This is a genomic window from Bacillus sp. 179-C3.3 HS (genome assembly GCF_047229225.1).
In the GTDB taxonomy this organism is placed as follows: Bacteria; Bacillota; Bacilli; order Bacillales; family Bacillaceae; genus Bacillus.
In genome coordinates this window covers 1-56,875 of the sequence record NZ_JBFEFT010000021.1, presented here as the reverse complement: position 1 = coordinate 56,875, position 56,875 = coordinate 1, and the positions used below count along the sequence as shown (strand labels likewise).

Annotated in this window: 68 protein-coding genes, 1 pseudogene and 2 riboswitches (1 of these 71 cut by a window edge); of the genes and pseudogenes, 61 read left to right on the top strand and 8 right to left on the bottom strand. The window is 40.2% G+C overall.

Translation table 11 applies throughout. The annotated features are described in order from the left end of the window. Window positions 1-217 carry the beginning of a YfmQ family protein gene (locus AB1K80_RS13250; protein ID WP_412857143.1) on the bottom strand. It extends 233 nt beyond the left edge of the window, so 217 of the gene's 450 nt are visible here — the first part of the coding sequence; it begins with the start codon at window positions 215-217; the stop codon falls past the left edge of the window. Window positions 218-452: 235 nt separating this feature from the next. Between AB1K80_RS13250 and AB1K80_RS13245 the strand changes: the two genes are divergently transcribed. The 5 genes from AB1K80_RS13245 to AB1K80_RS13225 all read left to right on the top strand — a co-directional run bounded on the left by AB1K80_RS13245 (window position 453) and on the right by AB1K80_RS13225 (window position 4,107). Continuing rightward, the gene (locus tag AB1K80_RS13245) at window positions 453-932 is read left to right on the top strand and encodes an N-acetyltransferase family protein (protein ID WP_412857141.1); all 480 of its coding nucleotides are present in this window, start codon (window positions 453-455) and stop codon (window positions 930-932) included. Next, window positions 929-1,888: a GNAT family N-acetyltransferase gene (locus AB1K80_RS13240; RefSeq protein WP_412857140.1), complete on the top strand. Its 960-nt coding sequence runs from the start codon at window positions 929-931 to the stop codon at window positions 1,886-1,888. Before AB1K80_RS13245 ends, AB1K80_RS13240 begins: the two co-directional genes overlap by 4 nt. 75 nt (window positions 1,889-1,963) lie before the next feature. Continuing rightward, a complete protein-coding gene (locus AB1K80_RS13235) occupies window positions 1,964-2,290 on the top strand; it encodes an iron-sulfur cluster biosynthesis family protein (protein WP_412857139.1) in 327 nt (108 codons plus the stop codon). Window positions 2,291-2,302: 12 nt separating this feature from the next. After that, entirely contained in the window at window positions 2,303-2,542 is a 240-nt protein-coding gene (locus AB1K80_RS13230) for a DUF2552 family protein (protein WP_412857137.1), read from the top strand. A 302-nt stretch (window positions 2,543-2,844) separates the two neighbouring features. Then, complete coding sequence (locus AB1K80_RS13225; RefSeq protein WP_412857136.1) at window positions 2,845-4,107, top strand: tetratricopeptide repeat protein; 1,263 nt, start codon at window positions 2,845-2,847, stop codon at window positions 4,105-4,107. 24 nt (window positions 4,108-4,131) lie between these two features. Here the strand turns inward: AB1K80_RS13225 and AB1K80_RS13220 are convergent, their stop codons facing one another. Then, window positions 4,132-5,061 (bottom strand): alpha/beta hydrolase, encoded by a 930-nt coding sequence (locus AB1K80_RS13220; RefSeq protein ID WP_412857134.1) that lies wholly within the window; start codon window positions 5,059-5,061, stop codon window positions 4,132-4,134. Between the two features lie 121 nt (window positions 5,062-5,182). On the opposite strand from AB1K80_RS13220, the gene AB1K80_RS13215 reads away from it, so the two are divergent. Then, window positions 5,183-5,407 carry a YqkE family protein gene (locus AB1K80_RS13215; protein ID WP_412857133.1) on the top strand — a complete coding sequence of 75 codons (225 nt, stop codon included), beginning with the start codon at window positions 5,183-5,185 and terminating at the stop codon, window positions 5,405-5,407. Between the two features lie 29 nt (window positions 5,408-5,436). Here AB1K80_RS13215 and AB1K80_RS13210 read toward each other — a convergent pair whose 3' ends face one another. Further along, complete coding sequence (locus tag AB1K80_RS13210; RefSeq protein WP_412857131.1) at window positions 5,437-6,366, bottom strand: aldo/keto reductase; 930 nt, start codon at window positions 6,364-6,366, stop codon at window positions 5,437-5,439. 166 nt (window positions 6,367-6,532) lie between these two features. On the opposite strand from AB1K80_RS13210, the gene AB1K80_RS13205 reads away from it, so the two are divergent. The 22 genes from AB1K80_RS13205 to lysA all read left to right on the top strand — a co-directional run bounded on the left by AB1K80_RS13205 (window position 6,533) and on the right by lysA (window position 24,335). Next, a complete protein-coding gene (locus AB1K80_RS13205) occupies window positions 6,533-7,090 on the top strand; it encodes an NUDIX hydrolase (RefSeq protein WP_412857129.1) in 558 nt (185 codons plus the stop codon). Next, window positions 7,087-8,268 carry a TIGR00375 family protein gene (locus AB1K80_RS13200; protein ID WP_412857128.1) on the top strand — a complete coding sequence of 394 codons (1,182 nt, stop codon included), beginning with the start codon at window positions 7,087-7,089 and terminating at the stop codon, window positions 8,266-8,268. Before AB1K80_RS13205 ends, AB1K80_RS13200 begins: the two co-directional genes overlap by 4 nt. Next, complete coding sequence (locus AB1K80_RS13195) at window positions 8,255-8,713, top strand: GNAT family N-acetyltransferase (RefSeq protein ID WP_412857126.1); 459 nt, start codon at window positions 8,255-8,257, stop codon at window positions 8,711-8,713. The genes AB1K80_RS13200 and AB1K80_RS13195 overlap by 14 nt, the downstream gene beginning before the upstream one ends. A gap of 247 nt (window positions 8,714-8,960) precedes the next feature. Continuing rightward, window positions 8,961-10,091, top strand: coding sequence for a S8 family peptidase (locus AB1K80_RS13190; protein ID WP_412857124.1), 1,131 nt, complete (start codon window positions 8,961-8,963; stop codon window positions 10,089-10,091). Window positions 10,092-10,202: 111 nt separating this feature from the next. Beyond that, window positions 10,203-10,847, top strand: a complete 645-nt coding sequence (gene spoIIM / locus AB1K80_RS13185) for a stage II sporulation protein M (protein WP_412857122.1) — start codon at window positions 10,203-10,205, stop codon at window positions 10,845-10,847. A 121-nt stretch (window positions 10,848-10,968) separates the two neighbouring features. Then, window positions 10,969-11,418 carry a ferric iron uptake transcriptional regulator gene (fur, locus tag AB1K80_RS13180; RefSeq protein WP_412857121.1) on the top strand — a complete coding sequence of 150 codons (450 nt, stop codon included), beginning with the start codon at window positions 10,969-10,971 and terminating at the stop codon, window positions 11,416-11,418. Window positions 11,419-11,535: 117 nt separating this feature from the next. Further along, window positions 11,536-11,763, top strand: coding sequence for a YqzK family protein (locus tag AB1K80_RS13175; RefSeq protein ID WP_412857120.1), 228 nt, complete (start codon window positions 11,536-11,538; stop codon window positions 11,761-11,763). A 6-nt stretch (window positions 11,764-11,769) separates the two neighbouring features. Then, window positions 11,770-12,660, top strand: coding sequence for a site-specific tyrosine recombinase XerD (gene xerD / locus AB1K80_RS13170; RefSeq protein ID WP_412857118.1), 891 nt, complete (start codon window positions 11,770-11,772; stop codon window positions 12,658-12,660). A 149-nt stretch (window positions 12,661-12,809) separates the two neighbouring features. Next, entirely contained in the window at window positions 12,810-13,994 is a 1,185-nt protein-coding gene (gene deoB, locus AB1K80_RS13165) for a phosphopentomutase (RefSeq protein WP_412857117.1), read from the top strand. Between the two features lie 11 nt (window positions 13,995-14,005). Further along, a complete protein-coding gene (locus AB1K80_RS13160) occupies window positions 14,006-14,818 on the top strand; it encodes a purine-nucleoside phosphorylase (RefSeq protein ID WP_412857116.1) in 813 nt (270 codons plus the stop codon). Window positions 14,819-14,974: 156 nt separating this feature from the next. Beyond that, the gene (locus AB1K80_RS13155) at window positions 14,975-16,129 is read left to right on the top strand and encodes a D-alanyl-D-alanine carboxypeptidase family protein (protein WP_412857149.1); all 1,155 of its coding nucleotides are present in this window, start codon (window positions 14,975-14,977) and stop codon (window positions 16,127-16,129) included. Between the two features lie 159 nt (window positions 16,130-16,288). Continuing rightward, on the top strand, window positions 16,289-16,642 hold the full coding sequence (spoIIAA, locus tag AB1K80_RS13150) for an anti-sigma F factor antagonist (protein ID WP_412857114.1): 354 nt from the start codon (window positions 16,289-16,291) through the stop codon (window positions 16,640-16,642). Next, window positions 16,639-17,079 carry an anti-sigma F factor gene (gene spoIIAB / locus AB1K80_RS13145; protein WP_412857112.1) on the top strand — a complete coding sequence of 147 codons (441 nt, stop codon included), beginning with the start codon at window positions 16,639-16,641 and terminating at the stop codon, window positions 17,077-17,079. The genes spoIIAA and spoIIAB overlap by 4 nt, the downstream gene beginning before the upstream one ends. Window positions 17,080-17,091: 12 nt before the next feature. Continuing rightward, window positions 17,092-17,859 (top strand): RNA polymerase sporulation sigma factor SigF, encoded by a 768-nt coding sequence (sigF, locus tag AB1K80_RS13140; RefSeq protein ID WP_412857110.1) that lies wholly within the window; start codon window positions 17,092-17,094, stop codon window positions 17,857-17,859. 114 nt (window positions 17,860-17,973) lie between these two features. Beyond that, window positions 17,974-18,594, top strand: coding sequence for a stage V sporulation protein AA (locus AB1K80_RS13135; RefSeq protein ID WP_412857108.1), 621 nt, complete (start codon window positions 17,974-17,976; stop codon window positions 18,592-18,594). Beyond that, window positions 18,584-19,000 carry a stage V sporulation protein AB gene (locus AB1K80_RS13130; RefSeq protein WP_412857106.1) on the top strand — a complete coding sequence of 139 codons (417 nt, stop codon included), beginning with the start codon at window positions 18,584-18,586 and terminating at the stop codon, window positions 18,998-19,000. The genes AB1K80_RS13135 and AB1K80_RS13130 overlap by 11 nt, the downstream gene beginning before the upstream one ends. 21 nt (window positions 19,001-19,021) lie before the next feature. After that, window positions 19,022-19,474 carry a stage V sporulation protein AC gene (gene spoVAC / locus AB1K80_RS13125; protein ID WP_412857105.1) on the top strand — a complete coding sequence of 151 codons (453 nt, stop codon included), beginning with the start codon at window positions 19,022-19,024 and terminating at the stop codon, window positions 19,472-19,474. Between the two features lie 12 nt (window positions 19,475-19,486). Beyond that, the gene (gene spoVAD / locus AB1K80_RS13120) at window positions 19,487-20,503 is read left to right on the top strand and encodes a stage V sporulation protein AD (protein WP_412857103.1); all 1,017 of its coding nucleotides are present in this window, start codon (window positions 19,487-19,489) and stop codon (window positions 20,501-20,503) included. Further along, a complete protein-coding gene (gene spoVAE, locus AB1K80_RS13115; RefSeq protein ID WP_412857102.1) occupies window positions 20,503-20,853 on the top strand; it encodes a stage V sporulation protein AE in 351 nt (116 codons plus the stop codon). The genes spoVAD and spoVAE overlap by 1 nt, the downstream gene beginning before the upstream one ends. Before the next feature lie 6 nt (window positions 20,854-20,859). Then, on the top strand, window positions 20,860-21,468 hold the full coding sequence (locus AB1K80_RS13110) for a stage V sporulation protein AE (protein WP_412857101.1): 609 nt from the start codon (window positions 20,860-20,862) through the stop codon (window positions 21,466-21,468). Then, on the top strand, window positions 21,422-22,894 hold the full coding sequence (locus tag AB1K80_RS13105; protein ID WP_412857100.1) for a spore germination protein: 1,473 nt from the start codon (window positions 21,422-21,424) through the stop codon (window positions 22,892-22,894). The genes AB1K80_RS13110 and AB1K80_RS13105 overlap by 47 nt, the downstream gene beginning before the upstream one ends. 115 nt (window positions 22,895-23,009) lie before the next feature. Beyond that, window positions 23,010-24,335: a diaminopimelate decarboxylase gene (gene lysA / locus AB1K80_RS13100; RefSeq protein ID WP_412857098.1), complete on the top strand. Its 1,326-nt coding sequence runs from the start codon at window positions 23,010-23,012 to the stop codon at window positions 24,333-24,335. Window positions 24,336-24,376: 41 nt separating this feature from the next. On the opposite strand, the gene AB1K80_RS13095 is transcribed toward lysA, so the two are convergent. Then, window positions 24,377-25,261, bottom strand: coding sequence for a DUF1002 domain-containing protein (locus tag AB1K80_RS13095; protein ID WP_412857096.1), 885 nt, complete (start codon window positions 25,259-25,261; stop codon window positions 24,377-24,379). A gap of 282 nt (window positions 25,262-25,543) precedes the next feature. Between AB1K80_RS13095 and AB1K80_RS13090 the strand changes: the two genes are divergently transcribed. From AB1K80_RS13090 to AB1K80_RS13060, 7 genes and pseudogenes are all read left to right on the top strand, one after another. After that, complete coding sequence (locus tag AB1K80_RS13090; RefSeq protein ID WP_412857094.1) at window positions 25,544-25,981, top strand: peptidylprolyl isomerase; 438 nt, start codon at window positions 25,544-25,546, stop codon at window positions 25,979-25,981. A gap of 137 nt (window positions 25,982-26,118) precedes the next feature. Then, window positions 26,119-26,355, top strand: coding sequence for a DUF2164 domain-containing protein (locus tag AB1K80_RS13085; RefSeq protein WP_412857093.1), 237 nt, complete (start codon window positions 26,119-26,121; stop codon window positions 26,353-26,355). 234 nt (window positions 26,356-26,589) lie between these two features. Further along, the gene (locus tag AB1K80_RS13080) at window positions 26,590-26,934 is read left to right on the top strand and encodes a hypothetical protein (RefSeq protein WP_412857091.1); all 345 of its coding nucleotides are present in this window, start codon (window positions 26,590-26,592) and stop codon (window positions 26,932-26,934) included. A gap of 115 nt (window positions 26,935-27,049) precedes the next feature. Continuing rightward, window positions 27,050-27,191: riboswitch (FMN riboswitch) on the top strand. 253 nt (window positions 27,192-27,444) lie between these two features. Further along, on the top strand, window positions 27,445-28,095 hold the full coding sequence (ribE, locus tag AB1K80_RS13075) for a riboflavin synthase (RefSeq protein WP_412857090.1): 651 nt from the start codon (window positions 27,445-27,447) through the stop codon (window positions 28,093-28,095). An 11-nt stretch (window positions 28,096-28,106) separates the two neighbouring features. Beyond that, window positions 28,107-28,721 (top strand): annotated as a pseudogene (gene ribB / locus AB1K80_RS13070) (3,4-dihydroxy-2-butanone-4-phosphate synthase); the annotation flags it as partial. Window positions 28,722-28,755: 34 nt separating this feature from the next. After that, the gene (gene ribE / locus AB1K80_RS13065) at window positions 28,756-29,220 is read left to right on the top strand and encodes a 6,7-dimethyl-8-ribityllumazine synthase (protein ID WP_412857089.1); all 465 of its coding nucleotides are present in this window, start codon (window positions 28,756-28,758) and stop codon (window positions 29,218-29,220) included. A 120-nt stretch (window positions 29,221-29,340) separates the two neighbouring features. Next, window positions 29,341-29,694 (top strand): GNAT family N-acetyltransferase, encoded by a 354-nt coding sequence (locus AB1K80_RS13060; protein WP_412857087.1) that lies wholly within the window; start codon window positions 29,341-29,343, stop codon window positions 29,692-29,694. Between the two features lie 24 nt (window positions 29,695-29,718). Here the strand turns inward: AB1K80_RS13060 and AB1K80_RS13055 are convergent, their stop codons facing one another. Both AB1K80_RS13055 and AB1K80_RS13050 read right to left on the bottom strand, forming a co-directional pair. After that, window positions 29,719-30,243, bottom strand: a complete 525-nt coding sequence (locus AB1K80_RS13055) for a DUF309 domain-containing protein (protein WP_412857086.1) — start codon at window positions 30,241-30,243, stop codon at window positions 29,719-29,721. 91 nt (window positions 30,244-30,334) lie between these two features. Beyond that, complete coding sequence (locus AB1K80_RS13050) at window positions 30,335-30,427, bottom strand: YjcZ family sporulation protein (RefSeq protein WP_412857084.1); 93 nt, start codon at window positions 30,425-30,427, stop codon at window positions 30,335-30,337. A gap of 209 nt (window positions 30,428-30,636) precedes the next feature. On the opposite strand from AB1K80_RS13050, the gene AB1K80_RS13045 reads away from it, so the two are divergent. The 15 genes from AB1K80_RS13045 (at window position 30,637) to AB1K80_RS12975 (ending at window position 44,400) form a co-directional block, all read left to right on the top strand. Next, on the top strand, window positions 30,637-31,395 hold the full coding sequence (locus AB1K80_RS13045; protein ID WP_412857147.1) for a segregation/condensation protein A: 759 nt from the start codon (window positions 30,637-30,639) through the stop codon (window positions 31,393-31,395). After that, window positions 31,385-31,978 (top strand): SMC-Scp complex subunit ScpB, encoded by a 594-nt coding sequence (scpB, locus tag AB1K80_RS13040; RefSeq protein ID WP_412857082.1) that lies wholly within the window; start codon window positions 31,385-31,387, stop codon window positions 31,976-31,978. Before AB1K80_RS13045 ends, scpB begins: the two co-directional genes overlap by 11 nt. Window positions 31,979-32,066: 88 nt before the next feature. After that, entirely contained in the window at window positions 32,067-32,546 is a 480-nt protein-coding gene (locus AB1K80_RS13035) for a DUF3907 family protein (protein ID WP_412857080.1), read from the top strand. A 113-nt stretch (window positions 32,547-32,659) separates the two neighbouring features. Beyond that, window positions 32,660-33,811, top strand: a complete 1,152-nt coding sequence (locus tag AB1K80_RS13030) for a D-alanyl-D-alanine carboxypeptidase family protein (protein ID WP_412857078.1) — start codon at window positions 32,660-32,662, stop codon at window positions 33,809-33,811. Further along, the gene (locus tag AB1K80_RS13025) at window positions 33,799-34,386 is read left to right on the top strand and encodes a nucleoside recognition domain-containing protein (protein ID WP_412857077.1); all 588 of its coding nucleotides are present in this window, start codon (window positions 33,799-33,801) and stop codon (window positions 34,384-34,386) included. Before AB1K80_RS13030 ends, AB1K80_RS13025 begins: the two co-directional genes overlap by 13 nt. A 4-nt stretch (window positions 34,387-34,390) precedes the next feature. Next, a complete protein-coding gene (locus tag AB1K80_RS13020) occupies window positions 34,391-34,927 on the top strand; it encodes a spore maturation protein (RefSeq protein ID WP_412857076.1) in 537 nt (178 codons plus the stop codon). Between the two features lie 125 nt (window positions 34,928-35,052). Next, window positions 35,053-35,787, top strand: a complete 735-nt coding sequence (gene rluB / locus AB1K80_RS13015) for a 23S rRNA pseudouridine(2605) synthase RluB (RefSeq protein WP_412857075.1) — start codon at window positions 35,053-35,055, stop codon at window positions 35,785-35,787. A gap of 89 nt (window positions 35,788-35,876) precedes the next feature. Then, the gene (resA, locus tag AB1K80_RS13010; protein ID WP_412857074.1) at window positions 35,877-36,407 is read left to right on the top strand and encodes a thiol-disulfide oxidoreductase ResA; all 531 of its coding nucleotides are present in this window, start codon (window positions 35,877-35,879) and stop codon (window positions 36,405-36,407) included. A gap of 1 nt (window position 36,408) precedes the next feature. Further along, window positions 36,409-38,085 carry a cytochrome c biogenesis protein ResB gene (locus AB1K80_RS13005; protein ID WP_412857072.1) on the top strand — a complete coding sequence of 559 codons (1,677 nt, stop codon included), beginning with the start codon at window positions 36,409-36,411 and terminating at the stop codon, window positions 38,083-38,085. Further along, window positions 38,072-39,250, top strand: a complete 1,179-nt coding sequence (gene ccsB / locus AB1K80_RS13000; RefSeq protein ID WP_412857071.1) for a c-type cytochrome biogenesis protein CcsB — start codon at window positions 38,072-38,074, stop codon at window positions 39,248-39,250. The genes AB1K80_RS13005 and ccsB overlap by 14 nt, the downstream gene beginning before the upstream one ends. A gap of 85 nt (window positions 39,251-39,335) precedes the next feature. After that, a complete protein-coding gene (locus AB1K80_RS12995; protein WP_412857069.1) occupies window positions 39,336-40,055 on the top strand; it encodes a response regulator transcription factor in 720 nt (239 codons plus the stop codon). After that, window positions 40,055-41,836 (top strand): ATP-binding protein, encoded by a 1,782-nt coding sequence (locus tag AB1K80_RS12990; protein WP_412857067.1) that lies wholly within the window; start codon window positions 40,055-40,057, stop codon window positions 41,834-41,836. Before AB1K80_RS12995 ends, AB1K80_RS12990 begins: the two co-directional genes overlap by 1 nt. A 193-nt stretch (window positions 41,837-42,029) precedes the next feature. Next, the gene (gene sigX, locus AB1K80_RS12985) at window positions 42,030-42,638 is read left to right on the top strand and encodes an RNA polymerase sigma factor SigX (protein WP_412857066.1); all 609 of its coding nucleotides are present in this window, start codon (window positions 42,030-42,032) and stop codon (window positions 42,636-42,638) included. Next, the gene (locus AB1K80_RS12980) at window positions 42,550-43,653 is read left to right on the top strand and encodes a sigma X negative regulator (protein ID WP_412857065.1); all 1,104 of its coding nucleotides are present in this window, start codon (window positions 42,550-42,552) and stop codon (window positions 43,651-43,653) included. Before sigX ends, AB1K80_RS12980 begins: the two co-directional genes overlap by 89 nt. A gap of 99 nt (window positions 43,654-43,752) precedes the next feature. After that, entirely contained in the window at window positions 43,753-44,400 is a 648-nt protein-coding gene (locus tag AB1K80_RS12975; RefSeq protein WP_412857063.1) for a peptidoglycan DD-metalloendopeptidase family protein, read from the top strand. Window positions 44,401-44,432: 32 nt separating this feature from the next. Here the strand turns inward: AB1K80_RS12975 and serA are convergent, their stop codons facing one another. After that, window positions 44,433-46,007, bottom strand: a complete 1,575-nt coding sequence (gene serA / locus AB1K80_RS12970; protein WP_412857062.1) for a phosphoglycerate dehydrogenase — start codon at window positions 46,005-46,007, stop codon at window positions 44,433-44,435. 285 nt (window positions 46,008-46,292) lie between these two features. Then, window positions 46,293-46,423: riboswitch (FMN riboswitch) on the top strand. A 150-nt stretch (window positions 46,424-46,573) separates the two neighbouring features. Between serA and AB1K80_RS12965 the strand changes: the two genes are divergently transcribed. Continuing rightward, the gene (locus AB1K80_RS12965; protein ID WP_412857060.1) at window positions 46,574-47,155 is read left to right on the top strand and encodes an ECF transporter S component; all 582 of its coding nucleotides are present in this window, start codon (window positions 46,574-46,576) and stop codon (window positions 47,153-47,155) included. A 34-nt stretch (window positions 47,156-47,189) separates the two neighbouring features. Here AB1K80_RS12965 and AB1K80_RS12960 read toward each other — a convergent pair whose 3' ends face one another. Then, on the bottom strand, window positions 47,190-47,438 hold the full coding sequence (locus tag AB1K80_RS12960; protein WP_008361239.1) for a ferredoxin: 249 nt from the start codon (window positions 47,436-47,438) through the stop codon (window positions 47,190-47,192). Between the two features lie 270 nt (window positions 47,439-47,708). On the opposite strand from AB1K80_RS12960, the gene AB1K80_RS12955 reads away from it, so the two are divergent. The 10 genes from AB1K80_RS12955 to prsW form a co-directional block, all read left to right on the top strand. Further along, the gene (locus AB1K80_RS12955; protein WP_412857058.1) at window positions 47,709-48,758 is read left to right on the top strand and encodes a helix-turn-helix domain-containing protein; all 1,050 of its coding nucleotides are present in this window, start codon (window positions 47,709-47,711) and stop codon (window positions 48,756-48,758) included. Next, entirely contained in the window at window positions 48,751-50,259 is a 1,509-nt protein-coding gene (locus AB1K80_RS12950; RefSeq protein ID WP_412857056.1) for a RecQ family ATP-dependent DNA helicase, read from the top strand. Before AB1K80_RS12955 ends, AB1K80_RS12950 begins: the two co-directional genes overlap by 8 nt. Then, window positions 50,256-50,888 carry a CPBP family intramembrane glutamic endopeptidase gene (locus AB1K80_RS12945; RefSeq protein WP_412857054.1) on the top strand — a complete coding sequence of 211 codons (633 nt, stop codon included), beginning with the start codon at window positions 50,256-50,258 and terminating at the stop codon, window positions 50,886-50,888. Before AB1K80_RS12950 ends, AB1K80_RS12945 begins: the two co-directional genes overlap by 4 nt. Next, window positions 50,842-51,597, top strand: a complete 756-nt coding sequence (locus AB1K80_RS12940; RefSeq protein ID WP_412857052.1) for a LysM peptidoglycan-binding domain-containing protein — start codon at window positions 50,842-50,844, stop codon at window positions 51,595-51,597. Before AB1K80_RS12945 ends, AB1K80_RS12940 begins: the two co-directional genes overlap by 47 nt. Window positions 51,598-51,659: 62 nt before the next feature. Then, a complete protein-coding gene (locus AB1K80_RS12935) occupies window positions 51,660-52,112 on the top strand; it encodes a DUF2663 family protein (RefSeq protein WP_412857051.1) in 453 nt (150 codons plus the stop codon). 83 nt (window positions 52,113-52,195) lie between these two features. Beyond that, a complete protein-coding gene (locus AB1K80_RS12930; protein ID WP_412857049.1) occupies window positions 52,196-52,984 on the top strand; it encodes a metallophosphoesterase in 789 nt (262 codons plus the stop codon). Window positions 52,985-53,148: 164 nt separating this feature from the next. Then, window positions 53,149-53,724 carry a genetic competence negative regulator gene (locus AB1K80_RS12925; RefSeq protein ID WP_412857048.1) on the top strand — a complete coding sequence of 192 codons (576 nt, stop codon included), beginning with the start codon at window positions 53,149-53,151 and terminating at the stop codon, window positions 53,722-53,724. Between the two features lie 184 nt (window positions 53,725-53,908). Then, window positions 53,909-55,183, top strand: a complete 1,275-nt coding sequence (locus AB1K80_RS12920) for a Glu/Leu/Phe/Val family dehydrogenase (protein ID WP_412857047.1) — start codon at window positions 53,909-53,911, stop codon at window positions 55,181-55,183. Window positions 55,184-55,308: 125 nt separating this feature from the next. Continuing rightward, complete coding sequence (locus tag AB1K80_RS12915) at window positions 55,309-56,280, top strand: YpdA family putative bacillithiol disulfide reductase (RefSeq protein WP_412857046.1); 972 nt, start codon at window positions 55,309-55,311, stop codon at window positions 56,278-56,280. 149 nt (window positions 56,281-56,429) lie between these two features. Continuing rightward, window positions 56,430-56,875 (top strand): glutamic-type intramembrane protease PrsW (prsW, locus tag AB1K80_RS12910; protein WP_412857045.1); only part of this gene is annotated, 446 nt, incomplete at its 3' end.

Sequence of the window (56,875 nt, the reverse complement as noted above, 5' to 3'; positions counted from 1 at the left end):
GTTCAATAAAAATCGCGTCATTAAAATATTGAATGACTTGAGATGTTTGCTGATCATCCAGCGGACGATCTTGAAACGTCATGTTCGTTTGATCACTTGTGATTTTAGCATGCACCGCATAACGATTAAACAGACGTTCGATTACACCAGAAGGCAATGAGGTGACAAGCAATTTTAAAAGACTAAACACAACAAGTGAAGTAACAACCCAAACCAATATCATCATCTCCAATAACATTTCTCAAACTTTCTATCATGCCTATCTTAACATAACGAAAGAAAGAAACCGCTACGCCAAAAGTGGATTTTTTGAAATAAGTGTGAAAGTTTAAAAGGAGAAGACCTCTCTATCAACGAAGAAGCAATAGGAATCACGCAAACTTTGTAAACTCATTGATGAGACAAGTAGACGATTAAAACAGGTAGATACCGAAAAAAGGGGCGAGGCCATCATGATACGTCAAGTAAAGCCGTCAGATTTTTACGCTGTCACCTCCGTCATTCAAAATTGGTGGGGTGGACGTGATTTGCGTGCTAAATTGCCAAAGTTATTTTTTGAACACTTTCAGCAAACAAGCTTCGTTGTCGTGGAGAAAGGAGAGCTGATCGGATTTTTAGTAGGTTTTTTATCACAATCGCATGCTGATGAAGCCTATATCCACTTTGTTGGAGTGCATCCAGATCATCGCAAATTAAAGATCGGCAAAATTCTTTACCAAGCTTTTTATGAAGCGGCTGAAAAAGCAGGAAGAACAACGATTAAAGCCGTGACAGCACCAAGTAATAAAGTTTCGATCGCCTATCATACAAAACTCGGATTCCAAATAGAAAAAGGAGATAAAACCGTAGGCGGCATCTCTGTATTTTCAGATTACGATGGAATGCATGAAGACCGAGTATTATTTGTAAAACAGCTTGAGGTGAAAAAATGATTGTCCCACTAGATCACACAAATAGAGAGCAAGCAAAGCGGATATTGCAGATTCAATTGGCGGCATATGAGCGAGAGGCAGTACAAATAGGCTATCGCGATTTACCTCCTCTAAAAGAAACCATTAACGACATCATAGAAGCGATTGGCTACTTCGTAGGCTTTAAAGAAAAAGGTAAGTTATTAGGAATCGTTTCATATGAAATGGATGGAGAGAGAATAGTCATCAGCCGTTTAGCAGTTCATCCAGACCATCTTTATCAAGGAATTGGAACACAGTTGATGCGTTTCATGATCTCGCATGGTAAACCGATTGAGCTCACAACGGCGGAAGCAAATCTTCCAGCGATTAAGCTATACGAAAAGCTAGGTTTTAAAAAAGTCGCCCGCCTTGAGGTGGAAAACAACCTTATCCTAACGAAGATGGAGCGCGCACAGCGTCGAAGGGTAGAAGTGGTTGAATACAAAACAAGCTGGCATGACCAATTTCGTCAAGAACATGATGTACTGAAAACTGTGCTGGGTGAAAACTGGGTGAGCGGTCATCACATTGGTAGTACTTCGATAGCAGGTATGGCGGCTAAGCCGATTATTGATATCTTACTAGAGGTGAAGCAGATCAAAGTCATAGATCAATGCAACCACTTATTTGAACAGCTTGGATATACAGCGCTTGGAGAAAATGGAATCACAGGAAGACGTTTTTTGACGAAAGGCGGATTGGAGCGGTCGCATCACATTCATGTCTATGAAGCTGGGCACCATGATATCAGGAGGCATTTACCATTTCGAGATTTTTTAAAAGCAACACCTCATCGAGCAAATGACTATGCGGCCAAAAAGCGTCAATTAGCGAAAGCACATCCTGAGGATATAGCAAGTTACATAAGAGGGAAAGATGCCCTCATCAAAGAAATCGAAAAAGAAGCATATCAGTGGTCGAAAAGCAGGAAGTAAGGACAGAGTCTGAACATGTTTAATCGAATGTTGATATGTTACAATGGAACAATCAAACAAAAAAGGATGTTCATCATGTATATTCAAATAACAGAATCTGCAGCATCGTTTATTCAAAAATATCAAATAGAGCATGAAACAAAAGAATTGCTTCTTCGCTATGATTCAGATGGTTGCGGCTGTGCTGTAAGTGGTGTACCAATGATTTGGCTCACAAGTGAAAGAACAGGTGAGTGGGAAGAACTGAAGCACAATCAACCATTTACGTTATATATACACACAGCACAAAAGGTGTTTTTTGACGAGGAAATGACAATTGACTTTAATGAAAAAGCAAATACACTCATGTTGAAAAGTCCTCAACAAATTCTCAGCCCGAGAATGAGTATACTCATAAAGTAAGGTGGAAATGTAGTGGATCAAAAGCTGAAATTGATACAACAGACGGCACAGAATAAAACATGGGTGTCGTTTTTAAATAACAATCATCCTTATAGCCTTTTACACTGGTCTATTGGTGGAATGGAATCAGTGAAAAAAGATGTTTGGCTTCTTCAGGATGAAGTCACATTTGAAACGGAAGAATTTCAAACGCTTGATGAAGCGATCCATTGGATGAGAAACAATATGGATCAAATAACAGATGTGCTATAAAAAGCCCTTTATTGAAAAGGGTTTTTTTGTGCATTCATCCTCTCACGATACAGGAAGGTTGTCTAATCGAGATAATCATGTTTTCAAACGACAAAAAAACGTTTTCGTGATGCGATTCGACAATATCAGGAAGATGAGAAGAAAAAAAGATAGGCTATTCATGCCGAAAAATAGGCAAAGAAAGCGCTTATTGCGGGATACCGAAAACTTTGTGAAAAATGACTTTTCATATTTCTTCCATTCGGGGAAATGTGATAGAATACAACATGTATCGTATATGAGGAGGGAGGTGCTAAAGTGAATTGAAGCTCAAGCTGTCATCGCCCCAGGTTGGAATCAAAATTAACGAATGGTATAGGCAGATTTGCGGATTTCATGTCATGAAAGCAGAGAAGCTGAAGGCCGAGGTCGAGCAGGAAATTCTTGAGATGGAGCAGGATCAAAACTTGTTGCTGTTTTACCAGCTGATGGATTTTCGACATAAGGTCATGCTTGAATATTTTGAACCAGTAAAGAAAGCCTCAAATGATGAAGAGATTAAGAAACTGCTAGAAATGATAGAGCATTCGCAAACAAATCTAACGGATATGCTTGAATACTATGTTCATTTTTTCAGAGGTATGTTTGAATTTGAACAGAGAAATTATTTAAGTGCCATTGCCTATTACCGTTCAGCAGAAAAAAAGCTCAATCTCATATCGGATGATATAGAAAGAGCAGAATTTTATTTTAAATTAGCTGAAATATACTACCACATGAAACAAACCCACTTTTCGATGCACTATGCTTTGCAAGCGTTAGAAACGTATTCTGCCTACAGAACGTATACGCTAAGAATCATCCACTGCGAATTTGTCATTGGCGCAAATTATGATGATTTGAAATGCTACGATCATGCATTGCCCTACTTTAAAAATGCTCTTAAGCGAGCACGCACAATTGGAAATCCTCGCGTCATTGGTTCGGCCCTTTTCAACTTAGGTAACTGTTATTATCAAATGAATGATCTTGAGACGGCAAGTCGTTACCTAAAGGACTCTCTTGAAGTGTTTGAAAAGGAGAATTTAACCCATCTAAATCGTTCTCTAGACCCACTATTTATGCTGACACAAATCCTATTTAAACAAAAACAAATAAAAGAGTCGTTAACCCTCTATCAAAAAGGTATTATGAAAGCCTGTGAAGTAGAAGATGAGATTTATATTTGTAAATTTCAATTTTTAAAAGCATTATACGTAGATGCAGAAATAAAAATCATAGACGATACATTAGACCTGTTGGAGGACAAGCGTTTATACCCTGATATTGAGGAATTGGCACTTGATGCGGCTCATTATTATAATGAGCTTGGATTATTCGAAGTATCAACGCGTTTTTATGAAAGGAAGATTCAAGCAATTTCAAAAATTCAAAATGGGGGTCATTTATATGAAAATGAGTTTGATAGTTCTTTTATTGGTAGCAACTGCAGGGTTATCAGTCATGAGTCAACAGCAATCGGAAGAGAGTCATGTGGAGCTAGCGGGCAGACACCATACAACAGTAGTGACTATCGTATAAGTTAGTAAAAAAGAGGAGATGAATCAAATTCATTCTCCTCTTTCATCTTGGTATAGATGATATGTTTGAAGAAAAGCCTCGACTGCTTGTTCATACGCTTCCTGATTCTCACTAAGGGACATAGCATGTAAACCATGTGGCGCAATGAATATTTGTTTATCGCCCTTTTTACGTTCATATAATTTCTGACTTTGCTCACATGGAATATAGTCATCATGACGGCTATGAATGAATAGGACGGGTTCTTTCACCTGGTCAATGACATCAAATGGGGCAACTTGTCGAATACGATAGCCATCTCTCCACTTTAGCACTTGGTCACTTAGAGGCAAAATCCATTTGCCTGAAAGCCGAAAATCCATTTTGAGACGATAGTTCAGCTGATCTTCAAATGAAGCAAAGGGGCAGTCGGCAATGTAAAAATTTGCGTTCGCTTCTGGCTTGGCAGCGTATAACAAGGTCGTGACTGCACCCATCGACTCTCCGTGTATCCCAATGATTGCATCTGATCCAAGTCTTTCCCTTAGCCATTTCACAACCTGCGCTAAATCTTCTTTTTCGTAGTATCCATAACTTGTGGTTTTTCCACCACTCATGCCATGCCTTCTGTGATCGTAAAGCAGTACATTCCAGCCGAGCTTTTGAAATAATTTCATATATTTGACTGAATTGATGAGACTGACTGTGACACCATGACACAGTATGATGGTTCGAGTGGATTGTGAAGAAGGAACAAAGTAGCCATGAAGATCATAACCAAAAGGTGAAGGAATACTTACTTTCTCTTTTGTGAGTTGTTGAAAGTCTTCGTGATCATAATGACCTTCATCTGTTTCACGTTTGAGCAATTCTTCATCCGTTAATTTACGAATATACATCATTTTATTCGTGAAAAAAATGCCGATTGCAATGAATGGAAATAGAATAAAGACTAGTAAGAGGAACCATTTCTTTTTCAAGCTTAATCTTCCTTTCTCATGATTTACCTATGATGATCATACCACAAATTGGGAAGAGGGCGCGGATCTTGCACATGAAAAGAAACGAATGATACACTAGCCCAAAAGGAGAGAGAACATAATGAAAAAGGCAAACCAAGATCAAGCAAAACTAAAAGATGGCATAGATGAATCTGTCAAAGAACAACTTCTTCAAATGAAGCAAAAGCTAGCAGTAGAGACAGAAAAAAGAGAAGAAAAGCAGCGACAAGACAAACTTCGACAGCAGCGAGAAAAAGAAAAAAACAAAAGTTTTTCAGAGTTGCTCGAGGAGAGCCATTTAGATTGGAGAAAATATAAAAGTTAAAAAAAGAGACCACAAGCTGTGATCTCTTTTTATGTACGTTTTAACCGGTGCGTTTCGTATACGTTCTGTTTTGTATAGTATGTCAGGGCTTTGATTTCTTGATCACTCAATGGCCTTGCATTTGCGGCTGCCACATTTTCTTTTAGTTGTGCCGGAGAGCTGGCACCAAAGATAACGGAGCTGACAGTCGATTGTTTTAATAGATATTGAATTGAAAGCTCAGTAAGTGACAGGTCATACGCAACGTTTTTTAAAGAAGGAATGATGCGCTGAAGCTCTTCGAAAGAGTATGACAAATAGCCATTTGTTTGAACAGATGCGCTCGCGTTTGTCAGTGGTTTTTCAGTTAAAAGCCCTTTTGCTAAAGGTCCTCTTGCTACGACACTGATGCTTTGCTCTTCAAGAAGCGAAAACCATTCTTCAGGCCGACGGTCGAGTAAATTATATTGCATCATCACACTGACGATGTTCGACTTTTTGGCATATTCTTTGATGACATTTGGACGGATAGAAGAGATACCGTAATAACGAATCACGCCTTCTTCCACTAATTCTTCAAATGCCTCAATGGTTTCATCAATTGGATCATCAATTGTACCGCCATGCAACTGATACAAATCAATATAATCTGTCTGAAGTCGTTTTAAGCTCTGTTTCACTGCCTCTTTTATGTATGTCTTTGAAGGGTCCCAGTCCCAGCCTGGTTTACCTTTTTCGAAGCGGTTGCCACCTTTTGTGGCTACAATCAAATCATGCCGCCTATTTTTAATGGCTTCCCCAACCATTTCTTCATTTGTCCCAAAATCATATAAATCGGCTGTATCCAAATAATTGACGCCAAGGTCAATGGCTTCATCTATCAAAGAGAGCGCTTTTCCTTTTTCAGTTCCAAGTGACATACAACCTAATGCAACTTCACTGACAATAAGATCAGAGGTACCAATACGTCTTTTTTTCAAATCCATCACACTCCTTTCCCTTCACATTAAGTGAAAAAATGATGGAATTCAAGCAAGGTGATTTGAAATGTACCTTGATGCGAACTTTCGCTTTTCGCTTCTTATAAAACAACTATGTTAAAATGAATGAAGAAAAAAGTGAAAGTAGAACGAGGAGCTGACAATTTTGAAAGACTTTGAAGAAAAAACATTAACCTCTAAAGAATTATACAACGGAAAAATCATTGATTTGGTTCTTGAAGATGTAGAGCTACCAAACGGGAAACAAGGGAAACGAGAAATTATCAAACATCCAGGTGCAGTAGCCGTCATTGCTCGTACAGATGAGAACAAAATCATCTTGGTCAAGCAATATCGAAAAGCATTAGAACGAGCAATCGTTGAAATCCCAGCTGGTAAATTAGAAAAAGGAGAAGAGCCTGTGCATACAGCTCTCAGAGAATTAGAAGAAGAAACAGGATACACGACGCAACAACTGCGAAAACTCACCGCTTTTTATACATCTCCAGGATTTGCAGATGAGATTGTGCATATTTATTTGGCCGATCAATTGATTCCCCTTGAAGAGAAAAGGGAATTGGATGAAGATGAATTTGTCGAAGTGATGGAAGTTTCGTTAGAAGAAGCCCTGCACCTCATTGAGAAACAGCACATTTATGATGCAAAAACAGCCTATGCCATTCAGTATTTACAATTGCAAGAGGTTATTGAGTCAACAAAATGAGAGAGTTTTTTGCCGACATCCATATTCATGTAGGTAGAACGAGGACAGGCAGGGCTGTCAAAATTACGGGTGCAAGGTCGCTCACCATTGACCAAATTTTAATTGAAGCTTCACAAAATAAAGGAATGGGCATGATTGGTGTCATTGATGCACAATCTCCGGAAGTGCTAGAAGAATTAATCGATGGGGTTGAGGAAGGACTGTATACCGAACTCGCTGATGGCGGACTATCATTTGGACAAACGGTTTTACTTTTAGGCAGTGAACTAGAAATCAATGATGACAATTCAAATGGACCCATCCATGTGCTTGCATTTATGCCGACATTACAAAAAATGTCCGAGTTTTCAGGATGGCTCTCACTTCATATGAAAAATGTTCACTTGAGTTCACAGCGTCTTTATGTTGATGGCAGAACACTTCAGCATAAAGTCAAAGAGCTTGGCGGCTTGTTTATTCCTGCCCATATTTTCACGCCGCATAAAAGCTTATATGGCAAAGGAGTTAAGACCTCTTTAAAAGAAGTATTCGATCCAGAACTCATTGATGCGGTTGAGCTAGGTCTTAGTTGTGATACATCAATGGCTTCTCAGTTAAGTGAATTAAACAGATACCCATTTTTAACGAATTCAGACGCACATTCCTTAGGGAAAATAGCAAGAGAGTATACAAAAATTCAGATGGATCATGCTTCTTTTGAAGAATTCAAACTCGCCCTTCAAGGGAAAGACGGCAGAAAGATCACAGGGAACTATGGGCTGGCACCGCGGCTTGGAAAGTATTATCATACGACCTGTGAAGCATGCGGGATAAGGCCTGAAAAACAAGACCAAGAAAAATGTCAATCATGCGGGAAAACCAGATGGACAAAAGGGGTGAGTGAGCGTTTAAAAGAGCTTGCTGATCAAGAAAGTGGCAAAGGAGAAAGACCGCCTTATGTCCATCAGTTACCACTTCAGTTTATTCCAGGGGTCGGGGCAAAAACATTACAAAAGCTAAGAAGTGTGTTTCAAACTGAAATGAATATTTTACATCAAGCAACAGAAGAGGAATTAAAAGCGGTCCTGCCAGAAAAAACGGCCAATTATATCATCAAAGCGAGAAGGGGAGAGGTAGGACTCATCGCTGGTGGCGGTGGAGTCTACGGTAAGGTGGATATTCATCATGAATCAACTTAAATGGACTTGTCAGACATTTGAAGAGCTCTCAAAAGAGGATCTTTATCATATTTTAATGGAGAGAGTGAACGTTTTTGTTGTAGAACAAAAATGTCCTTATCCTGAAATCGATCAACGCGATCAACAAGCCCTGCATTTAATGGCAAAAGAAAATGACACCATCGTGGCGTACTGCCGGATCTTCCCAAGCGGAGTAGTGTACGAAGAAGCATCCATAGGGCGTGTGCTTGTAACACAAGCTGGCCGGAAAAAAGGCTATGGCAAATTACTGCTCAATGCCGCTTTAGACAAGCTGAATGAACGAAACGAAACAAGCGTTAAAATACAAGCACAAGCCTATTTGAAATCGTTTTACGAATCGTTCGGTTTTGAAGTGGTTTCAGATTGCTATGACGAGGATGGAATTCCTCATATTGATATGGTGAAAAAGAAAAGAGCATATTGAACATATCTAGCTAGTCATTTAAAGGGATGTTCCTACTTTAACATGCTAAAAATAAATGTAGAAACGATAAATACAGAAGTGCTTATGATCGTTAATAAACAGATCATAGGCACTTTTATTTTGCTTTTTTGTGACAACTAGATCAAATAATTGGTAAAATTTTAAAAAATAGGACGAACGACCGTTTCTTTTTGTCTAAAAATGTAGTTAAATGACAAAAAAAGCGATAATAGGGAGAGTGAGTAATGTGAACGTAAAGTCATTTGGAGCAGGGCTATGTATGGCAAGCTTGATCATGGCATCGGTCACTTTTGGCGCGCCGGATCTATCTGCAAAAGAACAAGTGAAAAAAGAATATATGATCGGTTTTTCTTCTTCCATTCAAGACAGAGCACAAAAACAGCTAGTTGAAAAAGCTGGTGGACGTGTGAAGGAATCAATAGAACAAATAGATGTAATGAAAGTTTCATTAAATGATGTATCGAAAGAGAAGCTGGAACAAACAAAAGAAGTGACCTTTATTGAAGAAGATCAAAAGGCGAAAACAAACCGTCAATCCGTGCCATATGGGATAAAAAGTATCAAAGCCCAAAAGGTACATAAACGGGGATATGCTGGGCAAAATGTCAAAATCGCTGTACTGGATAGTGGCATTGATGCCAAACATGAAGATCTCCATGTAACAGGCGGGGTCAGCTTTGTTCCAACAGAATCGGATCCGCTTGTTGATCCACATGAGCACGGAACGCATGTGGCAGGCACGATAGCAGCACTAGATAATAAAGTCGGAGTCGTTGGTGTTGCACCAAAAGCTTCTATTTATTCTGTTAAGGTAGCAGATCAAAATGGTGACGGTTACTATAGCTGGATTGTTCAAGGCATTCAATGGGCAATCGAAAACGACATGGATGTCATTAATATTAGTATGGGCGGAGCCAATGAATCGGAGGCACTGAAAGAAGCAGTAGATGCAGCTTATGAGAAAGGGATTCTTATCGTCGCTTCTGCTGGAAATGCAGGAAGCTACGGTTCATTAAATACAATCGATTACCCGGCCAAATACAGCTCCGTCATGGCAGTGGCATCTGTTGATCAAAGAAATCAAAGAGCCTTTGATTCCTCAGTTGGAGAAGAGGTGGAAGTATCCGCACCAGGCGTTGCAACGTTAAGTACGATCCCTGGGAACGAATATGGGTATAAAAGCGGAACGTCAATGGCATCACCGCATGTAGCAGGAGCAGCTGCTGTTATTCTATCAAAGCATCCGAATCTGACAAACGAAGAAGTGCGTGATAGACTGACAAAAACAGCGACAAAGCTTGGAGAGCCGTTTTATTATGGGGCAGGGCTTGTGAATATCCAAAAGGCAGCAAAGTAAAAGGGAAAGAGAAAGCAGAAGAACTGCTTTCTCTTTTTTTACGATAAAACTGTCATGTTTCGTATTCTCTCTCATAGAATCTAGTAACCTTACGATTTGGGAGGAAGACGTATGCGGAAAAAGTCTTGGAAGGAACATCTTCTTCAGCACGTAAAAGACCACCTATCCATTTATCTGTTTGTCTCTGTGCTCTTTTTAATGGGAGTGATTTTTGGAGCCATTATCGTTAATAGTATGACCATCAGTCAGAAAGAGGATTTATTCTATTATTTAAATCAATTTTTTGGGCAGTTGACGAATGAGAAAGCGGCAGAATCAAAGGAAATGTTTCTACAAAGCTTCTTGCATCATATGAAATATTTAGGGCTTATGTGGATACTCGGTATCTCCATTATTGGGTTGCCACTCATCTTTCTCATGATATTTTTAAAAGGCATTGTCGTTGGTTTTACAGTCGGATTTTTGGTTAATCAAATGGGCTTAAGTGGCTTCTTTCTCTCATTTGTCTCTGTCCTTCCGCAAAATATTTTACTCATTCCAGCCTATTTAGTGATCGGGACTTGTGCGATCGCGTTCTCCATTCGTCTGATTGGACAGCTTTTCTTGAAAAAAACCATTAGTCAAGCGCCAATCCAGTGGTTTGGAAGATATGCATCAGTGCTGCTCATGATATTAGCGCTTGCGGCACTATCCTCATTCTTTGAATCCTACCTATCGTTTATGCTGATGAAAAAACTGGCGGGTGTCCTTTTTTAACTTTTTTATAATCATTATAAAATAATAATAAATTTATTTATCAATTTAAAATGATTATAGTTGGCTCTCTGCACATCATTTGATATAATGATCAAGTAATGTGGCGTAGGAGGGAAAGTCAATGGAAAATCGGATTGATCGAATTAAGAAACAGCTTCATTCTTCCAGCTATAAGCTCACGCCACAGCGTGAAGCAACAGTAAGAGTACTGCTTGAGAATGAAGAAGACCATTTAAGTGCAGAAGATGTATACCTCCTCGTAAAAGAGAAGTCTCCTGAAATTGGTCTTGCTACTGTTTATCGGACGTTAGAATTATTAACTGAACTTAAAGTTGTTGATAAAATTAACTTTGGTGACGGCGTTTCACGATACGATCTTCGTAAAGAAGGTGCCGCGCATTTTCATCACCACCTTGTTTGCATGGAGTGCGGGACAGTCGATGAAATTGAAGATGATTTATTAGAAGATGTTGAAGAGATTATTGAACGCGATTGGAAATTTCAAATTAAGGATCATAGACTGACATTTCATGGCATTTGCCATCGTTGTCACGATACATCCGGCAAATAATCCGAAACTGGAACCTTTTCATCAAAATGAAAGGGTTTTTTGCATGTTTGCTGTATATTCCTTGTCCCATCTGGCATATGCTGAAGTAATGAGAAGATGAGAAAGGACATGACAATGATGGGAAAATGGCTCAAAACAACAGGCGAAGTTGTGAAAGTATTTATCTTGTTTACTGGTTTTACCGTCCTGTTCTATTATGCTATGATATGGATAAATTCAGAATATGAAAGCTATCATCGTTATGATAAACCAGAAGGTGCAGCCATTAAAGTGATGGAAATGGATCAGCCAGAACAAGACAACTGGCAAGATCGATTGATTTATTTTTATCAAAACGGGGAGTAGAAATCATTGAACGATCAATTATCCGATTTTATTCATTTCATGACCGTAGAGAGAGGACTCTCTGAAAATACCATCGTCTCATATAAAAGAGACTTACAGAAATACTTAACCTTTTTAATGACACATGAGCAGTTGACAGACATAAAAGATGTCTCGCGATTACATATCATTCATTATTTGAAGCAGCTGAAGGATGAAGGGAAATCGAGTAAGACGTCCGTACGGCATCTATCATCTATTCGCTCCTTCCATCAATTTTTGCTGAGAGAAAAAGTGACTACGGATGATCCATCGTGGAACATTGAAACGCAAAAAACAGAGCGAAAGTTGCCAAAAGTGCTGTCATTAGATGAAGTAGAAAAGCTACTCGATACACCAAAGCAGGAAACGCCTTTTGACTACAGAGATAAAGCCATGCTTGAGTTATTATATGCAACAGGCATTCGTGTGAGCGAAATGCTTGATTTGACCCTTGCTGATGTTCATCTGACAATGGGCTTTATTCGCTGTTTTGGTAAAGGGAGAAAAGAACGAATCGTCCCTATCGGCGAAGCAGCTACAAGTGCAATTGAAATCTATTTAGAAAAAGGAAGAAGCAAGCTGCTAAAAAAACAGCCGGCAGATGCCTTATTTTTGAATCATCATGGTAAAAAAATGTCAAGACAAGGCTTCTGGAAGAATCTAAAAAAGCGCGCCACAGAAGCAGGTATTCAAAAAGAATTGACGCCGCATACACTCAGGCATTCCTTTGCCACGCATTTACTGGAAAATGGAGCGGATTTAAGAGCCGTACAGGAAATGCTCGGCCACTCAGATATCTCAACCACTCAAATCTATACGCATGTCACAAAAACAAGACTGAAGGATGTGTATCACAAATACCATCCGAGGGCATAAGTAAAGTATGGCACATTGAATGTGTACCATGCTTTTTTATGTTTGTACCGTTTAAGGTTGTCAATTGCCTTGAAAACGGTTTATACTTGAGATGTCAGACCTCTAAACAAAAGGTCATAGAACAACAATATTGAAGGAGGCGCTTTTGAATGCCTGATTATCAGTATAAACGTATTTTCCTGATTGTACTGGACTCAGTGGGGATTGGGGAAGCTCCTGATGCCGCTGATTTTAATGATGTAGGTGCAGATACACTTGGACATATTGCAGAAAAAATGAACGGACTTCATATGCCGAATATGGCGAAGCTTGGACTAAGTCATATTAAAGAAATCAAAGGAATTCCAGCGGACGAAAAACCGCTTGCGTATTATGGAAAAATGCAAGAAGCTTCAAACGGAAAAGACACAATGACAGGTCACTGGGAAATCATGGGCCTTTATATAGACACTCCGTTTAAAGTGTTCCCAGAAGGGTTCCCTGATGAATTATTAAATGAATTAAAAGAAAAAACAGGACGAGGCATTATTGGCAACAAGCCTGCTTCTGGTACAGAAATTTTAGATGAGCTAGGCGAAGAGCATATGAAAACGGGGGATCTCATCGTTTATACATCTGCAGATTCCGTTCTGCAGATTGCTGCACATGAAGAAGTGGTCCCATTAGAAGAGCTTTATCGCATATGTGAAATGGCAAGAGAGCTCACATTAGATGAAAAATATATGGTAGGGCGCATTATCGCTCGTCCGTTTGTTGGCGAGCCTGGGGCATTTGTGAGAACACCAAATCGTCACGACTATGCGCTAAAACCATTTGATCGCACAGTCATGAATGAATTGAAAGACGATGGGCTTGATGTGATAGCGATTGGGAAAATTTCTGATATTTATGATGGGGAAGGCATCACGTCATCTCTTAGAACAAAATCGAATATGGATGGAATGGACAAACTGGTCGATACATTGAAAATGGATTTCACTGGGCTCAGCTTTTTAAATCTTGTGGATTTTGATGCGCTTTATGGCCATAGAAGAGATCCAGAAGGTTACGGAAAAGCACTAGAGGAGTTTGACGCACGTCTTCCTGAAGTGTTTGACCTACTACAAGAGGATGACCTGCTTGTCATCACAGCGGATCATGGGAATGACCCGGTTCATCATGGAACGGACCATACGAGAGAATATGTTCCACTCATTGCATACAGTAAAAAGCACAAGGACGCGCAGGCATTACCAACATCAAAAACCTTTGCAGACCTTGGAGCAACTGTTGCAGATAATTTCCAATCAACGTTGCCTAAATACGGTACAAGCTTTTTATCTAAACTGAAATAGGGGGAGACCACGTGGGCGTACAGTTTTCAGAAGCGGCGGCATATATTAAACAAGCATCAACATATCAACCGACAGTTGGATTAATTTTAGGCTCTGGCCTTGGCATTTTGGCAGATGAAATTGAAAATCCAATTCAATTGAAATACGAAGATATCCCTGGATTCCCTGTGTCAACAGTTGAGGGGCATGCAGGACAGCTCGTCATTGGAACGTTAAAGGGTACTGTTGTTTGTGCCATGCAAGGACGTTTCCATTTCTACGAAGGATATGATATGAAGCAAGTGACATTTCCGGTTCGAGTCATGAAGGAAATTGGCATCGACACATGTATTGTGACAAATGCAGCCGGCGGTGTGAATACATCTTTTCAACCAGGTGATCTCATGCTGATTACCGACCATATCAATATGATGGGGACCAATCCTTTAATCGGTCCAAATGATCCCCAAGGCGTACGTTTTCCAGATATGTCAGCGCCGTATGACAAAGACCTCTTGGCACTTGCAGAGAAAACTGCACAACAATTAGGTATTTCTGTACAACAAGGTGTGTATGCTGGCATGACTGGTCCTTCATATGAAACACCGGCAGAAGTCCGTTTCCTTCGAACGCTAGGAGCGGATGCAGTGGGGATGTCGACAGTACCAGAAGTCATCGTAGCGCGTCATGCAGGATTGAAAGTTCTTGGCATTTCATGTATTTCCAACGCTGCATCTGGCATTTTAGATCAACCGCTGTCACATGATGAAGTCATCGAAGTGACGGAAAAAGTGAAAGCGAGTTTCCTTGATTTAGTGAAAAATGTGGTGCAACAACTGTCATAGCATGTTTTAAAAGCCTTCTGTACATCAAACAGGAGGCTTTTTTCATGCAATCACATGAACTCTGAATAAAACAGTCACTACCAGGAAAAAATGTAAAGGATTACGATAATGGAGGACTGCCACTTGAAACGTCATTTATGTGCATTGTTTATCTTGATGATTATGATCTCGATGGTTTCACCATCAGCTATAGCGAATGAAAAAGGAGAAAAGGGTTCTGAGAAGCAAACGTCAGAATTGGCGCATGAAGCCAAATCAGCCATCTTAATTGAACGTGACACGGGGAAAGTACTGTACAACAAGAATAGTGATGAAAAGCTTGCACCCGCCAGTATGACCAAAATCATGACGATGCTACTCATTATGGAGGCCCTTGATCAAGGGAAGTTAAAAATGAAAGACAAAGTGAGAACAAGTGATTATGCCGCATCAATGGGTGGCTCACAAATCTTCCTTGAACCTGGAGAAGAAATGACGGTTGAGGAGATGCTAAAAGGGATTGCCATCGCTTCAGGCAATGATGCTTCCGTTGCAATGGCTGAACATATCTCTGGATCTGAGGAACAGTTCGTACAAAAAATGAACCAAAGGGCAAAGGAACTTGGTTTAACCTCAACAGCCTTTCAAAACCCGACTGGGCTTCCTGAAAAAAATCATTACAGCACCGCTCATGATATGGCCATCATGGCGAGAGAGCTCTTGAAATATGAAAAAATCACGAAGTTTACCGGCGTATACGAAGACTATCTCCGCCAAAACACAGATAAGAAATTCTGGCTAGTCAACACAAACCGTTTGATTAAGTTTTATCCGGGTGTGGATGGAGTGAAAACTGGTTTTACAGGAGAAGCAAAATATTGTTTAACCGCATCGGCTAAAAAAGGCAACATGCGCGTGATTGCTGTTGTATTCGGCGCAAGTACACCGAAACACAGAAATGCCCAAGTGGTGAAAATGCTAGATTACGCATTTAGTCAATATACAACACATCCGCTTTATAAAAGAGGACAAGAAGTAGCCGAGATCAAAGTCAGCAAAGGAAAAAAGAAAACCGTAAAGCTTGTCACATCTGAACCGATTTCACTTTTAACGAAAAAAGGGGAAAATGTGGACCAATTGAAAAAAGAGATTAAATTGTCTCAACATGTCACTGCACCTTTTTCAAAAGGCACAGAGCTTGGCACGATTGTATTGAAAAAAGACGGCAAAATACTACATGAAAGCCCTGTTGAAGCAAAAGAAGGAATGGAAAAAGCAGGTATTTGGACGTTCTTTAAACGGACGATGGCTGATTTTGTGCATTGGAAATAATTAATAAAAAGACTGCAGTCATGTGCAGTCTTTTTTGCTATGATCAAAAACATCATCTAAATGTGACGAATGATCACTAGTTTTGTCATGGTGAAGGATTTACTTCGTGTGAAAGAGAAACACTCTTTATCCGAAATTAGAGCAAGGAGGAAGAAAAAGATGAGCCTTAGTATTGATTTTCAAGTAAAGCAGCGTGTGCTTTGTATTCGGTTGACTGGAGAGCTCGATCATCATTCCGCAGAAACATTGAGACAAAAGGTGACGAATTATTTGGAAACACAGGACATTCGCCATATCGTGTTGAATTTGGCTGATTTATCGTTTATGGACAGCTCTGGCCTCGGTGTCATTTTAGGGAGATACAAACAAATTAAGCAGCTTGGTGGAGAAATGGTCGTCTGTGCGATCTCACCAGCGGTAAACAGGTTATTTGACATGTCTGGCTTGTTTAAAATTATCCGAATGGAACCTTCAGAGCAAACAGCGCTACAAACATTGGGGGTGGCATCATGACAAATGAAATGAACCTGACTTTCTCTGCTTTGAGTCAAAATGAATCCTTTGCAAGGGTGACAGTGGCGGCATTCATTGCCCAGCTTGATCCAACATTAGATGAATTAACAGAAATAAAAACGGTTGTCTCAGAGGCTGTGACGAACTCCATTATTCACGGCTATGATGGAAATCCTGATGGGAAGGTGCATATTAGTGTCACATTAGATGATCATATTGTGTACCTCACCATCCGCGACGAAGGGATGGGAATCACAGATCTGGATGAAGCGAGACAGCCGCTTTTTACAACAAAACCAGATTTAGAGCGCTCTGGAATGGGCTTTACAATCATGGAGAATTTTATGGATGATGTCTTGGTAGACTCATCTCCAGAAATGGGCACAACCATTCGTTTAACAAAGCACCTATCAAAAAGCAAAGCGCTTTGTAATTAAGGAGCTGCACATATGGATGTGGAGGTAAAAAAACAAGCGAAAAAGGCACAGCTGTCAAACGATGAAGTTAAAAGCCTCATTAAAAAAAGCCAAGACGGAGATCAACAAGCAAGAGACCTCCTCGTAGAAAAAAACATGCGTCTTGTTTGGTCCGTCGTTCAGCGCTTTTTAAATAGAGGCTATGAGCCTGATGATCTGTTTCAAATTGGGTGTATCGGTCTATTAAAATCTGTTGATAAGTTTGATTTGTCGTATGATGTCAAGTTTTCAACATATGCCGTCCCAATGATCATTGGAGAAATTCAGCGGTTTATCCGGGATGATGGAACAGTGAAAGTGAGCCGATCTTTAAAGGAATTAGGGAATAAAATTAGACGGGCTAGAGATGAATTATCCAAATCTCATGGAAGAATGCCAACTGTACAGGAAATCGCAGATTATCTTGATATCACACCAGAAGATGTCGTCCTCGCCCAAGAAGCCGTCCGTTCTCCATCTTCCATACATGAAACCGTCTACGAAAATGACGGAGACCCGATCACATTACTTGATCAAATTGCCGATCATTCAGAAGAAAGATGGTTTGATAAAATTGCGTTAAAAGAAGCAATCAAAGAACTAGAAGAGCGGGAAAAACTGATTGTGTACTTGCGTTATTATAAAGATCAAACGCAATCTGAAGTAGCCGAACGTCTAGGGATTTCACAAGTACAAGTCTCAAGGCTTGAAAAGAAAATTTTAAAACAAATTCAAATGCAGATGGATCAAAAAGACGGCTAGCCAATTCGGCTAGCTTTTTTTGTGTGGTAATTACCGGTAAATCAAGTTCTGTCGGTATGAGAACCATTTTTCACCACATACTATTTTTAACCCATCGTATAGGAAGTGACTTGGATGGACGGACAAATCTTTATTCGGCTGCGCCATCGTATTAAGACCGGTAATGATCAGCTTATTTATTTAAAGGATATCGCCCAAATCACGGGTCCAGAGTCGACAGTACAAAAGCTTACGAAGCTGCCAGTGTACCATGTCAGCAAAAAAGATCGGCACATCGTGGTGCTGGACATGATACACGTCGTCAAAATGATCAAAAAATCGTGGGAAGACATCGACATTCAAACCGTCGGAGGATCTGAGGTCATTGTTGAAATTGAGACAGGCAAACGTCAACTATCTCCTGTGTTATTTGTTTTTGTGTGGCTCCTTTTATTTGTCGGAGCAGCCCTTGCGATTATGAATTTTCACGAGGACGTCAGTATGCGGCTTGTTCATATTCGCCTATATGAAATGATCACAGGACAAACCGTCGAGCATCCTTATTTATTGCAAATTCCTTATAGCTTTGGTCTAGGATTGGGCATGATTTTATTTTTCAATCATGTATTCAAAAAGCGTTTAAATGAAGAACCGAGTCCGCTCGAAGTGGAAATGTTTAAATATCAACTCGATCTCGATCATTATGTCGCACTCAATGAAAATAAAGAAACACTGAAAGATATCCATGATCGGTAAATGGCTTTTTGTGATGCTTGTTGGGCTTGGTGGTGGTTTGACTGTTGGGGCAGGATTTGTGGCGTTTCTAACGGTGCTCGGGATTATTCCTCGTCTTATGCAATTGACCAAAACGCAGCATTACATACAAGGATATGAAGCGGCGGTGATATGTGGTGCAGCTGTTGGCGGGTGGGCTACGTTACACCATGTGCATGCCCACTTATCAAAATGGCTCACGCTTCCAATCGGTCTTTTGTCGGGCATCTTTGTTGGAATGCTTGCAGCAGCGTTGACTGAAGTTCTAAATGTCCTTCCGATCTTAACAAAAAGAATTGGCTTGGACGGGAAAATTGTGTTATTGCTCATGGCCATCGTTTTAGGTAAGGTATTCGGCTCACTATTTCACTGGCTTATTTACATTTAATCATTTTGGAGGGAACTACACGTGTCAAGTTTAAAGCAGAATTATCCATCTAAAGTAAAAACGTATCAGCCTAAACCTCCTTATCTACTCAACTGCGTGAAGGCGTTTCTCGTTGGTGGCTTCATTTGTGTTATAGGAGAAGGGTTACAAAACTTTTATATTCACTTTTTTGACTTTAATGAAAAGACGGCGGGCAATCCGACTGTTGCCACCCTCATTTTAATTTCTTCTATTTTAACTGGGATTGGCATTTACGATAAAATTGGACAATTTGCTGGAGCAGGATCGGCTGTCCCTGTCACAGGATTTGCAAATAGCATGACAAGTGCTGCTCTTGAACATAGAAGTGAAGGACTCGTTTTAGGTGTTGCCACGAATATGTTTAAACTTGCTGGGAACGTGATCGTCTTTGGGGTCGTTTCGGCATATGTCGTAGGGATCATTCGATACATCATCGAAAAGATGTTTTCGTAGGAGGAATGAAACGTGAAATTAACAGGAAAGCAATCTTGGGTTTTTGAGCATCAACTTTATGTAAATGCAGAAGGCACGGCTGCAGGACCGAAAGAAAAAGAAGGCCCGATTGGTCAATTGATCGATAAAACATACGATGAAATGCACTGTGATCAAAAAAACTGGGAAATGGCAGAAAGACAGCTGATGAATGATGCGATTTCAATTGCCCTTTCAAAAGCGAATTTACAAAAAAGCGATATCGATCTTTTGCTTGCTGGTGATTTACTGAATCAAAACGTCACCGCTAATTATGTAGCAAGAGAACTGAAAATCCCATTTTTATGTCTTTTTGGGGCTTGCTCCACATCAATGGAATCCATCGCAATCGCATCAGCACTCGTAGATGGTGGCTTTGCAAAAAGAGCAATTGCTGCCACAAGCAGCCATAATGCGACAGCAGAACGTCAATTCCGAAATCCAACAGAATACGGCGGACAAAAACCAGATACAGCGACAAGCACAGTGACAGGAAGCGGGGCTGTCATCATCAGCGAGGAGCCATCTCAAATTCAAATTACAAGTGCAACGGTAGGGCGAGTCATGGATCTTGGCATTACAGACCCATTTGATATGGGATCGGCTATGGCGCCTGCTGCGGCAGACACGATCAAGCAGCACCTGGAAGATTTGGGTCGGACTGTTGATGATTATGATCTCATTTTAACTGGTGATTTATCTGGGATTGGTTCTCCAATCTTAAAGGATCTTTTGAAAGAAGACGGCATTCAGCTCGGCCGAAAACACGATGATTGCGGTTTAATTATTTATACACCAGATCAAAATGTGTTTGCTGGAGGAAGTGGCTGTGCTTGTTCAGCTGTCGTCACCTTTAGTCATATTTTCCATGAAATGAAAGCAGGCAAATGGAAACGAGTATTAGTCGTGGCAACAGGAGCACTTCTTAGCCCAATGATGGTTCAGCAAAAAGAAACCATCCCAACCATTGCACATGGTGTCGTATTTGAGCGTGCAGGAGGAGAAGGCTAATGGAATATCTCATCGCTTTTGTTGCAGGAGGCCTCATTTGTGTCGTTGGCCAGCTGTTATTAGATGTCATGAAACTCACACCTGCACATGTCATGACAACCTTTGTTGTGGCTGGAACCATTTTAGATGGATTCGGTATTTATGATAAATTTATTGAATTTGCTGGAGCTGGTGCGACGGTGCCAATTGTTAGTTTTGGACATAGTTTGCTGCATGGAGCGATGCATCAAGCAGATGTTCATGGATTTATTGGCATCGGGATCGGCATTTTCGAATTAACCTCTGCTGGAATATCAGCTGCGATTTTATTTTCATTTATTATCGCATTGATATTCAAACCGAAAGGATAGCGAGATATGGGGCGAAAACGGAAGGTCATTTTAGTGACAGATGGAGATATATACGCTGCCAAAACCATTGAACTTGCCGCCAAAAAGGTAGGCGGGAGGTGCATTTCAAGCTCAAAAGGAAATCCAAGTAAACGGACAGGTCCTGAACTAGTACAGATGATTTTAAAGACGCCATATGATCCTGTATTTGTTATGTTCGACGATTCCGGTCTGACAGGTGAAGGAACGGGAGAAGCTGCCATGAAATATGTGGCACGTCACCGTGACATTGAAGTGATCGGAGCGATTGCAGTCGCATCTAAAACGCATCAAGCCGAATGGACAAAGGTGGATGTCTCGATTGATCGAGAAGGTGAATTAACGGAATACGGTGTGGACAAACACGGACTCCCAGAGCTTGAACCTCATAAGATGAGTGGGGATACGGTCTATTGTCTCGATTCACTTCAACTTCCGTTTGTTGTAGGAATTGGAGATATTGGTAAGATGGGGCGAAAAGATGATCTGAGCAAGGGATCACCTATCACAATGAAGGCAGTCGAACTAATTTTAGAAAGGAGCGGATTCCATGAACAAAGAGAAGGTAAACGTGTTCCGAGACCCGAAGAAAAATGAAGATTACTTCAAAGAAAATGTCGGAATGGGGCTCAGCTTTGACCTAGGTGTTCGGAAAATCTATATTCATGATCAAGAAATTCAGCTGTACTATGTCAATGGCTTATGTGATACGCAATTTATCATCTTTCTATTAAAAGAATTGGTTGAAATCAACGACAACGAACCCGAATCAGATGACATGGCTCGTGTTGTAGAAAACCGTCTGATCAATCAGCAAGTCTCAAAAGTGGAAACATTGGATGAAGCTGTGGATCAAGTACTTTCTGGTCTAGTCGCAGTCGTGGTAGAAGGAGAAAACTATGCACTCATCATTGACGTCAGAAGCTATCCCGGTAGAACGCCAGAAGAGCCGGATACAGAAAAGGTCGTCAGAGGTGCAAGAGATGGATTTGTTGAGAATATTATCGTCAATACAGCATTAATTAGAAGACGAGTGAGAGATGAAAAACTGCGCTACAAAATGCTTAAAGTGGGAGAACGCTCAAAAGCCGATGTATGTGTTTGCTACATTGAAGATATTGCAGACCCAGACCTTGTCGACATTATTGAAAAAGAAGTATCAGCAATTAAAGTAGATGGCCTGACGATGTCCGACAAAACAATCGAAGAATTTATCATTAAGCAAGCGTATAATCCTTTTCCGCTTGTCCGGTATACAGAAAGGCCAGATGTGGCGGCTAACCATATTTTAGAGGGGCATGTCATCATCATCACCGATACATCCCCTAGTGTCATTATCACACCGACCACTATTTTTCATCATGTTCAGCATGCAGAGGAATACCGGCAAGCACCATCAGTTGGTACTTTTTTAAGATGGGTCCGGTTTTTAGGGATCATGTGCTCCACCTTCTTATTGCCCGTTTGGTTTCTGTTTGTGCTAGAACCAAATCTGTTACCGGACAATTTAAGTTTTATTGGACTGAATAAGCCTTCACAAATTCCTGTCATTCTCCAAGTGTTTCTTGCCGACATTGGGGTCGAATTCCTCAGGATGGCGGCCATTCATACGCCAACCGCACTATCGACCGCAATGGGCTTGATTGCAGCTGTATTAATTGGACAGATTGCGATCGATGTCGGTTTATTTACACCTGAAGTTATTTTGTACGTCTCACTCGCAGCGATAGGCACATTTACAACACCAAGTTATGAATTGAGTATCGCGAATAAAATCGTTCGATTGCTCTTATTAGGGCTAGTGGCAATCTTTAAACTGAATGGACTTATCATAGGTTTCACGTTGTTAATCATTTTCTTAACTTCCATTCGTTCATTACAGACACCTTATATGTGGCCGTTCATTCCTTTTAATGGGAAGGCGTTGTGGCAAGTGCTCATTCGGACGTCTGTCCCTGGCTCAAAAGTGAGACCAAGTATAGTTCACCCTCAAAACAGATCAAAAATTCCGCCAAATTCATAACCTTCATTGAAACTGGCTGAAGATTGTGATATTGTATGCTTAACTTTGAGAAACGGCAAAAGACAGCTATTGAAGCTGTCTTTTTTCAGCCGAGGCGTGGAAAGAGGGTATGACATTGTATTTACACGGCACTTGCAGACAAAATGAACTCGGACATTTAGAAATTGGTGGTGTTGATGCCGTTACTCTAGCGGAAACGTATGGAACACCACTTTACGTATATGATGTGGCTTTAATACGGGAGCGCGCAAAAAGCTTTCAAAAAGCATTCATCGAAGAAGGACTAAAAGCACAAGTTGCATATGCGAGTAAAGCATTTTCTTCCATTGCAATGTTTCAGCTCGCGAAAGAAGAAGGTTTATCACTTGATGTTGTGTCTGGAGGAGAGCTCCACACAGCTATTTGTGCCGGATTCCCTGTAGAGAAGATTCATTTTCATGGCAACAATAAAAGCAGAGAAGAATTAAAAATGGCATTAGAATATGGCATCGGCTGTATTGTGGTCGATAACTTCTATGAAATCAAGCTCATTGAACAGCTTGGTCAAGATTTATCAAAACGTGTAAAAGTGTTGCTTCGTATTACACCAGGTGTGGAAGCACATACGCACGATTACATTACAACGGGGCAAGAAGATTCAAAATTCGGATTTGATTTGCATAATGGACAAGCTGACGAAGCCGTAAAGCAAGTGCTTGGGTCAGAGGTCATTGAGCTATTAGGCGTTCATTGCCATATTGGCTCCCAAATCTTTGATACGGCTGGGTTTGTTCTAGCGGCAGATAAGATTTTTATGAAGCTAGATGAATGGAGAGATTCATTTGGTTTTATTTCAACTGTGTTAAATTTAGGTGGTGGCTTTGGAATCCGTTATACGGCTGATGATGAACCACTTCCTGCAACCGAATATGTCGAAAAAATCATCCAAGCGGTCAAAGCCAACGTCAACCGTTACGCTTTTGACATGCCAGAAATTTGGATTGAGCCAGGTCGCTCGCTTGTAGGTGATGCAGGGACGACCCTTTATACGATTGGCTCTTCAAAACATGTGCCTGGGATTCGGGATTATGTGGCCATTGATGGGGGAATGAGTGATAACATTCGTCCGGCTTTATATCAAGCAAAATATGAAGCGGCAAGTGCCAATAAAATGGGACAAAATCACGATCAAACCGTTTCAATTGCTGGAAAATGCTGTGAAAGCGGGGATATGCTGATTTGGGACATTGACCTGCCAGACTTATCGCAAGGTGATTTGTTAGCAGTCTTTTGCACAGGTGCTTATGGCTACAGCATGTCCAACAACTATAACCGCATCCCGCGTCCAGCGGTTGTGTTTGTAGAAGATGGCGAAGCCCAGCTTGTTGTTGAGAGAGAGACATATGAGGATATTGTAAAACTTGATTTACCTTACCAATCAAAAGTAAAATCATCAACATAAAAAAAGCTGCCTGATCATCAGGCAGCTTTCGTTTTATTGATTTATTGACCACCAGTGAAAACTGACAAAATCGCATTCCAAATGGAGACTAAGAAATCCCAAATCTTTTGCAGAAGATTTTTCCCTTCGTCCGATTCTATGAAATTCGTAATCTTGTCTTTCGCTTTATCAATCTGACTTCCTACTTCTTTCCAGTCAATGTTGATGTTCTTCATTTTATCGAAAAGAGAAACGAGTTGATCTTTCTGCTCTTGCGTCAAGTTTAAGTTCAAATCAGAAGCAGCTTGATCCACTTTTTCTTCTACTTCTTTCGTTGTTTTAGGAACACCGTTTTTCGCAATGTCATCTTTGATTTTTGCAATCAGGGCAGATGCATTGTCATTTCCGATAGAGTCACCCAATTTAGATGTTGTCACAAGCTCTTCGTTCGCCACTTGTTTCACATCTTCAGGAATGGCTTTGTCGCTTGACACTTCATAAGCTTTTAATAAACCAGTAAGTGCTGCTGTACCAGATACTTCAAATGGGGCAGTCACGGACACTTTTGCATCCTTGACCCCAGCTGTCATTAACGCATTCAGATACATTTCGTCTGTAATGGTCTTAATGTTATGAGTATCTACTGTGAGCCCAGTACCTGATTTTTCGATTGTGATAGATGAAGAGGATAATGCCCTCGTTCCAATATCAGCACGCGGGATATACTTTCCTAAATATTCATGCTCTTCTTTATTGGTCACTTCAATTTTTGTCGCATGTTCAGGTGGATTTAACTCGTTAAGCACCTTCTGGCGATCAGCCGGTGTTAAGTCTTGCCCGAGTGTAACGATGACATCGCCGACAGCTGCATCTGCTAAGCTGACTTTAGGCGCACCAATTAGGAAAAGGAGTGCTGCCATCATTCCAAGCATTGTTTTTTTAAACATGTTGACCTCCTTCAAGTCGAAAGCGTTCCTCATTTAAGAGAAACTGATCTATGAGCACATGTTGGCGTACTCCATTATTTAGACGTAACAAAACCGTCTGACGTTTCAACTTTCTTTTTCGAAACTGTTTTGATCCAAATACGTAGGGAAAAAGTAGCTGGTTCTTTCATTTTATCAATGATGGAGGAAGAGGTAAATAACAATCAAGAAATAGGGGATGTTTAACAACATCGTAAATGTGCTATAATGAGCGTTGTTTAACCTGAAAGGAGATTGTGAAAAATGGCGAAAAAAGGATACATACAATTAACAAATGGGAAGAAAATTGAGTTTGAACTATACCCAGAGGCTGCACCTGGTACTGTCGCAAACTTTGAAAAACTAGCGAATGAAGGTTTTTATGACGGATTAACATTCCATCGCGTAATCCCTGGCTTTGTCAGCCAAGGTGGCGATCCAAACGGAAATGGTACGGGAGGTCCTGGTTACACAATTAAATGTGAAACAGAAGGAAACCCTCATCAACATGAAAGAGGTTCATTGTCAATGGCGCATGCTGGTAAAGACACTGGTGGAAGCCAATTCTTTATCGTACATGACCCACAACCTCATCTAAATGGTGTTCACACTGTTTTTGGAAAAGTGACATCAGGTATTGAAGCTGTTCTTGATATGCAACAAGGTCAAGGCATGGAAAAAGTCGAAGTTGTTGACGCATAATGAAAAGAGAACACCGCGATTGCGGTGTTTTTTTATGGAATCAATTCTCTAAATAGACATGAATTATGGTATAATAGAACATATATTCGTCATTTTCGTGTGATTGGGAATTAAGAAAAAGAAAGCAGGTGTGCAAGATGAAATCATTTACAACAGAAGAAAAGAGACAAATGATTGACGAAATTCAACGTTTTTTTGCAAACGAAAGAGAAGAAATCATTGGAGAGATTGCGGCAAGTGAAGTATTGGCTTTTATCACACAACACCTTGGAATGTACTATTATAATCAAGGGGTGCGCGACAGTCGAGACATAGCCGTCCAACGAGCACAAGCCTTAGAAGAAGATTTGTTTGCACTTGAAAAAAGAGGTTAAGAGAAAAGCATCTTTTATTCAAGTGTCATGTCATAAAAAGAAAAACGCAGAAAACCCCCTTAATAAAGAACGCACATTCGTATCATGTGTCATGATAAAAAGGCGGAAACCAATGGTCCGTCTGAATCGTTATATAAGTGACCATTAATGAAAAACTGCTTTTTTGGTTTTATTTCAGCGAGATAAGGAATAAAACATACAAATAGCGAAGTGATGATCATGGAGGTTCTAAATATGGGGAAAATTAAATTGAAAATAGCCATTTTGTTAGTCTTATTGCTTTGTTTAGGTACAGGTTATCTTTACATGAATGGGTTGAAAATTGAAGATGTACCAACTGCTATTGGTGAAAGTTTAACAAATAATGATAAAGATTATACAATCTATGAATATACCATTACGAAAATTGATGGAGAAGAATATTACGGTCAAGCCGAAAATGGAACAAAAATCATTTTTAATGGAAAGAAATTTGAAGATGATGTGTCCGATTTAAAGAAAGGCGATCGAATTAAAGCATACTTTAGTAATGAAAAAAGAATTGATGGTCTTATAAAAGTGGTGAAAATCGTAAAATAACAGGTCTTCTTTCCTAAAAGGGGCCTTTTTTTGTGATACGAGAGACAAATTTTGATTGTTGCAATTGTGAACGATGATCGCTATAATACCCCCTAAGGACAGCTAAATATCGATTGTTATCCTTCGGGGCAGGGTGAAAATCCCGACCGACGGTAATAAAGCGTATGCTTTACAGCCCGTGACCCGTTAATTTATTAACGGTTGATTCAGTGAAAAGCTGAAGCCGACAGTGAAAGTCTGGATGGGAGAAGGATAAAGAAGGCTATGAATGAAAAATTTTTACCAAACATAGCTTTATTTCTAATGCAAAAAAACCAAAGCCCCGGAATGTTTTCCGGGGCTTTCTGTATGTTTAAAGCAAGCAGTGACAACATGCAGTCATGAGTAGGTGATCCCTTATCTACCTTGTATGGACCATAAAAAGCGACGAAGGTGCTCAATCGATCACATGTCCCTAACATCGCTTTTCATGAAGTGAGAAATACAAATGAGAAAGAAAGGGAGGATCACATGTTTACGGGAATTATTGAAGAAGTAGGCACAGTCCAGTCATTAAGGAAGAAAGCGTCAGATGCCATGGAAATTGTCATCAAATGTAGCCGTGTGCTTGAAGATGTTCATCTTGGTGACAGTATTGCAATCAATGGGGTATGTCTCACAGTGACAAGTTTTACAAAAGAACAGTTCGCTGCAGATGTCATGCCAGAGACGGTGTCATCCACTTCACTTTTTGACTTAAAATCAGGAAGCTCAGTCAATCTTGAACGAGCCATGTCTTCAAATGGACGATTCGGTGGCCATTTTGTATCAGGCCACGTCGATGGAACGGCTTTGATTACCCGAATAGAAAAGAAAAGTAATGCCATTTACTATGATTTAAAGATGGACAAGAGCCTTACAGATATGCTCACACAAAAAGGATCAATTGCAATAGATGGTGTCAGCTTGACCATTTTCGATTTGCGTGATTCACACGTCACAGTCTCGATCATTCCTCATACGCTTGAAGGAACCATTTTCCCGACTAAGTCCATCGGGCAAATCGTGAATATCGAATGTGACATGATCGGTAAATATATTTATCGCTTTATCACAAAAGAGCAAGGCGAAAACGAGCCATCCCGATTGACCCCATCATTTTTAAGAGAGCACGGATTTTAGGAGGCGATTGTATGTACCATTCAGTTGATGAGGCAGTAAATGCCCTAAAACAAGGAGAAATCATTATCGTCATTGATGATGAAGATAGAGAAAATGAGGGAGACTTTGTGGCGCTTGCTGAGCATGCAACGCCGGACGTCATTAATTTCATGGCTGTCCATGGAAGAGGTCTCATTTGCACACCGGTTCATGCGTCGATTGCCAAGCATCTGAACCTACATCCAATGGTCGAGCGAAATACGGATGCACACCATACAGAATTTACAGTGAGCATTGATCATACATCAACAACAACTGGAATCAGTGCTTTTGAGCGATCCACCACGATCTTGGCCATGTTAAATCAACACACAAAACCAGAAGATTTTGCTCGACCGGGTCACGTCTTTCCACTCATCGCGAAAGAAGGCGGGGTACTAGAAAGACCAGGTCATACTGAAGCAGCCGTTGATCTTGCGAAACTGGCAGGTTCATATCCTGCGGGTGTCATATGTGAAATTATGAATTTGGATGGAACAATGGCACGTGTACCTGACCTAAAGGAGATTCAAAGAAAACATGATTTAAAGATGCTGACGATTGAAGCATTGCAGACATATTTAAACAATCAAACAACGACGATTGAAACAAAATAAACTCACAAAAAAGGATGATAAACATATGAATACAATACAAGGTCATGTAGTAGCAGAAGGTCTAAAATTCGCGATCGTGGTCGCTAGATTTAATGATTTTATTACGAGTAAGTTATTAGATGGAGCAGAAGATACATTGCTAAGACATGGTGCAAATGGAGATGACATCGATGTCGTGTGGGTGCCAGGTGCATTTGAAATCCCTTATATGGCAAAAAAACTAGCAGAAACAAAAAAATACGACGCCGTCATTACACTTGGAACAGTCATTCGTGGTGCAACCACTCATTATGATTATGTTTGCAATGAAGCGGCGAAAGGAATTGCCCAAAGCGCGCTCTCAACAGGGGTACCAATTATCTTTGGTATACTGACAACAGAATCAATTGAACAAGCCATTGAAAGAGCAGGAACCAAGGCTGGAAACAAAGGCAGTGAATCGGCAGCTGCTGCCATTGAAATGGCCAACTTAAATCGAACGTTCCGTTAATTTCATGAAAAGAGTTTAAAAACTGCATGAAAATGTTTATAATGTGTGATGTGCATGTGCAAATGAATCGCGCATGATATTTGCTAGAAAAAAGCACAATTTCAATATTGAGGGGTATATATGTTAATTCGTTACAAGAGGTCTTTTGAGAAAATTGCTATGGGACTCCTGTCCTTTGTGCCGGGTGAGAAGGACGTCAAACACCTTCAGCAAACGATGAAATCGTATGAAATGGATGAAGATCGACAGTTGTTCCTTTGGAAAGATGGCGATGATATCGTAGGTGCCATTGGTGTGTTACACACAGACGACCAAGTACAAATCGAGCATATTAGTGTGAATCCATCCCATCGAGACCAAGGAATCGGCAAGGAAATGGTTTTAGCCGTAGAAGAAGTATTCAAAACGAAAACACTCATTCCGAATGAATTAACGCAAGGCTTCTTTCATAAGTGTCATAGTGAAACAAATTAAATATCACACATGTAAAAGCAGAGGTTATTTGCCTCTGCTTTTTTTACGTTCGATTTGTCTTTCACGTTCAAGCAATACATCGGTCCGGTCCCGAAGTCGATGCTTTTCAAGTAAAAATGTGTGGTCTAAATTACTTTCCTTCCCGAAGGTAAGACCTTCCTTTTGCGCCATTTCGATGCATTGAGATAGGAGTGCTTGATCGTTGATCGGAAGCATCACACTCTCATAGGGCATGTCTTCAATCATTTTCTTTTTTAATGTTCGAAGGAGCTGGATGAACGCTTGATCATCGAGACCTAGCTTCGATAAGATGGTCCGGTCTGTTTCTAATAGGCGAAGGCTATTTGAGATAAGCCGTTTCGCTCCTTGATGATTTCCCCGTCTTTGATGGTAAAGTGCGACAGCAAGCTGTATGAAACCTACCCAGTACGCCTTACGTTGCCCAGGTGGATCTTCTTTCCAATATTCTTCAAGAATTTCATGACACTCGAAATAATCCCTTGTTGTATGAAATTCATGTAAAAAAGCCAAATATGATTTAGGATACAAAGTCGTCATCTCCTTTTCCACTCATCAGTCTAACATACTGAAAAGAAAAGAAGAAAGAGCGCCCCTTACATAGAAAGGACGCCCTGTTTCTTTAATAAATCCAAGCCGCGCCAACGATGATAAGCAAGATGAACAGCACAACAATAAGCGCAAATCCTCCGCCGAAGTAATAGCCATCTCCCATAATGATACGGCCTCCTTTTTCATCAGTTCTGATTACAGTTGTATTCTATGTATCACTGTATTTAATGGTATGGGCGAATCCCCTGTTTTTCTTCAATTGTTCAGTAGATGGTGATCTAAATTATATTGGACGAGAGCTTTGTCGTGTCTTATACTAAAGGGTAGCCGGTGAAACGGTACTTAGAAGACAGTAGAAATGGTGAGAAAAGAATGCTGGAATATCAGGTGAAAATAGATTCATTTGAGGGTCCATTGGACTTGCTCTTACACTTAATTAACCGTTTGGAAATAGATATTTATGATATTCCCGTCGCTAAAATTACGGAACAGTATTTATTATATGTCCATACGATGAGGGAGCTTGAGCTAGATGTAGCGAGTGAATACTTAGTGATGGCTGCTACTCTCCTGAGTATTAAAAGTAAAATGCTTCTTCCGAAACAAGAGGAAGACCTTTTTGATGAAGAGCTGTTCGAAGAGGAAGAGGATCCTCGTGATGAACTGATTGAAAAATTGATTGAATACCGCAAGTATAAAACTGCCGCCGAAGAACTAAAGGAACGAGAAGAAAAGCGGCAAAATGCCTTTACGAAACCACCAAGTGATTTAAGTGAATTTGCCAAAGAAGCAGATCCGAAGGACACGAATTTACATGTGACCGTGTATGATATGTTAGGTGCGTTCCAAAAGGTCTTAAACCGAAAAAAAATAATGAAACCAGCACCATCGAAGATTACGAGACAAGAAATCCCGATCGAAGACAAAATGAATGAGATTATGAGCCATTTAAGACAAACGAAACAGCGGACCAATTTCATGACTCTATTTCAACATGATCAAAAGGAACACCTTGTCGTGACGTTTCTTGCTGTTCTTGAACTGATGAAAAGTCATCAAATTATTCTAGAACAGGAAGGAAACTTTGAAGACATTTATATTATAGGGAGTGAAACGATTCATGACGCTTGATATCGTGAATTGGAAAGCCATTATAGAGGCACTGCTCTTCGCAGCAGGAGATGAAGGCTTAACAAGAAAACAGCTCATGTCTGTTCTTGAAGTAGATGAGGAAGCATTGCTTGACATTATGTCTGCTGTAAAGGAAGAATATCAAAAAGAAGAACGAGGCATCGAGTTGATCGAATATGCAGATTCATATATGCTGCACACAAAAAAAGAGTTTAGCGTTTACTTAAAAAAACTAGTCGAGACACCTTCAAAAGGTTTGTCACAGGCAGCGCTTGAGGTACTGGCGATCGTTTCCTATAAACAGCCGATTACACGTGCTGAAGTAGAGGAGATAAGAGGTGTCAAATCAGAGCGCGTGCTTCATAGCTTAGTTGCCAAAGCGTTACTGTGCGAAGTTGGGCGGGCTGATGGCCCTGGACGAGCCATTCTTTACGGCACGACACCTACCTTTTTAGAGCAATTCGGCTTAAAGGCCCTAGATGAATTGCCACCGCTACCCGAACATGTGGAAGCGGAAGGGGTGCAAGAAGAGGCCGATTTATTTTTTGAAAACTTCAATCAAACATTTGAAGAGGTAAAATAGTTCATAATAAGGAAAATTGTATGATAAAATGTTACTATGTAAGATAAAACGGTGACAAGGTCATGAGGGGAAGGTAAATACGATACAAATGACACGTGTGAATGTGAAGGCTCAAGTAGATCAAGTAGGTATTTTTTTAAGGAAGGTTTCAACAGAACTGAATGACTATCTAAACGAAGCGACCTTATCTAGCTTGAAACGTTTAAATCCCGATGCGGAATCCTATTATTGTGACATATTGAGTACATTACGGAAGCTCGCGGTGTATAGCGAGGATGCAGCAGCAGTTTGTCATAAAATGATGCAACAGCATACTTTTCCGCAAGAAGCTGCACAGCAAACTCTTTACCGTATTTATCATCAATGTGTGGAAGAATTTTTTGCTCCGACACTGGATACATGGTATGAAGATAGTCGGTCAGCCTATACAGGGAAAAATAGCATTGTATTCCACCATGAGGTATCGGCTGATATAAAACGATTGTTTTCTTTATTAGAAAAAGACTTTTTAACGATGAGAGAAGAGCTGGAATTTACAACTTCTCAACAACAAATGAACATGATGTAATCATGAAATGGAAGCACCTCTCATTGGAGAGGTGCTTTTTTTATGGGTGAAGGCATCATAACTTTTTATGCCGTGCATACACTTGTACAAAACGGACAAGGACGTGAATGAATATGCCCTTTTTAAAAATTGGAACAGCAGTCCTTCTTCTATTTACACTCTTACTGCCATTTTCCACACAGGTACAAGCCAACCAATCACTATCGGTGAGTGCAAGAAGCGCCATATTAATAGATGGGCATTCAGGCAGGGTTTTATTTGGGAAGGACGAGCATGAGAAAAGAAGAATCGCTAGCATCACAAAGATTATGACAGCGGTCTTAGCGATTGAATCTGGGAAAATGAAAGACACTGTCAGAGTCTCAAAACGTGCAACGCAAGCGGAAGGTTCGTCCATTTACTTAAAAGAAGGACAAAAGGTGAGTTTAGAAGATTTGACATACGGACTCATGCTGCGTTCTGGAAATGATGCGGCTGTTGCCATTGCAGAACATGTTGGCGGTAGCTTAGAAGGATTTATTTTTATGATGAATCAAAAGGCGTCTGAGCTTGGAATGGAGAATACAAATTTTCAAAATCCTCATGGGCTAGATGACCATAAAGACCATTATTCGTCTGCCTATGACATGGCGATATTAACAAAATACGCCATGGAGCATCCGCAATATCAAAAAATTGCCGGCACCACTTTCTATAAAGCAAAGACAATCGAAGGCTATTGGAAAAATAAAAACAAACTATTAACTGGCTTATATTCATATTCGACTGGAGGGAAAACGGGGTATACAAAGCTAGCAAAACGTACACTAGTCTCAACAGCTGCCAAAAATGGAACCGATTTAATTGCTGTCACGATCAATGCCCCCGATGATTGGGATGATCACATCTCAATGTTTGAATATGCATTTACCCATTATAAAACATATGTCCTTGCTGAAAAGGGAAGGCTTGACTCTTTAAAAGGGACTTTTTACGAAAAAAAAGCGTTTATCAAGCGTGATGTGGACTATTTGTTAAATGAGGAAGAGAAAAAACAAGTCAAAATTGAAACGGAAATGCTTACACCTGAGAAGAAGTGGAAAAAAAACGCTGAAGTGATTCCGGATGTGGTCGGTCAAATGACGTTTTTGTTAGAGGATCGGGTCATCGAGCAAGTGCCGATTTTTTATGAAAATCAGCGCCAATCCATGCCTCAAAAGACCTTTCGGGAAATGTTTCAATCTGTTTTTCAGACTTCGATAGGCGGCTCTTCATGGTCAATCTAATATGGGTGTTTCTCACTGTATGTGGTCTTGTATACGCCATGATAAATGGAACGATGCAAGAAGTAAATGAAGCAGTGTTTAAAGGATCAAAGGAAGCGGTGACAATCTCAATTGGTCTTATCAGTGTCCTTGTTTTTTGGTTAGGGCTGATGAAAATCGCCGAAGATGCAGGGCTTTTAAGATTCTTTAGTAAAATATGTCGTCCATTTATTTCAAAGCTATTCCCGGATATACCCCCAGATCATCCGGCGATGGGGTATATTTTATCCAATCTTATGGCGAATTTCTTTGGTCTCGGGAATGCTGCCACACCACTTGGGATTAAGGCGATGGAGCAGATGAAGACACTTAATGGAGGGAAAAATGAGGCGAGTCGCTCGATGATTACGTTTTTAGCGGTCAACACCTCGTCCATCACGCTTGTGCCGACTACGGTCATTGCAATAAGAATGACATATGGGGCACATACCCCAACAGATATTGTGGGACCAACGATATTGGCCACTCTTATTTCAGGTATCGGTGCGATTCTGATTGATCGCTATTTCCATTATCGTAGAAGTAAACGGGGGTGATCTTGTGGCAATGATGAACTGGCTGTCACTTGCTTTGATTCCACTGATCATCGCAGGCATACTCATTGCAGGAACAATCAAAAAGGTACCAACATATGAATCATTTGTAGAAGGCGGGAAAGAGGGAATTCAAATTGCCTTTTCCATCATTCCATATTTAGTTGGGATGCTCGTGGCCATCACCGTTTTTCGCGCTTCAGGTGCGCTTGACTTTGTGATGGGATTGTTAAAACCAGTGTTTACTGCGATTGGGTTTCCGCCAGAAGTTGTCCCGCTTGCCTTTATCCGGCCTATTTCAGGAACGGCTGCACTTGGGATGACATCAGATCTCATTGCGACATACGGACCTGATTCTTTTATTGGACAACTCGCTGCCGTCATGCAAGGGTCAACAGACACCACCCTCTACATTTTAACGGTCTATTTCGGAGCAGTTGGGATTAAAAAAATGGGCGATGCGTTGAAAGTAGGGTTGTTAGCAGACTTGATTGGGGTTATTGCTTCTGTGATCATCGTGAGTTTATTATTTTATGGCGCCTAAAGAGGTGCTTTTTTTGTGTTTTCTGAGTCGAAAAGAACTTTTGAAGGAGATGAACCTTTATTTTTTCACGAATGCTTGTGTGTTTTAAGCCAACAAAGTAAGATAGTGAATGAGGTGAAAGACAAATGGAACGTTTACAGAAAGTAATTGCACATGCCGGTGTCGCATCACGACGGAAGGCTGAAGAATTAATTAAAGAAGGACGAGTTACCGTTAATGGACAAACAGTCACAGAGCTAGGTGTGAAAGTAGGCTCTTCAGATAAAATTGAAGTCAACGGATTAAAGCTAGAAAGAGAAGAACCGGTTTATTTCATGTTATATAAACCACGTGGAGTCATTTCCGCAGCAGAAGATGATAAAGGGCGTAAAGTGGTGACGGATTTCTTTGATGACGTCCCGCAACGACTTTATCCAATTGGTCGTTTAGATTATGATACGAGCGGTTTAATCTTAATTACAAATGATGGTGAATTTGCACATAAGCTGATGCATCCGAAGTTTGAAATTGATAAAACATATGCAGCAAAGTTAAAAGGAATTCCTTCAAAGGAATTATTGAGAAAGCTAGAAAAAGGCATCTTGTTAGATCATAAAAAAACGGCACCTGCTCGTGCCAAAATTCTTTCGATTGATAAGCGAAAGCAAACGTGTATTGTCCAATTAACCATTCATGAAGGCAGAAACAGACAGGTGAGACGCATGTTTGAAGCAATTGGTCATGATGTATTAAAACTTAAAAGAGAACAATATGCCTTTCTTCATATTGAAGGAATGCGACCAGGAGAACGCAGAGAATTATCACCACATGAAGTGAAGCGTTTAAGAGCCATTGCAGATCATGGAAAAAGTGCTTTCTAATTTTCACATAAACTTCAAAAAGTGAAGAAGCATCAACTGGCGGAGAATGCTATAATTTACCTGAATGTCTATGGGAAGGGGTACTTCAAATGAAGAAAAGACGATTTTTCATACGGACGGGCATTCTCCTCGTGATGCTTGCGGCATTAGGTTATACGATGTATAACTCAGTATTTGCGAAACAGGATCGGATCAAAGAAGGTTCCATTGCACCTAATTTTGTCCTGCAATCGGTCGATGGGGAAAAGATTGAATTAAAGGACTTAAAAGGCAAAGGCGTCTTTCTCAATTTTTGGGGTACTTGGTGTGGTCCGTGTAAACAAGAATTTCCCTATATGGCAAATCAGTACAATGCATTTAAGGATCGCGGTGTCGAAATCGTCGCAGTGAATGTTGGAGAATCAAATATTGCTGTGAAGAATTTTATGGATTCCTATGGCGTGAATTTTCCTGTTGCCATGGATAAAGATCGGCAAGTCACAGAGGCATATGATATTAAGCCATTGCCAACCACATTTTTAATCAATCCTGAAGGCAAGGTCATCAAAGTCATAAAGGGAACCATGACAGAACGTGATGTCTATGAATATATGAATTTGATCAAACCAAAGGGGTTATAGAATGAAAGAAGTAAAGTGCGAGTGTGGACACATTAATCCAATCGGTACAGTTCTATGTGAATCGTGTGGCAACCCAATAGCGGCAAAAGAGAAGAACTCTTCTAAACTGTTAGATATGAGATATGACGGCAGTGCGAGACGCTCGCAAACATATAACAAAACAATTGTTGATAAAGTATGGAACTTTTTTTCTTCCGTTAAAGTCGGTGTTTGGCTCATTGTCATCACACTTTTCGCTTCCTCACTAGGAACTATTTTTCCGCAAGAGCGATTTATCCCTCCAGGTGCCTCTGCTTCAACCTACTACGAAGAGCAATATGGATCGTTTGGTAAGCTTTATTTCACTCTTGGATTCCATGATCTATATAATTCTTGGTGGTTCTTAGCACTTGTGGCATCAATCGGAATTTCTCTTGTGATTTGTAGTCTTGACCGAGTGATTCCACTTTATCGAGCATTGAAAAATCAAGGTGTTGTGAAAAAAGAAGGGTTTATGAGAAGGCAACGTCTTTTCAGCGAGACAGAGCAAACATTAGAAGAGCATACATATGAAGGCATCGTAAGCGCAATGAAACGAAAGCGTTATCGAGTAAGAGAAGAAGATGGACATATTTTAGCTGAAAAAGGGCGTTTTTCCCGTTGGGGACCATACGTCAATCACATCGGATTAATTATTTTTCTAATTGGCTCAATGCTCCGTTTTGTTCCAGGCATGTATGTGGATGAAACACTCTGGGTGAGAGAAGGAGAAACCGCTCCGATTCCAGGCACAGACGGCCAATATTTTTTGAAAAATAATCAATTCACAATTGATCGATATGAATCAGATAATGAAAAACAAGTGTTTGAAAATGCCATCGAAAAAGCTGGAGACGGTCAAGTGGTCAAAAGCTACACAACCGATGCCATTTTATACAAACGTGAAGGAGAAGTCGTTTTTGGTGAAAAGCCGAAACTGAAGCAAGTAACAGAACATGATATTAAAGTAAACGAACCGCTCCAGTTTGACAATTTTTCATTATATCAAGTCGATTTTAAACAAAATGAACTCGATCAAATGGTCTTTCAGCTGATCCGGAAAGATACAGAAAAGTCTTTCGGAACAGTGGAGATTAATCTGCTGGAGCCTCAATCAGAATATGATCTTGGTAGCGGTTACAAAGTGAAAGTGATCAGTTATTTGCCTGATTTTTATTTTGATGAAGAGGGCGTACCGAGTACGAAGACGAGGAATCCGAATAATCCTGCTTTCGTATTTGAGATGATTTCCCCTGAAAAACCAAAGGGTGAAAAAAGCTTTGTCGCCATTCAAGAGACAGTTGAGGGGTCTGATAACAACCTCTATAAGATGAAATTTGAACGCGTTGAAACCAAAAATGTCACTGGATTGACTGTTAGAAAGGATTTAACACTAGGGATTTTAATCATTGGTGGAATCATTTTTATGATTGGGGTCGTACAGGGGATGTACTGGCAGCATAGAAGAATTTGGGTGTCGATCAAAGATGACAAAGTGTTTGTTGCAGGACATACAAACAAGAACTGGTTCGGGTTAAAGTCTGATCTAAACGTGATATTGAAAGACAGTGGCATTAAACAACCACTAGATCAAAAAGAACTGCCTGATACGATCAGTGTCAGTAAAAGTAAGGGGGAGGGGTTAGATGGCGGCAGTTAGTGAAAATTTGTTATTTGCAGCTTTTCTATTATATTTAGCGGCAGTGCCTTTTTTTGGAGGGGCAATTAAAGGGAAAAAGACAGAGAGTGGCCCACGTCATAATAAGGCGGCACGTATTGGAATTGTACTCACCATTGTTGGTTTCTTGAGTCAGCTTGGATATTTCATATCAAGATGGATCGCATCAGGTCATGCACCAGTGAGTAATTTATTTGAATTCACCACTGCCTTTGGAATGATGCTTGTGCTTGCATTTATTATTTTATATTTTGTTTATCAAGTGTCAGTACTCGGTTTATTCACGTTACCGATAGCGCTATTGATTATTGCATATGCAAGCATGTTTCCATCCGATATTTCACCGCTCATTCCTTCTTTACAAAGCAACTGGCTCTATATTCATGTGATCACAGCAGCGCTTGGTCAGGCCATTTTAGCCATTAGTTTTGTTGCAGGCGTCATTTTTCTATTAAAGCATGTTGATCAAACAAAGCCGGGGAAAAAGACGTTCAGTTTAGAGCTCGTGATGTTTATGATTGTTGTCACCATTGCATTTATTGCGGTCACTTCTACCTTCAGAATCTCTGGTTATGAAGCGAAGTTTAATTGGGTAGATAAAAATGAAAAAGAAAGCGTCATGGTTTACGAACTGCCTGCCCTTGTCGGTCCTCATAAAGGGGAGCTCGTCACAGCCGATCGCCTAGAACCTTTCGTTGATTTACCGCCTGTTTTTTCTGGCAGAAAAGTCAATACTGTTCTATGGTCATTTGGAGTCGGACTTGTGTTATATGGGGTCATCAGATTAATGATACGAAAAAGACTAAGTGCTCTCCTACAGCCATTTGTCAAACAGGTCAATCTTGATTTAGTGGATGAAATTGGGTACAGGGCGGTTTCAATTGGATTCCCTGTATTTGCACTAGGTGGACTGATCTTCGCCATGATCTGGGCACAAAAAGCATGGACGAGATTTTGGGGCTGGGATCCGAAGGAAGTATGGGCACTCATTACATTTCTCTTTTACGCTGCCTATCTTCACCTACGATTATCCCGAGGATGGCATGGTGAAAAATCTGCATGGCTGGCAGTGATTGGGTTTGCCATTATTATATTTAATCTCATTTTTGTCAATCTTGTGATTGCGGGGCTTCATTCCTACGCTTAATCAACGAGAAAGGCCAAACTTTATGATTCTATTCGGCTTTTTGTTAAAATGAATGTAACAACGGAGAAAGCAGGAGGATTGTCAAATGGAACACACAATTCAAACGAAAATTTTAGTCGTAGATGATGAGGCAAGAATTCGCCGTCTTTTAAAAATGTATTTAGAGCGTGAAAACTATGAAATCGATGAAGCAGAAAATGGCGATGAGGCAATTCAAAAAGGGCTTCAAACGGATTACGACCTCATTTTGCTGGATTTAATGATGCCTGGCACAGACGGAATTGAAGTGTGTAAACAAATTCGTGATAAAAAGGCAACGCCTATCATTATGCTGACGGCAAAAGGCGAAGAAGCGAACCGTGTACAAGGATTCGAGGCAGGTACCGATGATTACATCGTGAAACCTTTTAGTCCTCGTGAGGTTGTCTTGCGTGTGAAGGCGTTACTCAGAAGGTCGTCTCAAACGTCTTATCTGAATACGGGTACAACGACAAAGGATGTCCTTGTGTTTTCTCATCTATCCATTGATCACGATGCACATAGAGTCACCGCTGATGGTAAGGAAGTCAGTTTGACGCCTAAAGAATATGAGCTTTTATACTTCTTAGCCAAAACGCCTGATAAAGTATACGACAGAGAGAAGCTATTAAAAGAAGTTTGGCAATACGAATTCTTTGGCGATCTCAGAACGGTAGATACTCATGTGAAAAGACTGAGGGAAAAATTGAACAAAGTGTCACCAGAAGCTGCGAAAAAAATCGTGACAGTATGGGGTGTCGGTTACAAATTTGAGGTCGGCACTTAATGAAACTTTGGAAAAGTGTCGTAGGAAAACTATGGTTAACCATTCTTTTCCTCGTCCTCATTGTTTTGTCTATTTTAACCGTGCTTCTTTTAGAATTTATCGAGAATTATCATGTAGAGGAAGCTACGTCTGACTTAACCTTGATGGCAAACAAAGTGGCGGTTATTTTAGAAGGTCATGAAGATCCATCACTTGCGAGATCGATTACATCAGAGCTTGCCGATCAATTGACGAGTATTGCGATCATTGATGAAGACGGATCAGAATGGTATACGTCTCAAAAAGGCGGTAAGCTCTCTTCCATCACGAAGGAACAAATTGAAGCGGACGAAGACCTTCATCAAGCGCTGAAACAGCGAGAAAAAGTTAGTAAACGTGCCAAACCGCAAACAGATAATAAAGGTGATGAACGAATCGTTGTCGGTGTTCCTTATGAAGCGAACGGAAAGAAAGGCATGGTCTTTCTTTCGCAGTCACTACTTGCTGTAGAGCAGACAACGAAGCATACAACTCGCTACATTTTCCTTGCGGCCGGAATCGCGATTGTCCTGACAACAGTCTTTGCTTTTTTCTTATCGACACGAGTGACGTATCCTCTGCGAAAGATGAAAGAGGGGGCACAGGATCTCGCGAAGGGGAAATTCGATACGAAGATTCCTATTTTAACGCAGGATGAAATCGGGGAATTGGCGATTGCCTTTAATCAAATGGGCAAGCAGCTGACTTTTCATATTACAGCACTGAATCAAGAAAAAGAGCATTTATCCAACATTCTAAGTAGTATGGCAGACGGTGTCATCACCATTAATATTGATGGAACCATTCTCATGACGAACCCTCCGGCGGAACGATTCTTGCAGGCATGGTATTATGAGCAAAATATGAAGATCAAAGATGGAGATGAACTGCCGCCAGATGCAAGGAAACTCTTTCACACAGCAGTGAGTACGGAAAAGGAACAAATGATTGAAGTCACCTTACAAGGGCGGACTTGGGTACTTCTCATGTCTCCGCTATATAATCAGCAAGATGTCAGGGGCGCAGTTGCGGTTCTTCGTGATATGACGGAAGAACGCAGACTTGATAAACTGAGAAAAGACTTTATTGCCAATGTGAGCCATGAACTCCGTACACCTATTGCGATGCTTCAAGGATATAGTGAGGCGATCGTTGATGACATTGCCGGATCAGAAGAGGAAAAGAAAGAGATTGCCCAAATTATCTATGACGAATCGTTGCGAATGGGACGACTTGTCAATGATCTACTGGATTTAGCGAGGATGGAAGCGGGACATATTACGCTGAATCTTGAATCGACAGATACAGAAGAGCTGATTGAAAAAATCTACCGCAAGTTTCTTGGGATTGCGAAAGAAAAACAAATCAACCTGACGTATCACATCGAGGTAGAAGAACCATACTTTGTGTTCGATCCAGATAAAATGGAGCAGGTGTTTACCAACCTTATTGATAATGCCATTAGACATACACCTTCAGGCGGGGACGTTCACTTTTCGGTTCAATCCATCGAAAACGGTCTTAAGATGGATGTGAAGGATTCTGGAAGTGGTATCCCTGAAGAAGATCTGCCATTTATTTTTGAGCGTTTTTATAAAGCGGACAAAGCGAGGACGAGAGGACGTTCTGGTACTGGGCTTGGTCTTGCGATTGTGAAAAACATCATAGAAGCGCATCAAGGATCAATTCACGCGCATAGTAAGACGGGAACCGGTACACATTTTACTTTTTACATTCCAAGAAAAAAGCAGGAACGCGTCTAATCATGACGAACAATCTTGTTACATGAGAAACACTTCTTTTCGAAAGAAAAAGAAGTGTTTTTCTATTTTTAAGGAGAAGTTAAACTAAAAACCCTTTCCAACTTGTCGATCTTGTAATATATTTGTCATAAAGTTGTAATGTAACGTTTTGTAAGAGTCACTCGACAAAAATAAGTGAACGGAGGGGTTTCCTATGCATGAAACCTTTCAAAAAATATATGATTCGTACCACCAAGATTTGTACCAGTTTTTATTTTATATGGTAAAAGATAAAAATCAGGCAGAGGATCTCGTTCAGGAGGTTTACATTCGGGTACTTCACTCATATAAAACTTTTGAAGGAAGAAGCAGCCAGAAAACTTGGTTGTTTTCGATTGCAAGGCACGTGGCAATTGACTGGTTTCGCAAACAGCAAACGATTAGGCAGCGGGTGCTTGGCACATTTGATTGGGATAAACAGGACGTAAGAGATCCAGCTGTACTTCCAGAGGATCTGGCAGTACAAGGTGAAAATGTGCAGGAAATCTATGCTGCTCTCGATCATTGTACGATTGATCAAAGAGCTGTCATCATTTTAAGATTTATCCAGGGCTACTCAATCATGGAGACGGCAAAGGCGCTAAAGTTCTCGGAAAGCAAAGTCAAAACAACTCAGCACCGAGGCCTGAAAGTGCTCCGAAAACAGATGGAGCTTTTGAAGGAGGAGCGAGTGAATGAAAACGAACAGGTCCGATTGGAGCGAAGAACGACTCAAGGTGTTACTAAGTCAGCTTCCAAAGGTGGAGGACAACCGTTCATCTAAGCAGGTCTACCAGCAAATGTTACTAGCGAGCACAAAGAAAAAGAAACAGGTGAAATGGATCGGCCCGGCGGTTGCTACCGTTGTTGTGTTATTTATGGCGTTTATCATTTCTCCTCAATTATTTCAGCGTGCTGCGTATGATACGAAAAAAATAGAGTTAAGGGCTGATCAAGCTCAGGTCAATGCAACAGTAGAGGCTGTAAAAAAGACAACCGATGAATCTTTCCATGTTGTTTCTTCGGCTGATCAACAAAAATTCATGACGATTGCTTACATAGATGAATCGACATCTCACGTTGTCCCCATTAGTATTGAAAAAGACAATCAAGACACTCAAGTACAGGCGCTTCTCCGCACATACGAACAGTTGCAGTTACCTGACATGACAAAACCTCTTCAATCCTATATTGAGATGGTGGATGTGACTGAAAAAGGAGAAACACTTGTCATTCAACTAAAGAGTGATCTATCGATTGATACCTTAAAAGAAGCTAACCGCTTCAAAGATATGATCAAGGAAACATTAAAATGGAGTCAATATGAGAAAGTTGAAGTCAAATCAATCAATGGTGCGAAGCTTCAATTAGGGTCGCAAGGAAGTGTTGGAACGATTCCAATCGCAAAGCAAACAAAGCATGCCTACTACGCTCTAGAGAACAACAGTGGGACATTTTTAGTGCCCTCAAAAAAACAATATGCTACCTATGAGGATGCAGTTGAAGCAATGAAACAAGTGAGTGAAACAGGACTTGACCCATTGATTCATCAAGAAAGAATAGAAGACGTCACTTCAAATGGTAAGCAAGTGACCATCACGTTTGGGACAGCCACGCCATTAACTGACTCGACTGATCATGTTCAACTGATTGAAGGTCTGCTGCTCACAGCGAAAGATTTTGGTTATACAGATGTTTTGATTCAAAATGCTGGGATAGATCAAGTAGGCCCTTACGAATTAAAAAATTCACTAGAGGTACCGGCTTTGCCAAACCCAGTGGTCATCAATAAACAGTAAAGACGCGAGAGTTTGGCGTCTTTTTTTGATGTATAGAAAAGCGGGTACTTGCTGTATACTAAGCTGTCATCAATAGAATCTCAAAAAGGGGAATCACGAATGAAAAGGTTTGGTTTCATCAGTGCCACTTGTTTTTTGCTTTTCTCCTTGTCACCAATGACACATGCACAGAAAATCGAATGGATAGAGCCGGTCAAAGGGGAAGTCACCGATTTGTTTGGTACAAGAGGAGGCTCACATAAGGGATTGGACATTGCTGCGCCTGAAGGAGAATCTATTTTTGCTGCGAGTGAAGGGATGGTTAGTCGGTCATATGTATCAGATACATATGGAGAAGTGGTGTTTATTCAGCATCCTAATGGGTACGAAACGGTCTATGCCCATTTAAAACAACGCTTTGTGTCCACTGGTGATCATGTAGACGCTGGACAACCAATAGGCATCATTGGTAATACAGGCGCTTCTAGAGGGACTCACTTGCACTTTGAAGTGCATCGAGGCCATTGGTCGATTGAAAAAGAAGATGCCGTAGATCCACTGACCATTATCGCGCTAGATCGTTTCAATGAGCCAGCACTACATGTAAATGGACAACACGAACAACATACATATGTGATCAAACAAGGGGATACACTTTGGTCAATTGCAAAAGCACATCGTATGACTGTCGAGCAATTAAAGAAAGTGAATGAGCTTACAACTCATCTCATTCGAACGGGCGATCGTTTAATGGTTTCAACAAAATAGACCTCATGCTTTGCATGAGGTCTACACAGATTTTATAAATCAATTAAACGGACAGAAAGAATGTCACGAACTTCAGTTAACTTTTGAACAATTTCATCCTCAAGATGCTTATCGAAAGAAAGCATCATGATGGCTTCGCCGCCTTTTTCTTTACGTCCCACTTGCATTGTAGCAATATTCACATCATGGTCTCCAAGAATTTTTCCAACCTGACCGATCACGCCAGGTGCATCTGTATGCTGAATATAGACAAGATGTCCATCAGGATAAAAATCAATATTAAATCCATTAATAGAGACGACACGCTCTCCTAAATGCGGAATATACGTCGCTTTTAGCGTAAAGGTTGAAAGATCGCCTTTGACTTCGATCGCAATGCTGTTCTCGTAACCGGATTCGCTAGAAGAAATTTTCTCACTGAAACTAATTCCGCGTTCTTTTGCTACCATACCAGCATTTACTTCATTCACAGTAGAGTCAACACGTTCTTTTAAGAAGCCAGATAATAGACTTTTTGTAATAAATGATGTTTCGAGTTTTGAAATGGAGCCTTCATATGAGATTCCTACTTCCTTGACAGGTTCTCTCATTGATTGTGAAACTAGACGTCCGAGTTTTCCGGCAAATTGGTGATAAGGCTGGATCTTTTTAAATTCGTCTTTTGTCATCGCTGGTAGATTAATAGATGACATGACAGGAAGCCCTTTTGCAAATTGTAGTACTTCTTCAGATACCTGTGCAGCCACATTTAATTGCGCTTCTTTTGTTGATGCACCAAGATGCGGAGTGGCAATGACGAGCGGATGATCCACAAGCGGGTTATCTGTAGGTGGCTCGACCTCAAATACGTCAAGTGCCGCTCCTGCGACATGACCACTTTCTAGTGCTTCATAAAGTGCATGCTCGTCAATAATGCCACCGCGGGCACAGTTAATAAGGCGGACGCCTTTTTTCGTCTTTGCAATCGTTTCTTTATTTAGAAGGCCTCTCGTTTCTTTTGTTAATGGTGTATGTACCGTAATAATATCTGATACTTCAAGTACTTCATCAAGTGATTTTGCATTCACACCGATTTTTTCAGCACGCTCTTTTGTGAGAAACGGATCAAATACGTTCACCGTCATGCCAAAAGCTCTTGCGCGTTGGGCAATCTCACTACCGATTCTGCCTAGTCCAACAATTCCGAGTGATTTTCCGTAAAGCTCAGCTCCGACAAATGCGCCTCTGTTCCATTCTTTTGACTTCACAGAAATATTGGCTTGTGGAATATGACGCATGAGCGATGAGATCATGGCAAACGTATGCTCAGCTGTTGAAATTGTGTTACCATTTGGTGCGTTGATGACAATAACGCCATGTTTTGTTGCTTCATCAATATCAATATTATCTACCCCGACACCGGCACGACCAACAATCTTTAATGAAGTCATTTTTTCATATAGTTCTTTTGTGACCTTTGTTGCACTTCTGACAAGTAACGCATCAAACGTGTGTAGCTCATCTTCAGCTTCAGTGACATTTTTTTGGACAATTTCAATAAAATCAGATTCTAACAGTGGTAACAGACCCTCGTTGCTCATTTTATCTGAGACTAATACTCGAAACATCGTAAGATTTCCCCCTAAATAAACGTCATAAATATCTGATAATTTACCATATTCTAATTCATTGTGTCAATCAAATTAAAGCAGTAAAGTGAAAAAGGAAACACGAACATTTCTTGATGTCCTGATGAAGAATGAACACCTTTAAACAAAAGATACCCAATTTTTACGGTTTTGTCATTATGAATTTTACGTTTTTTACGATTTTTTAAAACGGAGGAATTCGCTCAGGTTTTTATCTGTACAAATGCACATATATTAGATATAATGATGTCGAATTGAATAATGATCAATCTTCGGGGCAGGGTGCAATTCCCTACCGGCGGTGATGAGCATAGTCTCTAAGCCCGCGAGCCTTTTTGGCAGGATTCGGTGTGATTCCGAAGCCGACAGTATAGTCTGGATGGGAGAAGATGGAGGTTCATAAACGTTGAAAACAAGGTTGTTGACACGTTTATTTGACTAGCCTAAATTTCCCGCTCCTATGTCTGTATATGAGCGGTTTTTTTTATGGCGGAAAATTGAACAATCCTCTTTTCGAAAGATTTGATCGAAAAGGAGAGAGAAATTTGAATCAAAGTAGAGTAAAGCGTTTAGTTGTCACAAGTATGCTAAGTAGTATTTCATTTGTGTTGATTTTATTGGATTTCCCTTTTCCAGGACTTCCAGCGTATTTAAAAATTGATTTTAGCGATATTCCGGCGATTATTGCGATTTTACTATATGGACCGGGAGCAGGTATTGCAGTTGAAGCATTAAAAAATGTATTGCACTACCTCATGCAAGGCAGTATGTCGGGCGTTCCTGTAGGGCAAGTCGCAAATTTTATTGCAGGTACACTATTTATCCTACCGGTTGCCTTTATGTTCAAAAAAATTAAGTCAGCAAAAGGGATGGCATGGTCTATGATCATGGGAACATTGCTCATGACAGTCATGATGAGTATTTTAAATTATTTCTTGTTCCTTCCTGCTTATACATGGTTTTTAAATGCACCTGAACTTTCAGATCAAGCGCTAAAAACGACCATTACAGCAGCGATCCTACCATTTAACTTTATTAAAGGAATCATTATTACCATCGTATTTAGCTTCATTTTTGTGAAAATGCGTCCATGGTTTGAAAATAAACGACGATTACAAAATAGTTAATATAAAAAAAGCCCCTTTGAAAGGGGCTTTTGTCCTATTCATGCTTAAGTGGGTCACCATCGAAAGATTCGTCCGCAACTTTAATGGAGTCAGTTGGGCATCCTTCAAATGCATCAAGCATATCTTCTTCAAGTACTTCTGGAACTTCTACAGTCCCTTGGTTGTCATCAAGCGTAACAAATGCAATGCCTTCATCATCATAATCATAAATGTCTGGAGCAGCTGCACCGCATGCGCCGCAAGCAATACATGTGTCTTTGTCTACAATTGTATATTTTGCCATGTTAAAAAAATACCTCCCAGATTGTTCGATGGAACAAATGGTTTAACCTATTTTTAGTTTCACCGATAAAAAACCAATTTCCTCAAACCTTATTGTAATGATTTTAAATTCACATTTCAACTGTAAAGTGATTGAGAATGCTTATCACATAAGGGTTTGTTCATAACTTTCCCTCATAAAATGAGTTTAAACATTTCTTCTTCTTTGAAATCTGTTAAAATAAAGGGAGAAAACATTCGAATTTTGTCAGGAAGACAGGTGCTTTGGTGAATGACGATTCATTACTTGGATGTCATGTTAATGGATAGCTTACATAAATTGAACGGAGAACGCTCCATCAGTGCTGTCTACCATCTTTTTAAAGGGAAAAAATCATCACAAACCATTCAGGATGCTAGCTTATTTCAACTTTCCAGATATTTCGGCTCTGTACCTCAATTGACTCGAGATCAGCTTCATCGTACGATGCGGAAGCTTGAGGATCAGCAATACATCCGAAAATTAGACGACACGTATCGCGTCACAAAAGTAGGAACAAGTCTGTTCATGGACCATGTTTCTAAAAAACCGATGCCACGTTATTTTCATGGTGCACAGTTTCATGATCAAGCCAAGTTGCTATGGCTCAGGTTGTCCTTGCTCGTTCAAGTGCTCTCACATTATGCGGCAGGCGATCATCGATATGTGCCAATTCAAAGAGATATTTCGGTTCAAAACTGGACAAAATCTTTTTTCAAACAGCATCATAAAAAACAGTTAATGGACGATTTGCATCAAGAACTTGAAAGGCTGCTTGCATACTTGAGCGATGAAGAAGCGCTAATATTTGTCTATTCATTGACATCAAATGAACGAATTGGGTTTACATACCAGCAAATGGCTGAATGGATAAAAGAAGATGTGTGGTATGTTTACTTGCTTTTTTGGAATGTGCTGCATTATTTTATTCAATCTGCCCAAAAAGGTGAGGCACCGATTATAAAAGAGATGTTAGCCGACCTTGAAAGTAAACGTGTTTTAACGAACTCCACACATAAAACGCTTGAGCTTGTAAAAAAAGGTTTTAGCATTGTGCAAATTGCACAAATTCGTTCGTTGAAAACAGCGACGATTGAGGACCACATTGTGGAACTGTCTCTTCATGAGCCGAGCTTTTCAATAGAACCTTATGTCAACTTAGATGAACAAAAGGCCATCCAAGATGTCGCAAATCAGCTTCAGACGAACAAAATGAGGCTGATTAAAGAAAAGCTTGATCAGCCATTCAGTTATTTTCAAATACGACTGGCGCTGACAAGGATGGTGAAAACGAATGGATAAGCTTCATCAAACACTCAAACAATACTTTGGCTATGAGAAATTCAAAGAAGGGCAAGAGGAGATTATCCAAAGTGTCCTTCAGCAAAAAGACACAGTCGCTATGCTGCCTACTGGCGGGGGAAAGTCACTTTGCTACCAACTTCCAGGCTATATGATGGAAGGATTGGTTCTCATTATTTCACCACTATTATCATTAATGGAAGACCAGGTGGAACGAATGAAAATGAGGGGAGAAAAGCGTGTTGCCGCGCTAAATAGTACCTTATCTTTTGGAGAAAGACAGCAAATCATTCGCCATCTGTCATCATATAAATTTTTGTTTGTTGCCCCAGAGGCACTCCTGTCAGACATCCTTTTAGAAAAATTAAAGTCGATGCATATCGGTCTTTTTGTAGTGGATGAAGCCCATTGTATTTCTGAATGGGGGCACGATTTTCGTCCAGAATACTCCAAGTTAGGGAAGTGGAGAGAGGAGTTAGGGCATCCTGTGGCATTGGCATTAACAGCGACTGCGACGAAGCAAACCCTAACGGATACTGTCAATACGTTGCATTTACAGCATCCCGATTTTCATATTCATTCAGTGAATCGGCCTAACATTGCACTTGTGAAAGAAGTACATGAAACAAAAGAAGCAAAAGAAAAACGTGCCATTCAGCTAGTCGATCACCTTCAAGGTCCCGGCCTGATTTATTGTCCGACTCGGCAAATGACAGAAGACATCGCTTTGCTCGTGAAGCAAAAAACACGTGAAAGGGTTGCGTTCTATCATGGCGGGATGGAACCAGGAGATCGCATCCTGATCCAGCAACAATTTATCAAAGGACAAATCGATCTGATTTGTTGTACCAGTGCTTTTGGCATGGGAATTGACAAGGCAGATATACGCTTTGTGGTTCATATGAGCCCGCCTCAATCCATTGAAGCGTTTATGCAGGAGATTGGGAGAGCGGGAAGGGATGGCGAATCTAGCGTGAGTGTTCTTTTGTATACAGAGGAAGATGCGGAGATTCAAAGTCATTTAATTCAAGCAGAAGGTTTCGCCGATCCAGAAATCTCCTTTTTCCTAGACCAATTAAAACAAACACCTACATCCGACGAAAAAAAATGGCGAGAACGCCTAATGGAAGCGGGCCTTCAAGAAACGCGTGCGAGAATGCTAACACATTACTATATGAAGTACCAAGATGAACAACCCGATATTATGATGGAGCATTTGAAGCAAAAACTGAAAGATAGACAAACAGAAAAACTAAGAAAAGTGTGGCAATTTAAAGAGCGATTGATCGCCCGTCAATGTTTTAGACAATCTTTGCTCTCATATTTTTCTGAACAGCTTGACGAGGCGGCGAGCGGGCTATCGGAAAATTGTTGCTCTATTTGTGGCCTTGACCTATCAGGTTTTGAAAAAAAAGACCAACCATTGGAGTTGAATGAAATGAAACACTGGAAAACAGTGCTCGATCGTGTCTTTCATCTCTCAAAAGAGGCACAGGATTGATTAAACAACATCGTCAAATCATTCAAAAATTAACGGACAGGCAAATTGTGGAGCAACTTTATTTTACACAGTTGCTCATGTGCATTGTGTCCTTATTATTAGGGATTTTCGTATTCGATCAATTGACTGATTTTACTGCGCTTTGGGACATTCGCGATGTACGGATTCTCACATATGGAATTGGCGGTGCTTTACTTGTCATCATTGTAGATGCGGTGGTGATGAAGGTATTTCCCGCGCATATGTATGATGATGGTGGCTTAAACGAGAAAATGTTCAGAAATCGCAGCATACCGCATATTGTGGTGTTAGCACTGCTCATTGCTTTTTCAGAAGAAATTTTATTTCGCGGTATTCTTCAGCAACAATTTGGTCTGGAGATTGCCAGTATTGTGTTTGCACTCCTTCACTTTCGTTATTTATCAAAAATACTCTTGTTTATCCTTGTGGTTTCTATTAGTATTTTTTTAGGACTTTTATACGAGTGGACTGGAAATTTATTTGTACCAATCATGACTCATTTTGTCATTGACTTAGTCTTTGCATGTCAAATTCGTTTGAAATACAGGGGGAGGGATGACCATGGAAGAAATGTCGAGAATGAAGAGAAAAAGGCAACAGACAAATAACCATGACGATGTAGAGGGACATATTGAAGAAGAAATGAAGCCTTCAGATGACTCTCACTTTCCTACGCGAGAAGATTTTCATGAATATAAAAAGCAGCGTACAAAGAAGGTACGTAATCCGCTGTTTACAACATTAGCTATTATTTTTCCTGTCATTGTCATTGGTGTCTTCTTCCTATTGGTGTACTATACATCAAATGAAATAAAACAAAATAACAACCAAGGTGTATACATCGATCACACGTCAAGCGCTGACACAGATCCAGTCCAGTCAGCGGTTGACGAAACAGATCGTGATGCAAACGCTGCTCATCCTGCTACGTCAGATGAAGAGAAGAAAAAGCAGGAAGAAGAATTAAAAAAGCAGCAGGCAAAAGAAAAAGCGGAACAAAAGAAAAAGGAACAAGCGGCCAAAGAAAAGGAAAAACGTGAGAGAGAAGCAGCCGCTAAGAAACGTGAAGAACAGCGTTTAGCGATGCAAAAGCAGCAGGAGCAGAAAAAACAACAAGAAGCAGAAAAGAAACAAAAGAAGGAGAAAAAGCCAGTTCGTGTAGTGCAGCACACTGTTGGCCCAGAGGAAACGCTTTATCGCATTTCCATGAAATATTATCAAGACCGTTCAGGTGAAGAAAAGATCAGAGCGTATAACCAATTAAAAGGAAACAGTGTGTACAGTGGACAAGTATTGAATATCCCATTAGACAACTAATTGCGTGACATGTTTTGTAGGAGCATGACATACATATGTAGAAAAAGGACAGGGTGTATGTGATGACATTACACGCAATTAGCCGCTATATGGATCAGCCTACACAAAAAATGATCGAAACGTTAATCAAAAGAAAACACAAATATCAAACGTTTGAAAAACAGTGCAAAAGGTGGCAATGGACAGCCCTTCTTTCACTTGCGATACTTCTTATTTATTTTGTGGTCACCGCCAATCAGGGAGGATCGTTGCATCCAGAAGGAATGATCACAACACTTCTCGGTCATGAAGTGTTTCTATTTTGGATCATGGCAGAAGTGTTTGCTTTTTACGCCTCTTATTATTATAAGAAAAAAGAAGAAAAAGCCGAGGATGAATATCATAAGCTCAGATGTGAGATTATACAAAAAAGCACTGATTTATGGCCGCAATCCACTCAGTGGAAAGAACGAGAGGCTGTCTTTCGCTATATGCAAGAGCAGTATGACATCAATCTCTATTATGAAAGTAAATAAATGTGCAAAAGACGTTTAATAGATGAAACGTCTTTTTTCTTTCAACCGTCTTATCAAAAAGAGATGTAAGGGAGATATACTTCATGAAAAATGCGATTGGAATCTTAGCAGCCATTACGGCTGTTACAACAGGTGTGTGTGTAACGGCAAAAATGGTCAAAACGGCAAAACAAAATAATATCAAAAAGCATTACTTTACAATAGATGCACTTCAATCTCACAGACCTGCGGTGATATTCTTTATATCTGATACACACCGCCGCCTCATTAGTGACACGTTATTAGCTCAAGTGAAACAGGAAAAGCCTGATGTGATTATGATCGGTGGAGATTTAGCGGAAAAAGGTGTTCCTTATGCAAGAATTGAAGAAAACTTAAAACGTTTAACAGCCATTGCTCCTGTTTTCTTTGTATGGGGAAATAATGACCATGAATTGCACCAGCAAAAACTAAAAGATTTGCTCCATGCTTATGATGTACGGGCTTTGCAAAATGAAACAACAGTATGGCATTTTGAAGGACAGCCAATAAAAATTGGTGGGATCGATGATATTAGGCTTGAAAAGGCAGATTATGAAGCCATTCGACCTGAATTTATCAAAGAAGAAGTGAATATTCTTTTATCACACAATCCAGATGTTCACCACATAATGAGTGAGGAAGAAGGCATTGATCTCGTGCTTAGTGGTCATACCCATGGCGGACAAATCCGCATTGGGAAATTTGGTCCTTATGAAAAAGGGGGAACAGGTCTTATCAAAGGTGCTTACTATCTCATTAGCAATGGGTATGGAACAACGAAGATTCCAATGCGTCTTGGAGCAGAACCAGAAACACATTTGATCTATTTAATGCCCCTAAAAACTCATTAAAACCGTTCTCCCTCAATATTTTCCATAAAAGTGTCTCTCAGCATCTCTTCCTGCTTGTCTTCCGTCATGACACAGTGTAAACTGAATACAAAATTAAGAACCTATGACTCATCATCTCATATACTACAGTATGATGTGTGTTAGAAGAGGCAGGAGGGAACGTTATGCGACTAGAGCGTCTGAATTATAATAAAATCAAAATTTTTCTCACACTAGATGATCTGACAGACCGAGGTCTTACGAAAGAAGACCTTTGGAAAGATTCGTTCAAAGTTCATCAGCTATTTAAAGACATGATGAACGAAGCGAATCAGGAGCTCGGTTTTGAAGCAAATGGACCGATTGCTGTTGAAGTATTTTCTCTTCAGGCGCAGGGGATGGTCGTCATTGTCACAAAGAGTCAGCAAGACGATGATGATGAGTTTGATGAAGATTACATTGAGATGCAGGTCAAGCTCGACGAGAGTAAACATGTGCTTTATCAATTTGCCTCGTTTGAAGATGTGATACAACTGTCCCATAGTTTAAGTCGTATTGGACTTTTAGGGGGTACAGTTTACCATTATGAAAATCAATATTTTCTCAGCTTAGATGATGTCGAAGATTTATCGCCTGATACAGTGATTTCGATCTTGGCGGAGTATGGTTCTCCGACAACCATTACCATTCACCGATTAAACGAATATGGAAAAATCATTATAAAAGACGAAGCAGTGAAAACGATTCAATGCTATTTTTAACCATTTTTCCCTGATTTCATGAATGCTGTTGTGATAAAACAACAGTATTTTTTTATATGGATAAACGCGACTTTTTTATTTTGATAAAAAACGTTTTTTACCTTTGCTTTACCAGTACGAAGGTGTATACTAATGCTTGAAAGGGAGCAGTAGATCATGAAAGATTTCTAGGGGGTTTATTCTAATGGCAGCCGATCAAAACGCCGCTCATAACGCAGAAGATAAGCTAGATGTTTTAAAGTCAACTCAAACCGTCATTCATAAAGCGCTTGACAAATTGGGTTATCCTCAAGAAGTGTATGAACTGTTAAAGGAACCAATTCGTCTATTAACGGTTAAAATTCCAGTACGTATGGACGATGGAACGGTGAAAGTGTTTACTGGTTATCGCGCACAGCATAATGATGCTGTTGGACCAACTAAAGGCGGAATTCGATTCCATCCGAACGTAACTGAAAAAGAAGTGAAGGCGCTTTCAATTTGGATGAGTTTAAAATGTGGTATTGTGGATCTTCCTTATGGCGGAGGAAAAGGCGGTATTATCTGTGATCCAAGAGAAATGTCATTCAGAGAGCTTGAAACACTGAGCCGAGGATATGTACGTGCCATCAGTCAAATTGTTGGGCCAACAAAAGATGTTCCAGCACCTGATGTCTTTACAAACTCGCAAATTATGGCTTGGATGATGGATGAATATTCTAGAATTGATGAGTTTAACTCGCCAGGATTTATCACAGGAAAACCAATTGTTCTTGGAGGGTCTCATGGACGTGACACTGCAACAGCAAAAGGTGTGACGATCTGTATCAAAGAAGCGGCAAAGAAAAAAGGAATTGACATCAAAGGGGCACGTGTTGTCGTGCAGGGATTCGGGAATGCCGGTAGTTACTTGGCTAAATTCATGTATGACGCAGGAGCGAAAATTGTCGGAATTTCTGATGCTTACGGCGGTTTGTATGATGAAGATGGTCTAGACATTGACTACTTGCTTGACCGACGTGACAGCTTCGGAACAGTGACGAAGTTATTTAATGATACAATTACAAACAAAGAACTGCTCGAACTTGAATGTGATATTCTCGTACCAGCAGCAATAGAAAACCAAATTACAGAAGAAAATGCGGCAAATATTAAAGCAAAAATTGTTGTAGAAGCAGCCAATGGTCCGACGACGCTGGAAGGAACTCAAATTCTGACAGATCGCGGGATATTGCTTGTGCCAGACGTACTTGCAAGTGCGGGTGGTGTAACGGTTTCTTACTTTGAATGGGTTCAAAATAATCAAGGGTTCTACTGGACAGAAGAAGAAGTAGAAACCCGTTTAGAAAATATGATGGTGAAGTCATTTAACAATATTTATGAAATGGCACAAAATCGCCGCATCGACATGCGTCTTGCTGCATATATGGTGGGTGTACGTAAGATGGCTGAAGCTTCTCGATTCAGAGGCTGGATTTAAGCGGCTTATTTGCATCATAACCCAAAATCTCCTATGCTTAAATAGGAGATTTTTTTATGAAATGGCGCAGAAGCGAAACCAAGTAAGTACATAGTGATTTGCAGGAAACGACAGGAGTGGAACAAATGAAACAAGAAAAAGCAATTATTATAGGAGGCGGGCCATGTGGACTATCAGCAGCCATTGCCTTCAAAAATATCGGTATCGATGCACTTGTCATTGAAAAAGGAAATGTAGTCAACAGTATTTATCACTACCCTACACATCAAACTTTTTTCAGTACAAGTGAAAAGCTAGAAATAGGTGATGTCGCTTTTATTACTGAAAACCGAAAGCCAGTCCGCATACAGGCGCTTTCTTATTATAGAGAGGTTGTTAGACGAAAAAACATACGAGTGAATGCCTTTGAAAAAGTACATACGGTGACGAAAGCAGACGGACAATTTACAGTCAGTACGTCGAAAGATGAATATGCATGTGATTATGTAGTCATTGCGACTGGTTATTATGATCATCCGAACTATATGAATGTCAAAGGGGAAGACCTTCCTCACGTGTATCATTATTTTAAAGAAGGACACCCGTACTTTGATAAAGACGTGACAGTCATTGGCGGTAAAAATTCGAGTGTCGATGCCGCACTAGAACTTGTGAAATGCGGGAGCCGGGTGACTGTTTTGTACAGAGGAACTGAGTATTCTTCTAGTATTAAACCTTGGATTTTGCCAGAGTTTGAAGCCCTTGTTCGGAATGAAACAATCCGTATGGAGTTCGGTGCACATATCGAAGAAATCACATCACAAGAGGTTGTTTTTACAAACGAAAAAGGTGAATTAGACCGTGTGAAAAGTGATTATGTTTTTGCAATGACTGGTTATCACCCTGATCATTCATTCCTTGAGAAAATGGGTGTAACCATTGACCAACAATCAGGACGCCCTACATTTCATGAACAGACAATGGAAACAAATGTTGAAGGCATCTTCATTGCAGGCGTCATAGCAGCCGGAAATAATGCCAATGAAATCTTCATCGAAAACGGGAGATTTCATGGAGAGATGATTGCGAACGAGATTCACAATAGAATAAGCAAGTAAAAAAAGAACTGAATCCTATTCAAGGGTTCAGTTCTTTTTTTATGGGATTATATAGAAAGATATTTTGAGAAAAGTGGGCTGGAGTCATATAAAAAACTAGTAAATCATGGTACCATAATAAAGGATAGTGTAAGGAAAGAGGTCTGATCATGATCGCAATTATCTCGGCAGGTTTAGCTCCTGGCATTGCACTTTTATGTTATTTTTATTTAAAAGATCAGTACGACAATGAGCCGATTCATATGGTCATCAGATCTTTTATGCTAGGTGTCATCCTTGTTTTTCCAACCATGTTTATTCAATATGTCCTTGAAGAGGAAAATATAGCTACAAGCCCAATACTCATTTCATTTGTCACATCGGGTTTTTTAGAAGAATCATTGAAATGGTTTATTTTAATGGTTAGTGTCTATGCCCATGCACAGTTTGATGAGCATTATGACGGTATTGTATATGGTACAAGTGTCTCGCTCGGCTTTGCGACACTTGAAAATATTCTTTATTTAGTCGGTCATGGTGTAGAATATGCCTTCACACGCGCTTTATTACCAGTATCAAGTCACGCTCTTTTCGGTGTTGTGATGGGGTTTTATAT

Coding starts and splice junctions, on each gene's coding strand:
- AB1K80_RS13245 (WP_412857141.1), top strand. CDS start 453: ATGATACGTCAAGTAAAGCCGTCAGATTTTTACGCTGTCACCTCCGTC.
- AB1K80_RS13240 (WP_412857140.1), top strand. CDS start 929: ATGATTGTCCCACTAGATCACACAAATAGAGAGCAAGCAAAGCGGATA.
- AB1K80_RS13235 (WP_412857139.1), top strand. CDS start 1,964: ATGTATATTCAAATAACAGAATCTGCAGCATCGTTTATTCAAAAATAT.
- AB1K80_RS13215 (WP_412857133.1), top strand. CDS start 5,183: ATGAAAAAGGCAAACCAAGATCAAGCAAAACTAAAAGATGGCATAGAT.
- AB1K80_RS13200 (WP_412857128.1), top strand. CDS start 7,087: ATGAGAGAGTTTTTTGCCGACATCCATATTCATGTAGGTAGAACGAGG.
- AB1K80_RS13195 (WP_412857126.1), top strand. CDS start 8,255: ATGAATCAACTTAAATGGACTTGTCAGACATTTGAAGAGCTCTCAAAA.
- spoIIM (WP_412857122.1), top strand. CDS start 10,203: ATGCGGAAAAAGTCTTGGAAGGAACATCTTCTTCAGCACGTAAAAGAC.
- fur (WP_412857121.1), top strand. CDS start 10,969: ATGGAAAATCGGATTGATCGAATTAAGAAACAGCTTCATTCTTCCAGC.
- AB1K80_RS13175 (WP_412857120.1), top strand. CDS start 11,536: ATGGGAAAATGGCTCAAAACAACAGGCGAAGTTGTGAAAGTATTTATC.
- deoB (WP_412857117.1), top strand. CDS start 12,810: ATGCCTGATTATCAGTATAAACGTATTTTCCTGATTGTACTGGACTCA.
- AB1K80_RS13155 (WP_412857149.1), top strand. CDS start 14,975: ATGATTATGATCTCGATGGTTTCACCATCAGCTATAGCGAATGAAAAA.
- spoIIAA (WP_412857114.1), top strand. CDS start 16,289: ATGAGCCTTAGTATTGATTTTCAAGTAAAGCAGCGTGTGCTTTGTATT.
- spoIIAB (WP_412857112.1), top strand. CDS start 16,639: ATGACAAATGAAATGAACCTGACTTTCTCTGCTTTGAGTCAAAATGAA.
- sigF (WP_412857110.1), top strand. CDS start 17,092: ATGGATGTGGAGGTAAAAAAACAAGCGAAAAAGGCACAGCTGTCAAAC.
- AB1K80_RS13135 (WP_412857108.1), top strand. CDS start 17,974: ATGGACGGACAAATCTTTATTCGGCTGCGCCATCGTATTAAGACCGGT.
- AB1K80_RS13130 (WP_412857106.1), top strand. CDS start 18,584: ATGATCGGTAAATGGCTTTTTGTGATGCTTGTTGGGCTTGGTGGTGGT.
- spoVAE (WP_412857102.1), top strand. CDS start 20,503: ATGGAATATCTCATCGCTTTTGTTGCAGGAGGCCTCATTTGTGTCGTT.
- AB1K80_RS13110 (WP_412857101.1), top strand. CDS start 20,860: ATGGGGCGAAAACGGAAGGTCATTTTAGTGACAGATGGAGATATATAC.
- AB1K80_RS13105 (WP_412857100.1), top strand. CDS start 21,422: ATGAACAAAGAGAAGGTAAACGTGTTCCGAGACCCGAAGAAAAATGAA.
- AB1K80_RS13095 (WP_412857096.1), bottom strand. CDS start 25,261: ATGTTTAAAAAAACAATGCTTGGAATGATGGCAGCACTCCTTTTCCTA.
- AB1K80_RS13090 (WP_412857094.1), top strand. CDS start 25,544: ATGGCGAAAAAAGGATACATACAATTAACAAATGGGAAGAAAATTGAG.
- AB1K80_RS13085 (WP_412857093.1), top strand. CDS start 26,119: ATGAAATCATTTACAACAGAAGAAAAGAGACAAATGATTGACGAAATT.
- AB1K80_RS13080 (WP_412857091.1), top strand. CDS start 26,590: ATGGGGAAAATTAAATTGAAAATAGCCATTTTGTTAGTCTTATTGCTT.
- ribE (WP_412857090.1), top strand. CDS start 27,445: ATGTTTACGGGAATTATTGAAGAAGTAGGCACAGTCCAGTCATTAAGG.
- ribE (WP_412857089.1), top strand. CDS start 28,756: ATGAATACAATACAAGGTCATGTAGTAGCAGAAGGTCTAAAATTCGCG.
- AB1K80_RS13060 (WP_412857087.1), top strand. CDS start 29,341: ATGTTAATTCGTTACAAGAGGTCTTTTGAGAAAATTGCTATGGGACTC.
- AB1K80_RS13050 (WP_412857084.1), bottom strand. CDS start 30,427: ATGGGAGATGGCTATTACTTCGGCGGAGGATTTGCGCTTATTGTTGTG.
- AB1K80_RS13045 (WP_412857147.1), top strand. CDS start 30,637: ATGCTGGAATATCAGGTGAAAATAGATTCATTTGAGGGTCCATTGGAC.
- scpB (WP_412857082.1), top strand. CDS start 31,385: ATGACGCTTGATATCGTGAATTGGAAAGCCATTATAGAGGCACTGCTC.
- AB1K80_RS13035 (WP_412857080.1), top strand. CDS start 32,067: ATGACACGTGTGAATGTGAAGGCTCAAGTAGATCAAGTAGGTATTTTT.
- AB1K80_RS13030 (WP_412857078.1), top strand. CDS start 32,660: ATGCCCTTTTTAAAAATTGGAACAGCAGTCCTTCTTCTATTTACACTC.
- AB1K80_RS13025 (WP_412857077.1), top strand. CDS start 33,799: ATGGTCAATCTAATATGGGTGTTTCTCACTGTATGTGGTCTTGTATAC.
- rluB (WP_412857075.1), top strand. CDS start 35,053: ATGGAACGTTTACAGAAAGTAATTGCACATGCCGGTGTCGCATCACGA.
- resA (WP_412857074.1), top strand. CDS start 35,877: ATGAAGAAAAGACGATTTTTCATACGGACGGGCATTCTCCTCGTGATG.
- AB1K80_RS13005 (WP_412857072.1), top strand. CDS start 36,409: ATGAAAGAAGTAAAGTGCGAGTGTGGACACATTAATCCAATCGGTACA.
- ccsB (WP_412857071.1), top strand. CDS start 38,072: ATGGCGGCAGTTAGTGAAAATTTGTTATTTGCAGCTTTTCTATTATAT.
- AB1K80_RS12995 (WP_412857069.1), top strand. CDS start 39,336: ATGGAACACACAATTCAAACGAAAATTTTAGTCGTAGATGATGAGGCA.
- AB1K80_RS12990 (WP_412857067.1), top strand. CDS start 40,055: ATGAAACTTTGGAAAAGTGTCGTAGGAAAACTATGGTTAACCATTCTT.
- sigX (WP_412857066.1), top strand. CDS start 42,030: ATGCATGAAACCTTTCAAAAAATATATGATTCGTACCACCAAGATTTG.
- AB1K80_RS12980 (WP_412857065.1), top strand. CDS start 42,550: ATGAAAACGAACAGGTCCGATTGGAGCGAAGAACGACTCAAGGTGTTA.
- AB1K80_RS12975 (WP_412857063.1), top strand. CDS start 43,753: ATGAAAAGGTTTGGTTTCATCAGTGCCACTTGTTTTTTGCTTTTCTCC.
- serA (WP_412857062.1), bottom strand. CDS start 46,007: ATGTTTCGAGTATTAGTCTCAGATAAAATGAGCAACGAGGGTCTGTTA.
- AB1K80_RS12960 (WP_008361239.1), bottom strand. CDS start 47,438: ATGGCAAAATATACAATTGTAGACAAAGACACATGTATTGCTTGCGGC.
- AB1K80_RS12955 (WP_412857058.1), top strand. CDS start 47,709: ATGACGATTCATTACTTGGATGTCATGTTAATGGATAGCTTACATAAA.
- AB1K80_RS12950 (WP_412857056.1), top strand. CDS start 48,751: ATGGATAAGCTTCATCAAACACTCAAACAATACTTTGGCTATGAGAAA.
- AB1K80_RS12940 (WP_412857052.1), top strand. CDS start 50,842: ATGGAAGAAATGTCGAGAATGAAGAGAAAAAGGCAACAGACAAATAAC.
- AB1K80_RS12935 (WP_412857051.1), top strand. CDS start 51,660: ATGACATTACACGCAATTAGCCGCTATATGGATCAGCCTACACAAAAA.
- AB1K80_RS12930 (WP_412857049.1), top strand. CDS start 52,196: ATGAAAAATGCGATTGGAATCTTAGCAGCCATTACGGCTGTTACAACA.
- AB1K80_RS12925 (WP_412857048.1), top strand. CDS start 53,149: ATGCGACTAGAGCGTCTGAATTATAATAAAATCAAAATTTTTCTCACA.
- AB1K80_RS12920 (WP_412857047.1), top strand. CDS start 53,909: ATGGCAGCCGATCAAAACGCCGCTCATAACGCAGAAGATAAGCTAGAT.
- AB1K80_RS12915 (WP_412857046.1), top strand. CDS start 55,309: ATGAAACAAGAAAAAGCAATTATTATAGGAGGCGGGCCATGTGGACTA.